We start from the raw sequence: 55067 nt of genomic DNA on the forward strand, positions 1-55067 counted from the left end.
GGGATGTCGCCGTACCGGTCGTGCAGCTCCTCGACCAGCTCGGCACCCACGGCTTTGCACCCACGGCTTTGCACCCACGGCTTTGCACCCACGGCTTTGCACCCACGGCTTCCTCGGCCGGCTTGGGCGTACCGCGAGTCGCTCGGACACGAAGCGGGGACCTCGGACATCCGACCAGATGTCCGAGGTCCCGAGTTGGTGTCCGAGGTTCGGCGTGACGCGCCGGCACCGCCCCGACCGTGAAGGGCTGCGTGAGGGTCGGCTGTGGTTCGACGCTTAGGTCCGGTGGGCGTGCTTCACGAAGAGGATGGCGTCGGTGGTGGGGAGGTGGGCGGGGTCTAGTGGGGCGTAGCCGTACCAAGGGGACACGCGCGGGACGGGGGTCAGGTCGTGGAGGGCTGCGGGGTCGAGGAGGTAGGTGTCGCCCGGGAGGGTGTAGAGGAGGCCCTCGAGGGTGTTGGGGGGTGGAGTGGTGACGCCTTGGTGGGGGATTGTGCCTAGGGCTGTGGCTAGGTGGGCGTAGTCCTTGCCTAGTTGGGCGCTGACGAGTGCGCCGGCGCTCCACCATTGCGGTGTCTGGTCGCCCAGGCGCATCGAGCTCTTGTTGCGTTGGAGGTGGGCGTTGTGAGCGCTGACGAGGGCTGGGCCACGGTCTGCGATGGCGAGCAGGTTGGCGGCCATCATCGAGTCTCGTACGGCGAGCAGCCACGCCAAGCGGCTCGGCGACGTGTCGGCCATCCAGCGGTGGTAGCGCAGTAGGCCTCTGGCGGTGCGCGCGTACAGCAGAGCCCGCTCCCAGTCGTTCGGTGCGGATGCCTCGATCAGCTGCGGCGCCTGAGCGTTGAGGAGCGCGACCAGGTCGTCGGCAAGCAGTCGCAGCTCTTTGGCTTCAGCGGTCTGACCGACCGACTGGGATGGGTCTCGCATCGCGGCCAGGTTGGTCCACTGATCGTCAGGGCCGAGCAGGCGGTCGAGGGCGTCCGCCGTACAGGGGAGCAAGTCGGTGTCACCCCAGGCGGCGAGGTAGGCGTGCAAACCAGTGAGCGCCTGTCGCGGGCTCGCCGCGGCGGTGATCTCCAGCGGGCCGTCGAAGCCGGCGAACCGCAGTTGCTCGTCAGCGGGACGGCCGTCGTTGTACGAGCGCATCCAATTCACCAGCTCGCGGTTCGCTGGGAATGCACCCCACTCGTGGCTGAATCCGCGCTCCATGACGTCGTCGAGCGTGCCTCGACCCGACCTGACGTAGTCGTCGACGACCAGGCCCATCAGGCAGTCGCTCTCGAGCGCGAACGTCCGATAGCCCTCCTGCTCGACCAGTTGCTGAAACAGCTCGTTCCGCAGCTCGAGCAGAACCTCTTCACCATGCGTCGGCTCACCCAGTCCCAGCAGGCGCGGCTTGCCTGGAAGCAACGCCATCACGCTGGCAGAGTCGACGGTACTGGCAGCTCGTTCGATCCCGGCAGTCATACCTTCAACAGTATCGTTCAAGTACTTGGTGAAGACTTGCCGTCAGCTGCAACGCAGCAGCCAGGCCGAAACCCTCAACACCGGGTGAGGTACGTCGGCGATGGGTCCTAGCATCTGGCCATGGAGCAAGAGTTCAGCGGAGAGATCTTCGAGTGGCGCGGCCCAGCGCCGTACTACTTCGTCTCCGTGCCGGAGCAGGCAGGCGACGCGCTGCGAGCCGCGGCCTCGGCCGCCAGTTACGGCTGGGGCATGCTGCCGATCCGCGCAAGGATCGGTAGCACCGAATGGAAGACCTCGCTGTGGCCGAAGGATGGCGGCTACCTGCTCCCGTTGAAGGACGCAGTACGCAAGCCCGCAGGACTGGACGCGGGCGACGTGGTGGACGTTCGGCTCATGTTCGATGCGCTGCCTCGTCCGCAGAAGCGACCGGCGGCCAAGCGAGTGCCCGTTCCTCGTACGACGGGCTCGCGCGAACCGGTCACCGCCGAGCAACTCACGATCGTTCCCGCCAACCAGGCGGCGTGGGAGGACCTGCAGGCGATCTTCGGGACGGCCGGTGACACCGCACGATGCTGGTGCCAACGGTTTCGCATGCTGCCCAAGGAGTCCTGGGCGTCCGAGGGCCCCGAAGAACTCGCCGCCCGGCTTAGCGACCAGACCGCCTGTGGAAACGACAAGGCGCGGGCGACGAGCGGCCTGGTCGCGTACCTCGACGGTCAGCCCGTCGGCTGGTGCGCCGTCGCGCCGCGAGCGGACCACCCGAGACTCCTGCGCGACTACCGCGTTCCTTGGCTCGGCCGCAACGAGGACAAGACCGACCCCACCATCTGGGCCGTCACCTGCTTCGTCACCCGCGCCGGCTACCGCCGCCGAGGCATCGGCCGCGCACTGGCCCAAGCCACCGTCGCCTTCGCCCGCGACCGTGGCGCCACCGCCGTCGAGGGCTACCCGGACTTCGTGGACGGCGGCTCCGTCGGCACTCCCACCATGTTCACCGATGCCGGCTTCACCGAGGTAAGTCGCCCAGGCAACCGCCGGGCCGTCATGCGAATCGCCTTCTGAAAACCACGCAGCGTTTTGTGGCCTGAGACGTCCTTCTTGGTGTTGATGTCGACACAAGGAGTCGTCTGCATGTCTCTGATCCGCCCAATCGCCTTGCTCATCAGCCTCGCGCTGCTGCTGACCGCAGTACCCGGGGCCAGCGCGGGACCGGTCCTGGAGCCACCATCCGAGCAACCCGAGCGCATCAGCTTCCGCGGTGGTGGTGCCACGGCCTCAGTCATCTCGCGGACCGCCGAGCACACCTACGTCATCCCGACGGAAGTCTTGAGTGAGGTCGCCAAGGGCCGCCTGGACCGGTCCCTCTTCGACGTGAAGGGACTCATCGAGCAGGGCTACGACGACGCCCGACGCAAGACGCTGCCGGTGATCGTCCAGTACGACGGCAGCCCGGCCACCGCGCGGACCCGGGCCAAGAACGACGCCTTCGCCGGCACCACGAAGTCCGGGCTCCTCACCTCGATCGGCGCCCGGGCAGCCCAGGTGACCAAGGGCCCGGCCTTCTGGCGCTCCATCAGCGACCCTGCTCCCAGGACCAAGAGCCAACTGGTCGAGCCCCAGATCCGGACCATCCGGCTGGACCGCCGGATGAAGGCCGCCCTGGACCAGAGCGTCGCCCAGATCGGTGCGCCCGCCTCCTGGCTGCGCGGGTTCACCGGTCAGGGCGTCAAGGTTGCCGTCCTCGACACCGGCATCGACAAGACCCACCCCGACCTCGAAGGCCGGGTTGTTGCCGAGGCCAACTTCTCCGGCAGCCCCGACACCCTCGACCGGGTCGGCCACGGCACGCACGTCGCGAGCACGATCGCGGGAACAGGCGCCGCCTCCCAGGGCAAGTACCGCGGCGTCGCTCCGAACGCGGCCCTGCTCAACAGGAAGGTCCTCGACGACGAAGGCTCGGGCACCGATTCCAGCATCATCGCCGGCATGGAATGGGCCGCCGCCCAGGGTGCGAAAGTGGTCAACGTCAGCCTCGGCGGCGAGCCCACCGACGGCACCGACCCGGTGGCGCAGGCGGTCAACACGCTCAGCCGGCAGACCGGCGCACTGTTCGTGGTTGCCGCTGGCAACTGCTTTGACACCACACCCGGCCAGATCGATTCGCCGGCCTCTGCCGACGCGGCGCTCGCCGTGGCCAACCTGACCTGGAGCGGCTGCGTCGTCAGTCCGTTGCCGGGGTTCTTGCGTCGCTTATGTCAACGGGATGTGGCGGGACGCCGTCGGTCAGCAGGTCTGTGAGGAGGTGACCGAGCCGTGGCGGGAAGACGGTCTCGGTCGCCTCGACCAGATCCTGCGCCCGCCACCACCGAAAGCCGAGGATGCTGGAGGCCTCGTACTCGCTCAACTGCGCGGGCACCGGTTCAAAGGCTTCGACCCTGTGCAACAGCCACTTCTCGTGTACGTCGACAACCTGACCGCCGTACTCGTAGGTGTGATCCCGTTGCCAGACCAGAACCCCAATCGGAAGGCCGACCAGCCCGGTCTCCTCGTACGCCTCCCGCGTCGCGGCATCCTGCAACGACTCACCAGCCTCAACACCCCCACCCACGGGATACCAGCAAACGCCCTGCGTCCCCGGATCCCTGGACCGAATGAGCAACACCCGCCCATCCCCGTCCACCAACAACAGCTTCACCGCCAACCTCGCCACAACCGCAACTGTAGAGGCGAGGACTTGTCCGGTCAGACCCGTCGAGTTCAACCGCCGTCGTCTGGGCTGGATGGCGAGATGCTGCCGGACTCGTTGGTGCCAGGCGTTCACTGGGAAACGTCGTCAACCGTGCAAGTCGTCGCCGCGCCGTGAGCGTCCGGCCTGGTCGCGGCGGTGTGGAGTCTTACAGCCACGAACGGTGGTGTGGATCCCAGATGCCTCTGATTCGTTCGCCGCTGAGGACCTCGTCCAGGCAGATGCTGCAGAATGTCAGCGCCGCATTCAGATCCCAGTACTTCCGTGAGTACTCTGCGAACCCCGCGGCGGCACGGGGAAAAGCGACGAACCAGTCTTCACTCGGCGCTTGCACCTTCTTCGGAAGTGTCGTCCGGCGTCGGCCCGCCTCGCGCCGAAGAACCGTAGTCAGGCGCGCCGCATCGAACGGGAGTGCTGCAACGATCCGCACGATGTCGGTCAGATCGCGGTAGCGTGTTGATGCTTCGTCGCCGTTCTGGCCGTACCGCTCGTACAGCGCGCAGATCTTGTCAGCAAGGTGATGTTCGATCGGGGTGGTGGGGACCGACGGCAAATCTTGCAGGGTCGCGTGCTCGATCACTGGCTTCAGCGGCACCTGATCGACCGGGGCGTCGACGTGGCGCCGCGTGGTGAGGTCGATGGTGAAGCTCTCGAAGACTTGCCGGCCGAGTAGACCCCGAGCTTTGACCTTGGCGGTTTCGGCACCATAACCGTAGGGGTCAGCTTCCCGCTGGGCAGTCACTGAATGCAGCTCGAATTCGAACGGATCTCCGTGGTAAGGCCGGCTGGAAAACTGCCGGAGCTCGGACAGCGCCGCTTCGGGACTGGTCCACGGCGTCTCACGGGCCAGATCGACATCCTGGGTGAATCGGCCGCCGCCGGTCCGGATCAGCAGAGCGTTGCCACCCAGCAGCACCCAAGGAGCATTGTGGTCCTGGAAGATGCGGCTGAGGAGGATGGTGAAGATGTACTGCTTGCGGACCGGATCAGCCGCGACGCCACGGCTCTTCGCCTCGTTGGCCAGCTTTGTCCCGAGGGACGCTCGGAGACGGTTCGCTTCCAGCTGAGTCAGCGCGTGTGCCAACTTCGATATCCCTGTCCTGCCGCCTGACGGCATCTTGTGCCTGACGCTTCTGCCCGGCTGTTCGGCGCAACTCCGGCTGCCGGTCAGGCGGAATTTGGGGCGACACCCTAGTGATTGCCTTGGTGTCAGGAAGTGTGGCACTGCGTACGTCTTGAGCTGCTGGACGGAGGTCGATCCCCGGCGCCAGTTGGCGAAGTTGCTCTGCAAACGCCTGCCTGACGACTTCTTCGAGGTGGGGCGCGAGCGTTCGGAGGAGCATCTCCTGCAACTGCGGGGCCAACAACTCCAGCACCCGGGCGTCAGGTAGGTAGCCGGATGTCTTGAGCGCAGCGACGAGCAGGGCGTTTCCGTCTGGAGATCTGAACCGCTCCGCCGCCGACTCAAGTGCCTGAGCTAGGGCGTCGTACGTGACGTCGGTGGTCGTGACGGCATCGCGGACTGCAACGGCGAGATGATCGAAGTCGATGCCGACAGTAGCCAGGTCTTTGACGGTGCGGGCGACAGTTGTCACCGGTAGCCCGTTGACCCAGGAGACGTCTGCATCCGGCAGATCGCGCTTGCGGTACCGCGTATCCGGCTGCGTGGTTTGCCGGCGCACCGCGGTGGTGAATTCATACCTCGAGGGCAGCAGGTCACCGAGTCCGTGCACAGCCGCCGCGGACTCACCCGAAACTACAGCCAGCGGCTGGTTGCCGGCCGGTTGACTTCCGGTGGCCAACCAAGCCGCACGTACGCCCTGCAATGGCCCGGTGTTGGCCGACGGGAGCGCGTAAACGCCATGACGTACACGCTGCACGGTGCCACGGTCGGCGAGGCGCGATAGCTGCATCTTCGACACCCCTACCTCGGATGCCTGGGCCGTGGTCACCAGGCCCCACTGGCTGGAACCAAGAAGCTCCAGCGACTCCAACACGTCTACCGCACGCACTTACTCACCTCCTCAAGTGCTCTGATAGTAACATCTAGCCGTTACTTTCAAAGCATCGGGTGAGAGTGTCTGATACCTCGCGGTGGCGTGGTTAGAGGCTGGGGCGGATTTCGTGTTCGGCGTGGGCGGCGGCGTGGGAATCGGCGGCTCGGCGGCAGAGATCCATGAGGTCGGACTCGTTCTTGACCTGCTGGCGGGCTTCGGGGCCCAGGGCGATGATGTGGTCGCGGGCGGCGAGGAGGCGGAGGAAGATGCGTTCGCGTTCGGCGGCGTCCATCGTGTACTCGGCGTCCAGGTAGGCGGCGGCGTCGCGGCGGATGTGGGCCATGGCGGTCTGGGTTCGGCCGCGGGTGCTGAGCAGGGAGGCCAGGACGGTGATCACCAGGACACCCATGATGACCACGAGGGACAGGCCGGTGCTGATCTCGGCGACGTCGACGTGCTCGCCGTCGTTGACGAACGGCAGGTTGTTCTCGTGCAGCGCGTGCAGGATCAGCTTGGCGCCGATGAAGGCGAGGATCGCGGCCAGGCCGAAGGACAGGTAGATCAGCCGGTCCAGCAGGCCGTCCAGGAGGAAGTAGAGCTGGCGGAGGCCGAGCAGGCTGAATGCGGTCGCGGTGAACACGATGAACACGTTCTGCGTGAGCCCGAAGATCGCCGGGATCGAGTCCAGCGCGAACATCAGGTCGGTGCCGCCGATCGCGGCCATCACCAGCACCATCGGCGTCATCAGCCGGCGGCCGTCGATCGTGGTGAAGAGCCGGTCTCCGTCGAAGTCCTCGCTGGTGCGGAAGAACCGCCGGGCCAGCCGTACGACGATGTTCTGCGCGGAGTGTGATTCCTCGGTCTCGGGTTTCAGCATGTTGCCCGCGGTCAGCAGCAGTGCGATCCCGAACAGGTAGAACACCCAGGAGAACGTGTTCAGCAGCGCCGAGCCGAGGAAGATGAACCCGGCCCGGGCGATCAGCGAGAAGACGATGCCGAACAGCAGCACCTTCTGCTGGTTCTCCCGCGGCACCCGGAAGCTGGTCATGATGATCAGGAACACGAACAGGTTGTCGACCGACAGCGCTTTCTCGGTGATGTACCCGGCGAAGTACTCCGAGCCCATCGCCGTACCGCCGAAGACGAGGCAGCCGAGGCCGAACAGCACCGCGATCCCGACGTACACCGCGGACCAGATCGCGGCCTCGCGCAGCGTCGGCACGTGCGCTGAGCGGACGTGGAAGAAGTAGTCGAACGCGAGCAGTGCGAGGATCGCGGCCAGCGTCAGGATCCACACCAGCGGTGAGACCGTCATCGTTCCTCCGTACGGCGCGGGGCATGAGGTGTCCCGCGTACGGCGCGGGACACCGGCCAGCCAATCACGTCGGACCCACCTGTGTCGCTCAACGACTACGAACGGCCTTTGACCAGGGCGACCAGGTAGCGGCAGGGCGAGCCGGCGGGGTTGTGGAAGGTGGTGGGCGACGGCGGGCCGAGTTGGAGGCAGTCGCCGGTGTGCAGGTCGTGGACGACCGGCCCCTCGTGGAAGCGGAGGTGGCCGTCGAGGATCCAGAGCTGCTGGTACTTGAAGATGTAGGCGTCGGCCGGGTACGAGACCGAGGCGCCGGGTGGGAGCTCGACCTCGACGAGCTCGAGCGGGCCGTCGGTGACCGGCGAGACCGCGCGCCGCAGGTAGCCGGTGGCCGGGTCGGTCCACACGGGCTGGTCGGCCTGGCGGCGGAGGAGGTCGCCGGTGGTCTCCGCGCGGGCGACCAGCTCGGACAGGGTCATCCCGAGTGCGCCGGACAGCCGGCCGAGAAGGACCGCGGTCGGCTGCGCCTCGCCGCGTTCGATCTTGCCGATCATCGCCCGGGACACCCCCGAACGCTCGGCGAGCGCGTTCACGGACAGGTCCTGCGCGACCCGGGCAGCCTGCACCGTTGCCGCGAGCGAGGCGGACAATTGATCCAACATGGTTGCCACTATAGCGGCAGCTGTGGCTACTATCGTGGCATGGCAAAAGTCAGAGACGCTTCACCGCTGGATGGCGAGGCCTGCGCGGCGATCTACGCGCCGTACGTCACCGACACCGCGATCACCTTCGAGATAGAGCCGCCGTCCGCGGGCGAGATGGCTCAGCGGATCGCCGACGCCCAGACGACGCACGCCTGGCTGGTGCTCGAGGACGACGACGGCCGGGTGGTCGGCTACGCGTACGCGGGTCAGATGAAGCCGCGAGCGGCGTACCGCTGGTCCTGTGAGGTGAGCGTCTACCTCGAGCTCGGCCGGCGCCGGACCGGTGGCGGGCGCGCCCTCTACGAGGCGTTGTTCGAGCGGCTGGCCGAGCGCGGATTCCGTACGGCGATCGCCGGCATGACCCTCCCGAACGACGCCAGCGTGGGCCTGCACACCGCGCTCGGCTTCGAGGAGATCGGCACCTACCGCCGGATCGGGTGGAAGCTCGACGCCTGGCACGACGTGCACTGGCGGCAGCGTGCGCTCGCCGTACTGCCGGACCCGCCGGAGGAGACGCGTTAGCTCATCGGCGGGCACTTGCCGCCCGGCTCGGTGACGAGCTCGAAGTGCCAGATCTCGTTGGACAGCGTCTGGCACAGGCCGAACCGAGCGCCCTTGCGGATCAGCCAGTAGTCGGCGGCCGTCGGGCCGATGTCGACCGCGTCGCCGGTCACGTGGTGCGAGTCCTCGGGCGTGGAGACGTACTCGAGGGCCTTCTTCTTGCTGCCGTACTTGGCGATCGCGCGGTCGAGCAGTTCCTGCTGGTACTTCTTGCTCCGCCAGCCGGTGTTCACGTTCATCGTGATGCCGTCCTTCCGCATCGCGGTCTCGGCCTGCTGGACGGCCTTCAGCAGGTCCGGGTCGAGCTTGGCGATGCCGGGCAGATCGGTGTCGAAGGCCGACGCCTTGTCCGGGAGTACGCCGTCATCCGGGCCGGCCGGACCCGAGGATGTCGTCGCAGACTCGGGCGGAGGCGGCTCGCTCTGGGCGTTGACCGACGTACAGGCCGCGACGGCGAAACTGGTCGCCGCGGCGACGATCGCCAGGGCGCTCAGTGCCGTCATCCGGCCTCGCGTTTGACCAGCTGATCGGTGAGCATGGCAACAGTTCATCCGGGCGCAGGTTGCCGGAGCGTCTGCGTTTGCGCATACGTTTTCGATACGCCCGGCCTGATTCACTGGATGTCGCCGGTCCTTTTGGTTCTTGCCGGCCGGTTCAACTGACTGGGGTTGTCAGCGGATGGGAAAGGAGCTCGGTCCAGGCCGACTTTGCCTGCCGTTGTTCGCGCCAGATACTCGGCACCCGACCGAGTGCCAGCACACTCTTCACGAGCTCGACCGGGTCGACGTCGCCGGACAGACGGCCAAGGGTCACCTCCTGGTTCGCCTTGTCCAGTGCGCCGAGGTCACCCGTGAACCAGATGATCCGTTTCTCGTTGCCGATCGCGACTCGAATCGCTCCCTCGGTCAACCACTTGATTCCCAGCGCGGGCGGTGCGGCGCCGAGGTAACGGACCCACTCCAACGGGGCGGCCAGTGGGTCGTGGCGTCCGTCGTCGAAGACGACGATGGGCTCCGTCCCGTCGAGGAGGATGAGGTGAAGCCGGCCTCTGCGGGCTGGTCCGGGGATCCGGATTCGGCCGGACCGGTGGCTCGGCATCCATATCGCCACGGGCGAACCTCGGGCGGTGCGAGGATCCGGTCATGCCTGAGTACGTTGCGCCTGATGGGGTTGAGTTGGTCTACCACCTGGTGGGGGAGGGGGAGCCGGTGGTTTGTGTGCCTGGGGGGATGTTGGGGAGTGCCTACCTGGGGGAGTTGGGTGGGCTGGCGAGGCACCGGCAGTTGGTGATGGTGGATCTTCGGGGGACTGGGGAGTCGGGTGGGGAGAGCTGGCCGTGTGATCGGTTGGTGGGGGACTTGGAGGCGTTGCGGCGGCACCTGGGAGTGGAGCGGGTGACGCTGTTGGGGCATTCGGCGGGGGCGAGTCTGGTGACGTTGTACGCGGCGGCATACCCAGAGCGGGTGGAGAAGTTGGTGTTGGCTACGCCGGGGACGCGGGCCGTGGGGATCGAGGTGACGGCGGACCGGCGGCGGGCTGTGCTCGAGAAGCGGAAGGGCGAGGCCTGGTATCGGCAGGTGTCGGCGGCGTTCGAGGCGATTCAGACCGGCGAGGGCAGCGACTGGGCCGCGTTGAATCCGATGGCGTACGCGCGGTGGGACGCCGAAGCACGGGCCCAGCAGGAGCTTGAGGACAGACTGGCCAACTACGAGGCGCTGGGGATCTTCAACTCACCGGAGGCGTTCGACGCCGCGGCGACTCGGGCCGCGCTGAGCAAGGTCGAAGCCCCGGCCTTGGTGCTGGCCGGGGCTCTCGACTGGGGGACGGACACGGTTGCGGCGGAGGAGTTCGCCGAAGCGTTTCCCAACGCGCAGTACGTCGTACTGCCCGGCGTCGCGCATCATCCGTGGCTGGACGACGCCGATGCCTTCGTGGCGACGGTGACCGGGTTCCTCAGGCGTTGACGCCGTGGTCGCTGAGCCACGGCTCCGGGTCGATCTGGACGTCGCCGCCGCGGAGGACCTCGAAGTGGAGGTGCGGGCCGGTGGTGTTGCCGGTCATGCCGATGGCGCCGACCTGCTCGCCGGTGGAGACCATGTCGCCGACCGAGACGTCGAACTCGGACATGTGGCTGTACGACGTGACCGTGCCGTCGGCGTGCCGGACCTTCACCTGGCGGCCGTACGCACCGGCGTACGCGGCCTGGATGACCTCACCGGCCATCACCGAGCGGACCGGCGTGCCGATGGGGGCCGCGAAGTCGAGGCCGGTGTGGTTGCGGGCCCAGCGGCCGCCGGCCTGGCCGAAGTGCGCGGTCAGACGGTAGCCGGTGGTCGGCAGGACGACCTTGTTGGTGTTCGCCTTCTCGGCAGCCTTGGCCTTGGCGATCGCTGCAGCCTTCGCGGCGGCCAGTGCGCGGGCCTGGGCGGCGGCCTTCTTCGCGGCGGCTGCCTTGGCGGCGGCGAGCGCGAGGGCGCGGCGCTGCGTCAGCGTCGCGTTCGCGGCCAGGCGCGCGGCACGGGCCTGCGCCGCCTTCTCGGCCTGCGCCTTGCGGGTCGCCGCGAGGGACAGGTCGATCCGGGACGCGTCACGCGACGCGAGGTCCCGCCGCTCGACCCGGGCCGCGGTCAGAGCGTCGGCCTGCGAGGGGCTCAGGCCGGTGCTCGCCGTGGAGGGTCCGGAAGCGGAGGAGCTGACGCCGACTGCGGTGGTGCCGGCCGCGGCGGCCAGAGCGGCGGTGAGGCCGATCAGCTGAGTGCGGCGGTTGGTACTTCGGCGGGACAGACGATGTTTGGCGACCCGGCGCGGGGCGACCGGGACGTCATGCTGAGGAGACACAGGGGAGGGCCTTCCAGGGAGGGGCACCGCTGCGAGGGGTACAGCGGCCCAACGACCATAACGAGAAGGTCACAGGCCCTCAAACGCCGAGTGCGCGCAGATGAACAAAATCGCACACGTACGGTGAGTGGCTCCTGCCCCCGTGTAGAGGCTCAAGCGTGAATCCGACCCGTGGGTAATTGAATCCGTGCGTGACACGGATCACGTCCCAAATGGCGCTCAGCAGCCCTGCCAGACCGGTATAAGGCGGCCAGTTACTGACCTTCCACAGTCGACTCGCAGCGGGTCCGCCGCGGGGAGAGGGAGGTGCGAACAACGTCTGCTGAGGGGAGACAGCGGTGTGTTCGCGGGATCCGGGTCGGTAGGACTGGGTGCATGCGAATCGCGATTCTCGGTGGGACCCGGTTCATCGGGCGGGCAGTGGTCGAACTGTTGGCGGCGGAAGGGCATGAGCTGCTGGTCGTGCATCGCGGGGAGCATGAGCCCGCGGGGTTGCCTGACGTCGAGCATGCGCATGTTGATCGGCATGACGGGGCTGCGCTGGCTGGTGTGTTGAGGTCGTTCGGGGTTGAGGGGCTGGTCGACGTCTCCGGGATGAACGCGGCGGCGGCCGACGCGGCGCTGGGTGCGGTCGGGGCGGAGGTGAAGCTGGTGGCGATCTCGAGTGGGGATGTGTACCGCGCGTACGACGGCCTGCACTCCGACCGGACGACGGACGGGGTGCCGCTGATGGAGGAGTCGCCGTTGCGGGAGCGGCGGTTCGTGGACGGGCCGCAGTACGAGAACCTCGAGATGGAGGAGCGGTACCTGCCGCGGGGTGCGACGGTGCTGCGGCTGGGGGCGGTGTACGGCGAGCACGACTACCAGCGGCGGTTCGAGTTCGTGCTGCGGCGGGTGCGGGCCGGGCGGAAGCGGATTCCGGTCGGGTCGGGGCAGTTTCTGTTCAGCCGGGTGTACGTCGGGGATGTGGCGACCGCGGTGTCGCTGGCGCTGGCCGGGGACCACCGGGGTACGGCGTTCAACGTGGTCGAGCCTGTGACCGCGCCGTACCGGCTGTTCGCAGAGCAGATCCTGGCGGCGGCGGGGGCCTCGGACGTGGAGCTGGTGACGGTCCGGGACGACCTGCTGCCCGAGGACCTGGCGTTGACCGGGACGCTGAACCAGCACCTGCTGATGGACTCGTCGAAGGCGCATCGTGTGCTCGGGTGGGCGCCGGCCGACCCGGCGGCGAGTCTGCGTCGGGCGGTGGCCTGGCACCTGGAGAATCCGCCCTCAGACGCCTCGGACGACTTTTCGGCCGATGACGCCGTACTGGACTGAAAATTGGTCAGAAGCACTCCGCGGAGACGGTATGCTTTCCGGGTCGGACTGAGGGGGGTGCAGGGTCCAGCCGGCTCGATTTCACATCGAGGCTGCGGACCGTGTAATCTCTCTCCTCGGCCCGCCCCTTTAGCTCAGTCGGCAGAGCGTCTCCATGGTAAGGAGAAGGTCTACGGTTCGATTCCGTAAAGGGGCTCTGAGAACGGCATCTCACCCGGTCCGCCGGGTGGGGTGACGGACTCTCCCGGCGGGGTAGCTCAGGTGGTTAGAGCACACGGCTCATAATCGTGGTGTCGCGGGTTCGACTCCCGCCCCCGCTACCCACCAATGCAGTAGTTCGAGAGTGCGATCACCCAAGTTGCGCACTCATGATCAAGAAGAGGCAGCAGTGGCCAAGGCAACCGACATCCGCCCGAAGATCACGCTGGCGTGCACCGTCTGCAAGGAGCGCAACTACATCACCAAGAAGAACCGGCGGAACGACCCGGATCGTCTTGAGCTGAAGAAGTACTGCTTCCGCTGCAACGACCACACCGCCCACCGCGAAACCCGCTGACCTCCAGCTCTACAGAGTTTCCGCGAGGCCGCTTCGGTTACCCGAAGCGGCCTTTCGCTGTGCCTGGGGACGGGCTAGACCGTGAGGATTGGGCGGCCGGCTTCGTAGGCGGTGAGGCGTTGGTCACGGGGGGTCAGGCAGCAGGAGCCGCAGAGGGTGTTGGTGCCGGACTCGCTGGTGTAGTAGAGGCAGCACGTGTTGCGGAGGTAGACGAGCTTGCCGCCGGCGATCTCGACGTCGCCGAGGCGGGACAAACCACCCGGGGCGTGGCCGACGAAGGTTTTCCAGCGGTCCAGAAGGTAGGCCGGGGAGACGGTCTCCACCTCGCGCGTCGCCGCGCAGAAGCCCATCGCGCAGCCCGCCGCGACGCCGCCGTGAAGCTGGCGAAGGCCGGCCCGGGTACGGCGGTGGAGCTCAGCGGAGAGTGGTAGCAGATGCTCCCGGAGCACCACGTCATACAGGGTCTCCAGACCGCCCGGGAGGAAGCGGGCAGACCGGATCGCCACCGCGGCCAGCCCGTGCCCGTCGTGTGGCCGGACCCACAGGTTCTCCGGGCGGATGTCGAGGACGCGGCCTTCCAGCGCCCACAGCAGTAGCGCGGTCGCGGGTGCGCGACCGGCGTAGAACGACATCAGGCTGAGTGCGTTCGCGTGGGCCGACCGGTGTCCGCTGGCGTCGTGGTCCCGCTTGAGCAGCTCGGTCAGCTCGGGGCTGTCCGGCTCCAGGATGCGGTCCACCCGGAGCCACTCGGACCCGGTCGGCGCACCGATCTCCAGCTTGTACCGGGGCGCGTACCTGTCCAGCGCTGTCACTGCCGTCACATTCAACCTTCCCAGTCCGGTCTTACTGAGAGTGGGTGGCGGCACTCGCCGCCTTAGTCTGCCAGTAGGGTTACGAAATATGACGATCGACGCCACGATGGTCGGCCGGAGCTACGCGGCCGCCGAGTCCTACCAGGTCGGCCGGGAGAAGATCCGTGAGTTCGCCGACGCGATCGGCGACCCGAACCCGGCGTACCGGGGTGCTGACGCGGTCGCGCCGCCCACCTTCGGGTTCGTGCTCGGCAGCCGGGCGCTGGAGCAGCTGCTGAGCGACGAGGAGCTCGGCCTGCGGCTGGACCGGATCGTGCACGGCGCGCAGAAGTTCAGCTACACCCGCCCGATCAAGGCCGGCGACGACATCGCCGCGACCGCGACCATCACCGCCGTACGCAAGGCCGGTCCCGTCGAGGTGATCATGTACGACACCGCCCTGACCACCGTCGACGGTGAGCCGGTCGCCACCTCGACCTCCACCCTCTCGCACAACCGGGCGGATGCATGAACAGCGCACAACCCGGCCTCGAGCTCCCGCCGCTGACCGTCACGTTGCGGCGCGAGGACCTGGTCCGGTACGCCGGCGCGAGCGGCGACTTCAACCCGATCCACTGGAGCGACCGGATGGCGGCCGCGCTCGGCCTGCCCGGCGTGATCGCGCACGGCATGCTCACCATGGCCACCGCGGCCCGCGTCGTCACCGACTGGCTCGACGACCCCGCCGACCTGGTCGAGTACGGCGTACGGTTCACCAAGCCGGTCGTCGTACCGGATGACGACAAGGGTGCGAGCGTGACGTTCTCGGCGAAAGTCGACAAAGTCGCCGACGGGTTGGCCGAGATCGACATCACCGCGATCGCCGGCGAGGAGAAGGTGCTCGGCCGGGCCAGGGCGGTCGTGCGCGTCCAGTGAAGACTCATGTGCGCCTGGCCGACTTCACCACCCTCCGGATCGGCGGGCCGGCCGACAAGCTGGTCGAGGTGACCACCGAGGACGACCTGGTCACCGCGGTCCGGGACGCCGACGCCACCGGAGAGCCGGTGCTGCTGCTGTCCGGCGGCAGCAACGTGGTGATCGGCGACGACGGGTTCCGCGGCACCGTGATCAAGGTCGTCACCCGCGGGATCCGGGTCGACGCGGACATGTGCTCCGGCGCGATGGTCCACATCCAGGCCGGCGAGGACTGGGACACCGTCGTCCAGCGCGCGATTGCCGAGGAATGGAGCGGCCTGGAGTCGATGTCCGGCATCCCCGGGCTGACCGGTTCGACCCCGGTGCAGAACGTCGGCGCCTACGGCCACGAGGTCGCCGAGACGATCGCGTCCGTGCGGGTCTGGGACCGGGTCGACAACCAGGTCCGGACGGTCTTCGCGGCCGACTGCGGCTTCAGCTACCGCAACTCGCGCTTCAAGGCCGACCCCTCGCGCTACGTCGTACTCGAGGTCACTTTCCAGCTCAGGCTCGGCGACTTGTCCGCACCGGTCGGGTACGCCGAGCTGGCCCGCGTGCTCGAGGTCGAGCCAGGGGCGCGGGCGCCGATGACCGACGTACGGGAAGCCGTGCTGGGGCTGCGGCGGGGCAAGGGCATGGTGCTGGACGAGGCCGACCACGACACGTGGAGCGCCGGCTCGTTCTTCACCAACCCGATCCTGAACGCGGCGGCCGACGTACCGGCGGGTGCTCCGCAGTGGCCGCAGCCGGACGGCCGGGTGAAGACGAGCGCGGCCTGGCTGATCGAGCACGCCGGTGTCGCGAAGGGGTTCGCGATCGGGGCCGCCTCGGTGTCGACCAAGCACACGCTGGCGCTGACGAACCGCGGCGGCGCCACCGCCAAGGAGGTCCTCGCGCTGGCCGCGCACATCCGCGCCCAGGTCCAGCAGGCCTTCGGCATCACCCTGGTCAACGAACCCGTCCTGGTGAACGCCAGTCTCTGAACGTTCTCTTGTTCTTCGGCTCGGGGTCCGTTAGGTGTGAATGACTTACGGATCCCGACCCCGTTGCAGGAGGATTCATGCGAGACCAGTTGGGCCGCCGACATTTCCTGACCCTGGCCGGAGCCGCCGCCGTTGCTGTTGCCGTTGTGCCGGAGGCGCGAGCTTCCGGCGACCTGTTCACGCTGGGGGTAGCCTCCGGCGATCCGCAGCCGGACGGCGTCGTGCTGTGGACCCGCCTCGCGCCCGAGCCCGTCGCCCCGGACGGGTACGGCGGTATGCCGGACAAGCGCTACCAGGTGAAGTGGGAGGTCGCCGAGGACCCGACCTTCCGCCGGATCGTCCGTCGCGGAGTCGAGCACGCCGTCCGCGAGTGGGGCCACTCCGTCCACGCCGAGGTGCACGGCCTGCGGCCGGACCGCGAGTACTGGTACCGGTTCGTCGTCGGCGACCAGATCAGTCCGGTCGGCCGGACCCGGACCGCGCCGGCGCTCTTCAGCCGGCTGAACGAACTGACCTTTGCGTTCGCGAGCTGCCAGGCCTATACCGACGGCTTCTTCACCGCCTACCGGCACATGGCCGACGAGGACCTCGATCTCGTCGTCCACCTCGGCGACTACATCTACGAGGGCGGTGGCGCGGGCACGATCGGTCGCGCGCACATCCCGACCGCCGAGGTGTTCAGCCTCGCCGACTACCGGGTCCGGTACGGGCAGTACAAGTCCGACCCCAACCTCAAGGCGGCGCACGCGGCGGCGCCGTGGGTGGTCGCGCCCGACGACCACGACGTCGAGAACAACTGGGCCGGCGACATCTCCCAGATCGACACCGAGCCCGATCAGGACCCGGCTGTGTTCCGCCAGCGCCGGGCTGCGGCGTACCAGGCGTACTACGAGAACCTGCCACTTCGCCGTACGTCGATGCCGCGTGGACCCGAGATGCAGGTCTACCGGCGGCTGACCTTCGGCAACCTGCTCCAGCTGAACGTGCTCGACACCCGCCGCTTCCGCACCGACCAGCTCGAGTGCGTGCGCGGCTGCGACGACCGGTTCGACCCGGCGCGGACGATGCTGGGTGCCGAGCAGGAGAAGTGGCTGCTCGACGGGCTGGGCCGATCGCACGCGCGCTGGAACGTGCTCGGGAACCAGATCTTCGCGTTCGAGGCCGACCACGACGCGGGCGAGTCGGAGCGCTACGGCATGGACACCTGGGACGGGTACGCCGCCGCGCGGCAGCGACTGTTCGACGGCCTGGTCCAGCGCAAGGTGGACAACTTCGTGATGATCACCGGCGACGCCCACCGCAGCGTGGCTGCGGACCTCAAGCTGAACTTCGCCGACCCGTCGTCGCGGACCGTCGGCACGGAGTTCCTCGGTACGTCGATCAGCTCGGGCGGCAATGGCGTCGACACAGACGCGCTCGGCGTGACCTGGCTCGCGGAGAACCCGCACATGCGGTTCCACAACAGCCAACGCGGTTACCAGCGCTGCGTGGTCACGCGATCCGGGTGGCGGACCGACTATCGCGTCGTACCCGAGGTGACCGTGTCCGGCGGGCCGGTGATCACTCGCGCCGGGGTCACGGTCGAAGCCGGTCGGCCGGGCGTCGCTGACGTGGCCTGAAAAAGATTTGCACCAGGGCTAGGCAAGACCTCCTCCTCTCGCTAATCTTTTGCGAAATCTGGTGGGAGGTGGAGTGTGAGGCGCAAAGGATTTTCACGGCGGGAAGTGCTCGCCGGGCTGGGCGCGGCCGCCGCTGCGGCGGCTGTGCCCGGCTGTTCGTCCGGCGGCGCGCGATCGAGCGCGCTGCAGGTCTGGGGTGGCGTGCCGGCCGCGTCCGGCCCGGCCGACGTGGTGAAGGCGTTCGAGCAGAAGTTCCCGCAGTACAAGGTGAACTACACCCGGTTCGTGAACGATGCCCGCGGCAACCTCAAGCTGGACACCGCGTTGCAGGGCGGGCTCGACATCGACGTGTACTTCACCTACTCCCAGGCGTCGATGGCGCTGCGGGCCGGGTCCGGACTGGCGGCGGACCTGACCGACCGGGTCACCGCCGACCCGGACCTGAAGCCGTTCCTGGACACCGTCGAGCCGCGGGCCTACATCGACAACGGCAAGGTGAAGGCGCTCGCCACTGCCCGCGAGCCCGCGTTCGTGCTGTTCAACGAGAAGCTCCGGCGGCAGGCCGGCCTCGACCTGCCGCGGCAGTGGACGATCGAGGACTACCGCCGTACGGCGCAACGCCTGACCACCGGGTCGACGATCGGCGCCTACACGATCCCCGACGTCGCCCGGATCGCCCTCGGCCCGAACTACTGGTACGACGGCGACCGCTCGAACTTCGGTGATCCGCACTTCGAGCAGGCTTTCCGGCTCGGCCGGGACATGATCCGCGAGGGGTCCGTGTTCCCGCACACCGAGGTGCTGTCCCGGCACCTGGACACCTACCAGCAGAACTCCTTCCTGCGCGAGGAGTTCCACCTGTGGCCGACCGCGCCGTTCAACCTGCGCTACCTGTACGACCCGAAGAAGTATCCGCACGACTTCAAGGTCGCGTTCGCCCCGCCGCCGACGGTCGACGGCAGGGACTGGAACGGCGGCAGCTACAGCAACTTCGTGATGGTCAACCCGACCTCGCCGAAACTCGAGGCGGCCTGGGCATTCGTGAAGTTCTGGCTCACCGAGGGCTCCACGCCGATGCTCAAGGCCGGCAAGCTGCCGACCCTCGGCAACGTCACCGACGACCAGGTGGTCAGCGGCATGCTCGGCAAGGAGCCGGACACGTACTTCGACGTCGAGTCGTTCCGCCGCGTCGTCCTGGACGCCGAGCCCAAGCTCGCCACCGACACCCGCCTGACCGGCTTCCCGGAGATCAGCCTCGCGGTCAAGCAGCAGCGCGACCTGTGCTGGCTGGGCGAGAAGGACCCGGGCGTGGCGATCCGTGAGGTACGGCGCCTCGCCGACGCGGCGATCGCCCGGAACGAGAGGAGGTCCTGATGGCCACCGCCATAGTCACGGCCCCGGACCAGGTCACCACCGGTACGCCGCCGACCCGGACCGGTCAAGGCCCCGGCATCCGGCCGCGGGGCTGGATCGGGTTCCTCTTCATCGCGCCGAACCTGCTCGGGGTCGTCGCCTTCACGCTGATCCCGCTGGTCAGCGTCATCGTGCTCGCCTTTACCGACTGGAACCTGGTGTCCGGGCTCGGCGGCATCACGTTCAACGGCCTCGACAACTTCGTCGCGATCGCCCAGGATCCCGGGTTCTGGCGGGCAGCGCTGCTGACCCTGGTGTATGTCGGGGTGAGCGTGCCGCTGACCGTCGTCCTCGGGTTGGGGCTCGGGATCGCGCTGAACCGGCCGCTGCCGGGCCGCGCCGTACTGCGGGCGATCTTCTTCCTGCCGTACATCGTCAACGTGGTCGCGATCGGTATGACCTGGCTGATGCTGATGAACCCGAAGGCGGGCCTGGTCAACCAGGTGCTGGACGCGTTCGGGATCCAGCCGGGCTGGTTCGCGTCCTCGCATTGGGCACTGCCCGCGCTGATCGTGATGGCGGTCTGGGGCGGGGTCGGGTACTGCTCGCTGATCTACCTGTCCGCGTTGCAGGACGCGCCGCAGCAACTGTACGAGGCGGCCGACATCGATGGCGCCGGGGCGTGGGCGAAGTTCCGCGTGATCACCTGGCCGGCGTTGCTGCCGACAACGATCTTCCTGCTGGTCACGCTGATCATCGGCGCGTCCCAGGGCTTCGGCCTGATCGCGCTGATCACCGCCGGCGGGCCCGGCGACGCGACCACGACGATCTCCTACTACATGTACCAGACAGGCTTCCAGTTCTACCGGTTCGGCTACGCGTCGGCGATCGGCCTGGTGACGTTCCTCGGCGTCCTCGCGCTGACCCTGGTGACCTGGCGGGCGCAACGCGGAAGGGCCCTCAATGACTAGGTCGAAGTGGCTGTGGGGGATCCCGCTGTGGATCCTGGCGCTCGCGTTCCTCGCGCCGTTCGCGTGGATGCTGTCGACCGCGCTGAAGCCGGACGTGGACGCGTACCGGATCCCGATGCAGTGGATCCCGGATCCGTTCCAGTGGGACAACTACTCGACCGTGCTCAGCGGCGCCACCTCGGTGCTGCCCGCGTTCGGCCGGTCGGTGTTCGTCGCCGTACTGCGGGTGGCCGGTGAGCTGATCACCGCGACCATGGCCGGCTACGCGTTCGCGCGGATGTCGTTCAAGGGCCGGGACCGGCTGTTCCTGCTGTACCTGGCGACCGCGATCATCCCGGCCCAACTGCTGCTGGTGCCGCGGTTCATCTACTTCCAGAAGCTCGGGCTGTACGACACGCTGTGGGCGCTCATCCTGCCCGGTATGTTCACCGTGCTCGGCACCTTCCTGATGCGGCAGTTCTTCGTCAGCCAGCCGGCCGAGTTCGCCGAGGCGGCCCGGATGGACGGCGCGAACGAGTGGCAGGTGTTCACCCGGATCTACCTGCCGTTGGCGACCCCGGTGATGAGCGCGCTCGGCATCCTGGCGTTCGTCTGGTCCTGGAACGACTACGAGACGCCGCTGGTGCTGATCAGCAACCCGGACCGCTACACGCTGCCGCTCAGCCTGACCAACTTCGTCGACGAGCAGGGCCAGATCGCGCCCGGCCTGACCATGGCCGCCTCGGTGATCTCGATCGTGCCGGTGCTGCTCGTGTTCATCGTCCTGCAACGGCGGTTCATCGCCGCCATGACCCATACGGGGATCAAATGAACGTGTCCGGTGTCTTCCCGCAGCTCGCCCAGATCGGCGACTTCGGTCCGCCGCGCAGCGAGCTCGGCGTCGGTTCGCTGATGCCGTGGAACGGGAAGCTCTACGTCCAGAACTACAACTCGCACAAGGCTCGATCCGGCGCCGGCGTCAGCCTGCGCCGGATCGACGCCGACTTCTCGATGGAGATCGTCGCCGAGACGCTCGGGGTGGACGGCACCTACACCAACCGGTTCGTGCACTTCCCGACCTCGCAGCTGGTGCTCGGGCCGCACGTGATCTCGGCCGACCACAAGATCGTCACGATCCCCGAGCTCCAGCCGCTCCGGGTCTGCGGGACGTCGAGGCACCTGACCAAGCCGGACACGCACGTGTACGTGCTCGCGATGGAAGGCGAGTTGCTCGAGCTCGACCTGACGACGTACGAGTGCACGCAGGTCTTCGACCTCAACGAGGAGCTCGGCACGGACGGCGAGATGAAGGTCCACTACAAGGACTGCTACACGTCGTTCGGCCGCCTCGTCGTCTGCTCCAACGAGTACGCCGAGCCCGAGTGGGCCGGCGTACGGTCGCGGGGACGGTTGGCGTCGTACGACGGGACCTCGTGGACCGTGCTGCGGCAGGACCCGTACACCGCGATCGGTGGGCGGCACGAGTTCGGCGGGACCATCTTCGCGGCCGGGTGGGACCGGGCGTCGGCGATCCTCGAGGTGTTCACCGAGGCGGATCAGAGGTGGACGCGGTACCGGCTGCCGAAGGCGTCGCACTGCTTCGACCACAAGTGGCAGACCGAGTGGCCGCGGATCCGGGAGGTCGAGCACGAGCGGCTGCTGCTCGACCACCACGGCATGTTCTACGAGCTGTCGCCCTGGGCGTACGGGGGCAGGATCTGGGGCGTGCGGCCGATCTCCACACATCTGTGGGTGCTCGGCGACTTCTGCTCGTGGCGCGGGATGCTCGTCGCCGGGGCGGACAACGCGTCGCCGAGTCACGGGCTGAACCCGACCACGGCGGAACCGCAGTCCGGGTTGTGGTTCGGCAAGACCGACGACCTGTGGAGCTTCGGCAAGCCGGCCGGCTGGGGCGGGCCCTGGTGGGAGACGCCGGTGGTCGCGGGTGAGCCGTCGGATCCGTACCTGATGACGGGCTTCGACGGGAAGTGCCTGCACCTGGAGAACTTCGGCGACTCCTCGATGGTCGTGACCGTGGAGATCGACTTCCACGGACACGGGCGGTTCGGTGCGGTCGAGTCGCTGACGGTCGAGCCGGGGCAGATCCGGACGCACGTGTTCCCGCCCGGGTTCAGCGCGCACTGGGTGCGGGTGGTCAGTGACACCGACGGTGTGGCGAGTGCCCAGTTCGTCTATACGTGATGATCACGGGATGGGATCTTCTTCGATGGAGCGAGCCGGCAGCCCGAGTCCGTTGCAGCTGGTCAAGCGCGCGCTGCCCGAGCTGCACGGCGCGATGCAGCGCGTCGCCGAGCACATCCTGGCGAACCCGGACGAGGTCGCGCGCGGGTCGATCACCAAGCTGGCCGAGGCCGCCCAGACCTCGGCCGCGACGGTCACCCGGCTGTCCACCCACCTCGGGTTCGAGGGGTACCCGGCCCTCCGGGCCGCGCTGGCGATGGAGATCGGCCGCGGCCTCGAGGCGGGCTGGGCCAGCGACATCGGGCTGGCGATCGGCCCGGCGGATCCACCCGAGCAGGTGCTGAACGTCCTTGCTTCCACCCAGGCGAACGCCTTGCGGAACGCGTTGGCCGCAATCGACCTGACCGCGGCCACCCGGGTCGCCGATGCGATTGCCGGCGCCCGCCGTACGCACATCTACGGCGAGTGGGGTGACGCGATCCCGGCGCGCGAGCTGTACATCCGGCTGCTGCGGATCGGGATCCCGGTGTGGTTCTTCGACGGGCCGCAGTCGTCGCAGATCGGCGGCGGGCTGCTGGGTTCCGGCGACGTCGCGTTGGTGGTGTCGAGATCCGGGATCGATCAGACCACGCTCGAGTTCCTGCGGCGGTCGGCCGACGAGGGCGCGCTCACGGTCGCGATCACCGGGGTCGTCGACTCGCCGATCGCCCGGCTGGCCGACGTCACGCTCGACACCGGCACACCGAACGGGACCACGTGGACCGAGTTCTTCGCCGGCCGGGCCAGCGACGTGCTGACGGCCGGGTTGCTGTTCGTCCTGGTCGCGCAGCGCGTCCCCGACCACCTCACCGCCAACCACCCGAACGGCCCCGGACAACCCGTCGTACATCCAGACACTTGAGAGGTCCACATATGCAGCAGCTCGACGTCCACAACGATCTGACCGTCGTCGGCGGTGGTCTGGCCGGGATCTGCGCGGCGATCGCCGCCGCCCGGCAGGGCAGCACGGTGGCTCTGATCCAGAACCGGCCGGTGCTCGGCGGCAACTCCTCCAGCGAGGTGCGGGTGTGGGTGTGCGGGGCGACCGCGCACGGCGTCCAGCACTTCGCCCGGGAGACCGGGATCATGGGCGAGCTGTTCGTCGAGAACCAGTACCGGAACCCGGAGGGGAACCCGTACTACTGGGATCTCGTCCTGCTGGAAGCGGTACGCGCGGAACCGCGGATCACCCTGTTCCTGAACACGGACGTGCGGACCGTGGACGCCGCCGACGGCACGATCCGGTCGGTCACCGGATGGCAGATGGGGTCGGAGAAGGAGATCACCTTCTACAGCCCGGTGTTCGCCGACTGCTCGGGGGACGGGCTGGTCGGGTACCTCGCGGGGGCGGACTTCGCGACCGGGCGGGAGCCACAGTCGTTGTACGGCGAGTCGTGGGCGCCGGTCGTGCCCGACACGAACACGCTGGGAAGCACGATTCTCTTCTACACCAAGGACACCGGGGCACCGGTGCGGTTCGTGCCGCCGTCGTTCGCTCGCGACATCACCGAGACGGCCATCCCGGATCGCCGGATCATCCGGTCGGAGATGAACGGGTGCGCGTACTGGTGGATCGAGTGGGGTGGTGAGCTGGACGTTGTCGACGACAACGAGCGGATCCGGGACGAGTTGCAGGCGGTCGTCTACGGGATCTGGGACTACATCAAGAACTCCGGTCGGTTCGACGCCGAGACGCTGACGCTGGAGTGGATCGGGGCGGTGCCGGGGAAGCGGGAGTACCGGCGCTTTCTCGGGGATCACGTGCTGACGCAGCACGACGTACTCGGGCAGACCGAGTTCGAGGACCGGGTGGCTTTCGGCGGGTGGTCGATCGATCTGCACCCGCCCGGTGGGGTCTACTCGGCCGAGCGTGGGTCGAAGCACTGGCATCCGGACGGGAACTACCACATCCCGCTGCGGTCGCTGTACTCGCGGAACGTCTCCAATCTGTGGATGGCCGGGCGGAACATCAGCGCGAGTCACGTGGCCTTCGGTACGACGCGGGTGATGGCGACGTGCGCCGTACTGGGGGAGGCCGTCGGGATCGCGTCGGCTGTTGCCCAGCGCAACGGATTGACGCCGCGGGAGCTGGCGGGTGATCACTTCGGCCTGATGCGGCGGGCGTTGCAGCGCGCCGACGCCTCGGTCCTGGGCGTCGTCGACGACGACCCCGCCAACCTCGCCTTGACCGCCACCGTCACTGCCTCGTCCACGCTCACCCACCCCGCGGTGGAAGTCTCCTCCGGCACCCTCCCCTTGACCACCGACCTGGCCATCGTCATCCCATCCCCGACTGGTCTCTCCCTCCTGGTCGACGCCGCTTCGGACACCTCGCTCACCGTCGAGCTTCACGATCCGCTGAAGCCGCAGAACTACCTCCCGTTGAAGCTCCTCGACTCGTGCACGGTCGCTGTGCCGGCGGGCGAGAAGCGGTGGATCGACGTACCGCTGGAATGGCGTGGATCCGGCAACGCGGTCGTCGTACTGCGGTCGAATCCGGACGTGTCGGTCCATACGGCCTCGTCGGCGCTGCCCGGGACGCTCGTCTTCGCCCATCGCGATCCGGCGCCGGATGAGCAGTGGACCGAACAGTTCCGCGCCTGGAAACACATCCTGCCCCGGGCCGGCCTCTGCCTCCGTCTCGGCGAGACCACCGCGTATGCCGCCTCGAACGTCGTCGGCGGCTACTCCCGCCCGTACGGCGGCCCGCAACTCTGGTCCTCCGAAGACCTCGCCTGGGACCCGGAGCCCTGGATCCAGCTCACCTGGCCCACCCCCGTCGACCTCACCGAGATCGTCGTCATCCTCGACGACGACGTCGAGGAAGACCTCATCAACCTCCACCACCACCGCACCCCCTTCGAGTGCCTCCCCACCTTGCTGCGCGACTACGACCTCCAGGCCCAGGACGCCTCCGGCACCTGGCAAACCGTCACCACCATCACCGCCAACCACCACCGCACCCACCGCCACCCCGTCTCCCTCACCACCACCGCCATCCGCCTACAAGCCCACACCACCAACGGCCACCGCCGAGCCCACCTCCAAAGCCTCCGCGCTTACGGCACCTGACCCGCGGCAGAAGTACGACACCCCACCAAATGCTGGTTGGTGGGGTGGTCAGTCCAGGTCGAGCGCCAGGTCTGGTTTCCAGTGGTAGAGGTGGTGGGTTCGGGTGAGGGTCAGGAGGGTGAGGGTGGTGATGGAGAGGGCTGTGGAGTGCGAGGTGTGGGCGAGGAGGCGGGTGGTGATGGGGGCGGTGGGGGTGTTGTGGTTGCAGTAGGCGAGGGTGATGTGGGGGTTGAGCTCGGGGAGCTCGGGTACGGCGTCGTCGCCCCAGACGTCGGTGATGGCGGCGCGGGTGAGGTCGCGGAGGTGCTGTAGCGGCTCGGTCGGGCGGACCGGGAGCTGGATGGACTCGGCGTCGAGTTCGGCGGGGCCGACGGTGACCGGGAAGGACGCGACCTGGGTGAACCGGCGGCGGGTGGCTTCGACGATGTCGGCCAGGTCGGCGTCGGGCACGCGGTCGGTGAAGCCGACGCCCTGCAGGCCGAGGTGGAGCCACTCCAGCGGCACCGGGGTGAAGCCGGGCAGGTCGTTGAGCAGCTCGCCGTACGACGCATGGAGCGCAGCGATCTCGGGGCGGCCGTCGAACGTGACGTGCCAGGCGTAGAAGCTGCGATCAGGCCGCCAACCGGGCCGCCAGTACCAGTGGTCGCGGACTTCTTCGAGCATCAGTACTCCTCTACTTGCTGGGGATCGCGCGGATGGCGGGGTGGCGAGTGAACACCCGGATGGAGCCGTGGAGGGCGAGGGCTTTCGGGTCGATGGCGTGGCGGCTGAGCCGGGTGAGTGCGGCGACTTCGCTGATGCGGTGGATCAGCGGCCGGACGCGGTACTCGACCGGTGTGCTGAGGACGGCCGAGACCGCTTCGGTGGCACCCTCCAGCTCGCCGAGTTGCAGGTGTGCCTTGGCGAGTTGGAGGCGGACCATGCGTTCCGATCCGAAGTTGCGGATCGCGTGCGGCGCTGCCTCGAACATCGCGACGCCGTGGTCGGCATGCTTCAACGTCTCGACCACCTCGCCGAGCGCGAGGTGTGCGTCGGACCAGATCCCCTCGGCGCGTTCTGGCGTACACAGGAACGGGCCGCCGAACTCGGGTACGTCGGTCCGGACCGTCGTACGCATGGCGATCGACAGGGCCTCGCGGGCCTCGGCGTGGCGGCCGGATCGGGCCAGGTCGACTGCCGACGCGCTCGCGAGGAACAACGTCGAGCTGCCGCGTGCGTACTGCAGGCCGTCGTGCGCGTACGCCGCCGCAGCAGCGAAGTCGTCCTGCCAGAAGGCGGCGGTGTGCTGCGTGGCGCGGACCCAGGCACGCAGGTCGTCGTGGTCGGCCGCGTCGGCGCAGGCCCACGCGGTCCGGGTATGGCTCTCGGCGACGTCGGGGCGGCCGAGGTCTACCGCCATCCAGCCGAGCAGCGTCAGCGCCCAGCCGGCCGTGGCATACAGGTCGCGGGCCTGGTTCGGTGACTGCCGTCCGGACAGCAGTCGGAAGGCACGGTCGCGTACGGCGCGGGTGCGGACGAACAACGCTTTCGTCTGCGTGCGTAGGTAGCTCTGGCTGATCCGGTGGATGTCCGCTTGCAGCTGTTCGACGGTCAGGTCGCCGACGTTCGACTCCTCGGCGAGGGCGAGCAGGCCGAACGACTCGTCACCGGCCTGCACGAGGTCGTCCTCGATCCCGAGCACCGAGCTGGTCCCTGGCTCCGGGTCGACGGTGCCGGGACCACCCGGCGGGACGAAACCGAGCTCGCTGTCGTCGGCGACATTCAGCACGAAGCGCAGGCCGGACCGGTACGCCGCACCCGGCCAGCGGACTGCGCCGCGTTCGAGCTTGGCGATGTAGTGGCCGTCGAGCTCGTACTTCGTCTCGGTCGTCTCCCACAGCCACGTGCAGACCGCCTCCGCGAGCTCGGCCCGGGACATCTGCTCACCGGGCGCGCGCCGCGACGGCGTCCGCTCGCGGGCGGCTCGCAGCAGTTCGTTGGGCTCTGGCATGGCGGTAACTGTAGGTGCCCAAACACCGTCTGCGACCGCCTCAAAGGCCCCTGTGGATGATCTGCCCCCAACTGCCCCGCGCTGCCCCGCCCTGCCCCGATTGCCCCGCCCCACAAGGGCCTTCAGCACCCTCAACTCCCGTGCCACGTCGCCGCGCCGGGGCAGATTGCTCCTCGACGGCCGCTAGCTGAGCGTGAACCCCGGGGCATCCCAGGGCAACCCGGGGCAGATCCCCCCACGAAAGCCCCACCACTCCGCAACAGCCCGGCTTCTACCAGGGGCAAATCAACCCCACCCCCCGGGCCCCACCAAGGCCGAAGCCATCCCGCACCACGCCGCCGAGGGAGGGGCGGAACGCACGGGCGGCAGCCGCGGGTGCTTGGTGCACGAGCGGCAGCCGTGCGAGCAGCCGGCGGTGCGCTGGGCAGGGTGTACGAGCGGCAGCCGTGCAACAGCCGTGTGTGCGCGGGCGCAGGGGCTGAGGTCACCCGGCAAGTGCATGCGCACGAGCGCGCGGTGTGGGGTGCACGGGCTGCTGAGTGGTCGCTCAGGTCGCCGGCGGCGAGGGCAGCAGCGGGGTGCGGGGCAGATGCGCGCGCAGTGTGGGGCAGGGGTGTCAGAGTGCGGGCACCCCGAGCGGTGGACGGTGTGGAAGTGCACGGGGTGCGGGGTGGCACAAGGGGAGCGAGGTGGTGCCAGGCACAAGGGGGTCGCAAGGGTGTCGAGGTGCATGAGATGGACCAGGCACGAGGGGGGCTGAGGTGTACGAAGCCCACGGGCCGAGAGGTGGCAGGGGTGTGGGTGCGAGGAGTGCGTGCGGTGGAGTTGGCGGGTGGTTGGGGGTGGTGGGTTCTAGGGTTGGCGGGTGGCTGAGGAGGCGGTGACGACGTTGCACGCGGAGCTTGCGCGGTTTGGGCGGGCGGAGGCGGCGTTCGCGTTGTTGGAGGTGTTTCTGGAGGTCGCCGGGCCGCGCTTGGGGCCGGTGGTGCTCGATCCGGTCGGGTTGAGGTTGCCGGACGAGATGACCGACGACCGGGTGGTGGTTCAGGGGCTGATCGACGCGATCGAGCAGGAGCCGCGGCCGAAGCGGCGATTGCTGCAGACCACCGAGCGGACCTACGACATGGCTGACGACCAGGCCCGCTGGGACTACGTGCGACTGGCGTACTGCTCGAACCTTGCCACCGTGTGGAGCGATGGGCTTCGTGTGTCGTACTTCGAGGTCGCCGACCAGATCAGCGCGACGTACTGGTTGCCGGAGACGCTCAAGGCGCAGTACTTCGAGGCGATTGCGGCCAGGGGTTGGGCCGTCCCGGACGACTGGTTGAGCGCCGTGGGGAAGCGGCCCAAGCCCTGGTGGAAACGGGGTGGAAGCTAGCTGAGGGCGGGGAGGCGGCTGAGGGCTTGCTGGACGGCGGACTGGATTTCGGCGTCGTCCCAGGCTCGGTCGGTGATGGTGTCGGTGAGGTACGCGTTGTAGGCGGCGAGATCCAGGTGGCCGTGGCCGCAGAGGGCGGTGAGGATGACCTTCTCCTCGCCGGACTCCTTGCAGCGTTGGGCTTCCTCGATCGCCGCCGCGAGCGCGTGGGTCGGCTCGGGAGCAGGCACGATGCCCTCGGTGCGGGCGAACTGGACGCCGGCCGCGAAGCACTCGGACTGCGGTTTGGCGACGGCCTCGATCTCGCCGGTCTCGTAGAGGTGGCTGATCAGCGGGCTCATCCCGTGGTACCGCAGGCCGCCGGCGTGGATCGGGTCCGGGACGAAGTCGTGGCCGAGGGTGTGCATCTTCATCAGCGGCGTCATCCCGATCGTGTCGCCGAAGTCGTACGCGTACGTCCCCTGGGTCAGCGACGGGCATGCGGCCGGCTCGACCGCGCGGACGACCGGCGCCATCCGGCCCGCCCACTTCTCCCGCATGAACGGGAACGCCAGGCCGCCGAAGTTCGACCCGCCGCCGGTGCAGCCCACCAGCAGGTCGGGTGTCTCGCCGACCATCGCGAGCTGGATCAGCGCCTCCTCGCCGATGATCGTCTGGTGCAGCAGCACGTGGTTGAGGACCGACCCGAGCGCGTAGTGCACCTCGGGATCCTGCACCGCGACCTCGACCGCCTCACTGATCGCGATCCCGAGCGACCCGGTCGACGACGGGTTCTCGGCCAGGATCTTCCGCCCGGCCTCGGTGAGCTCCGACGGGCTCGGGTGCACGGTCGCGCCGAAGACCTCCATCATCGTCCGCCGGTACGGCTTCTGGTCGTACGACGCCCGCACCTGCCAGACCTCGCACTCCAGCCCGTACTGCGCGCACGCAAACGCCAGCGCAGTACCCCATTGACCGGCACCGGTCTCGGTGGTGAGCTTCCGGACGCCCGACTTCGCGTTGTAGAACGCCTGCGGCACAGCGGTGTTCGGCTTGTGCGACCCGGCCGGGGAGACGCCTTCGTACTTGTAGTAGATCCGCGCCGGGGTATCGAGCGCCTTCTCCAGCCGATGCGCCCGATAGAGCGGACTCGGCCGCCAGAGCCGGTAGACGTCCAGCACCTCACCGGGGATGTCGACGTACTGGTCCTGGGAGACCTCCTGCAGGATCAGGTCCATCGGGAACAGCGGCGCCAGATCGTCCGGCCCCACTGGTTGCCCGGTGCCCGGATGCAGCACCGGCGGCGGTGGCGTGGGCAGATCGTGCAGCACGTTGTACCAACGGGTCGGCAGCTCGTCCTCTGGCAGCAGGATCTTCGTCGGCGTCATGCACAGAACGTAATCCCCGCCGAAGCCCCCCGACAATGACCTGCCTAGGAACCGAACCGGCACTCTCCCGGCATTTCGAGCTAGTACGTCGGAACCGCCGCCGGACTGCTGACCCCGAGCCAGGTGTCTACGTCTGTGAGGAGGGCCTTTTGGGCTTCGGGCGGGGCGGTGGAGGCGAGGATCGAGCCGCGGGCCAGGTCGGCCAGTTCTTCGTCGGTGAAGGCGTGGACCGTGCGGGCAGTTTCGTATTGCTCGGCCAGGCGGGAGCCGAAGAGCAGAGGGTCGTCGGCGCCGAGCGCGATTCGGGCGCCCGCTTCGTAGAGTTGTCGCAGCGGGACGTCCTCCGGCCGGTGGTAGACGCCCAACGAGACGTTGGACGCCGGGCAGACCTCCAACGCGACCTGCGCGTCGACCAGACGCTTCAGCAGATCGGGGTCCTCGACCGCGCGCACTCCGTGACCGATGCGCCCGGCGCCCAACTCGTCCAAACAGGTTCGGACAGTTGCCGGGCCGCACAGCTCACCACCGTGCGGCGCAGCGAGCAGCCCGGCGTGCCGCGCGATCCGGAAGGCCGCGGCGAACTCCGACGTCGTCCCCCGGCGCTCGTCGTTCGACAGCCCGAATCCGACCACTCCGCGTCCGACGTACTGCGCGGCGAGTCGAGCCAGCGTCCGTGCGTCCAACGGATGGCGGGTGCGGTTGGCCGCGATCACGACCTGGACCGCGATCCCGGTCGAGGCCGCGGCGTCCCGGGCCGCGTCCAAGACCAGGTCGGTGAACTCGGTGATGCCGTGGAAGCGGTTCGCGTACCCCGACGGGTCGACCTGGATCTCGAGCCAGCGGGAGCCGTCGGCCCGGTCGTCCTCGGCCGCCTCCCGGACCAGGCGCCGGACGTCGTCCTCCGTGCGCAGCACCGAGCGAGCGATGTCGTACAGCCGCTGGAACCGGAACCAGCCGCGCTCGTCGGCCGCAGACAGCTCCGGCGGCCAGTCGGTGCGCAGCGCGTCGGGCAGCCGGACGCCGTGCTTGTCCGCCAGCTCGACCAGCGTCAGGTGCCGCATCGAGCCCGAGAAGTGAAGATGCAGATGCGCCTTCGGCAGCACCCGCAGATCCCGATGCGTCATCACAGAAGGTTACCGATCCACAGCGCCCGGACAGAAATCGGGCCGTCCACCCTGTGGATGGACGGCCCGGAGAGCTCAGCTGAGCAGCTTGGCGATCCGGCCGACGCCCTCGGCCAGGTCCGCGTCGCCGAGCGCGTACGACAGCCGCAGGTACCCGGGCGCGCCGAACGCCTCACCCGGCACCACGGCCACCTCGGCCTCGTCCAGGATGATCTCGGCCAGCTCCGCCGACGAGGCCGGCGTCCGCCCGTTGATCTCCTTGCCGAGCACGCCCTTGACCGACGGGTACGCGTAGAACGCGCCGGTCGGCTCCGGGCACTCGACGCCGGGGATCTCGTTCAGCAGCCGGACCATCGTCTGGCGTCGGCGGTCGAACGCCTTCTTCATCTCGTCGACCGCGCTCAGGTCGCCGGTCAGCGCGGCGATCGCGGCCCGCTGCGCGACGTTGCAGACGTTCGAGGTCTGGTGCGACTGCAGGTTGGTCGCGGCCTTGATGACGTCCTTCGGGCCGATCATCCAGCCGACCCGCCAGCCGGTCATCGCGTAGGTCTTGGCGACGCCGTTGAGGACGACGGTCTTGTCCGCGAGCTCCGGTACGGCGACCGGGATCGACGTGGACTGCGTGTCGCCGTACGTCAGGTGCTCGTAGATCTCGTCGGTGATCACCCACAGGTCGTGCTCGAGCGCCCAGCGACCGATCGCCTCGATCGCCTCCGGGCTGTCGACCGCGCCGGTCGGGTTCGACGGGGAGCAGAACAGCAGGGCCTTGGTCTTCTCGGTCCGGGCCGCCTCGAGCTGCTCGATGGTGACGCAGTAGTTCTGCGTCTCGTCGGCGAGCACCTCGACCGGCACCCCGCCGGCCAGCTGGATGGTCTCCGGGTACGTCGTCCAGTACGGCGCCGGCAGCAGCACCTCGTCACCCGGGTCGAGCAGCGTCGCGAACGTGTTGTAGACCGCGTGCTTGCCGCCGTTGGTGACCAGCACCTGGGCGGCCTCGACCTCGAAGCCGGAGTCGCGCTTGGTCTTGTCGACGATCGCCTGCTTGAGCTCGGGCAGGCCGCCGGCCGGGCTGTAGCGGTGGTTCTTCGGATCGCGGGCGGCCTCGACCGCCGCCTCGACGATGTAGTCCGGCGTCGGGAAGTCCGGCTCGCCGGCGCCGAACCCGATCACCGGCCGGCCGGCCGCCTTGAGCGCCTTCGCCTTGCTGTCGACCGCGAGCGTCGCCGACTCACTGATGGCGCCGATCCGCGCCGAAACCCTGGAACCCATGGCCCCCATCCTGGCACCAGCACTCCCTGTGGTCACATCCGGACCGTCAGGCCATCACAACCGGCGGGATCCGGTGAGAGCCCCGCGGCGGCCTCGTCCGACGGCGTGGTTGTGATGGCGTGGCGGTCCGGGATCCCGGGAACGTGGCGGGCCCCCGGTCCGTTGGGGACGTGGAGGCTGTATGGTTCTGGTCGCGGTGCGGCGCCCGGGTGGGGGTCGTGCGGGGTAGGGCCTCAGTTCGACCAGGTGGCTTCGACCCCGTACACTCTTCTAGTCCGGGCGTTGGTGGCCCTGAATCGGCATGCCCGAGATCAGGTCCCGCGGCGTCCGGAGGATTGCAGAGGGCACTAGCTCAACTGGCAGAGCATCGGTCTCCAAAACCGAAGGTTGGGGGTTCAAGTCCCTCGTGCCCTGCAAATCCTGACCGGCGCAGGGCCGGTCAGGCCGCCGCTAGCGAAAGAGGTAGGTCGTGACGGAGACGCGCACCCCGGCACCGTCCGGCGCCGGCAAACCTGCGGAGAGCAAGTCGGGCAACCGCCTGCTGCGCTTCTACCGCCAGGTGGTCGCCGAGCTCCGCAAGGTCGTCTGGCCGACTCGCAAGCAGCTGTCCACCTACTTCGTGGTCGTCCTGACCTTCGTGGTGTTCGTCATCGCGATCGTCTCGGTCCTCGACCTCGCCTTCGGCTGGGCGATGTTCAAGATCTTCGGCTGAGTTCGCAGCCGCCCACGAACGCCGGGGATCCCGGGCCGCGGCCCGACCCGAAGCAGAGAACCAGACAAGACCCCGATGCAGAGATGACGGAGTACAACGTGTCCGAGCGCGACGACGAGGTCCTCGACTACGAGGGCGAGTTCGACGTATCCGCTGACTCCGACGACGACGTCGATTTCGACTTCGACGAGAACGCCACCGACGACGATGACGACCTGTTCGGTGACGATGACGACGACCCGTTCGCGAACCTCGACGACGCTGACGACGACGCTGACGAGGACGAGGACGAGGACGCTGACGACGACGCCGCGGAGTACACCGCCGACGACGAGGCCGAGGACGGCCCCGCCGACGATGACGACTCCGACGACGAGCCGGTCGTGGTGGTCGCCGCCGCCGACGACGCGGAGGACGACGAGGTCGTGACCGCGTCCGACGTCGAGGACGCCGCCGACGAGCTGGCCGCCGAGACCGCCGAGACGGCGCCCGCGGACACCGACGAGGAGCCGGCCGCCGACGAACTGGTCTTCTCCTCCGCCGGTGACTCCGACGAGGACGCCGAGGACGAGACCGGTACGGCGGCCGACGACGACGCCGACGTGGCCGCGCTCGCCGCCGCGGCCGCTGCCGCGCAGGCCGGCGACGAGGACGAGGAGCCCGAAGAGCCGGGCGACCCGCTCGAGGAGCTGCGCACCCGGCTGCGCTCGCAGTTCGGCGACTGGTACGTGGTGCACACGTACTCGGGGATGGAGAACCGGGTCAAGAGCAACCTGGAGAACCGGATCACCTCCCTGAACATGGAGGACTACATCTTCGAGATCATCGTGCCGACCGAAGAGGTCGCCGAGATCAAGAACGGGCAGCGCCGGATGGTGAAGCGCACCGTGCTCCCCGGCTACGTGCTGGTCCGGATGGACCTGACCGACGAGTCCTGGGCGACCGTGCGGCACACGCCGTCGGTGACCGGCTTCGTCGGGAACAGCCAGAAGCCCGTACCGCTCAGCCTCGAAGAGGTCGAGAAGATGCTCGCTCCGGCCGTCGTGGCGGCGGCCGAGGCGGCGGCTGCCGAAGCCGGCGCCGCACCCACCAAGACCGCGACCAAGAAGAAGGTCGAGGTGGCCGACTTCGGGGTCGGCGACTCGGTCATGGTGGTCGACGGGCCGTTCGCGACCCTGCACGCCACGATCACGGAGATCAACGCCGACGCCCAGCGGATCAAGGCGCTGGTCGAGATCTTCGGCCGGGAGACCCCGGTGGAACTCAGCTTCAGCCAGATCCAGAAAGTCTAAGGACCCGAAGAATGCCTCCGAAGAAGAAGATCGCTGCCCTGGTCAAGGTGCAGCTCCAGGCCGGCGCCGCGACGCCGGCACCGCCGGTCGGTACCGCGCTCGGTCCGCACGGCGTCAACATCATGGAGTTCTGCAAGGCGTACAACGCCCAGACGGAGTCCATGCGCGGCAACGTGGTTCCGGTCGAGATCACCATCTACGAAGACCGCTCCTTCACCTTCATCACCAAGACGCCGCCGGCGCCGGAGATGATCAAGAAGGCCGCCGGTCTGCAGAAGGGCTCGGCCGTTCCGCAGCGCGACAAGGTCGGCAAGATCACCAAGGACCAGGTCCGCGAGATCGCCACCACCAAGATGCCGGACCTGAACGCCCGCGACATCGACGCCGCGATGAAGATCATCGAGGGCACCGCGCGCTCGATGGGCGTCACCGTCGACGGCTGAGACCGGCCGAGAAACAACCAGGTACGACGAACCGCGCCGGCTGACCGGTCGGTCGCCGTACCAGCACCACACTTCACGCAGTTGTGGCAGGGCGAAGCGCCGCCCGCGGACCACACCCCAGAGAGGAACAGCAATGGCACAGCGCAGCAAGGCCTACCGCGCAGTCGCGGAGAAGATCGACTTCGACAAGCTGTACACGCCGATCGAGGCGATCCGGCTGGCCAAGGAGGCCGCCGGCAGCAAGAAGTTCAACTCCACCGTGGACGTCGCGATGCGCCTCGGGGTCGACCCCCGCAAGGCCGACCAGATGGTGCGCGGCACCGTCAACCTTCCGCACGGTACCGGCAAGACGGCACGGGTCCTCGTCTTCGCCACCGGTGACAAGGCCGAGGCCGCACGGGCCGCCGGCGCCGACTTCGTCGGCGACGACGACATGATCAAGAAGGTGACCGACGGCTGGCTCGACTTCGACGCCGTCGTCGCCACCCCCGACCTGATGGGCAAGGTCGGCCGGCTCGGCCGCGTCCTCGGTCCGCGTGGCCTGATGCCGAACCCGAAGACCGGCACGGTCACCCCGGACGTGACGAAGGCCGTGTCCGACATCAAGGGCGGCAAGATCGAGTTCCGGGTCGACCGGCACGCGAACCTGCACTTCATCATCGGCAAGGCGTCCTTCGACGAGGCACAGCTGGTGGAGAACTACAGCGCCGCGCTGGAGGAGATCCTCCGGCTGAAGCCGGCCAGCTCGAAGGGCCGCTACATCAAGAAGACGGTGTTCTCGACCACGATGGGCCCGGGTGTCCAGGTTGACCCCAACCTCACCCGCAACCTCACCGAGGAAAACGCAGACGCCTGATCCACACACACGAAGGGCCCCGGTCACTGACCGGGGCCTTTTGCATTCCTGGAGTCAGGGGGTGGCTCGGGTTAGGTGGAGGGGGTGGTCGGCGGTTTGTAGGGTCCAGCCGTTGGGGTGTTCGGCCAGGACGGTGCCGGGGGGTGTGGGGGACGGGGAGGCGGGGGCGGGGTCGGTGCGGGTGATGAGGTGGGTGGTGCCGTTGAGGGTCAGGCGGGCGGCGGGGGAGGTGACGTTCAGGGCTGCGGCCTTGCGGCGGATCACGTGGGCCGGCTCGGTGAGGTCCAGGAAGTGTTCTGCCTCGGTGAACAACGGGGCTTCGGTGGCGTCGGCCGGGTTCTGCGGGAGGCCGGGATCGCCGGCGACCAGGCGGGGGACGGCTTCGTCCAGGCACTCGGACAGAAGGGTGCGCCAGGTCTGCATGATGCCGGTGCCGTTGAGATCCTCCGGGAGTGGCGCGATCCGCTGTGCCAGGATCGCGCCGGTGTCGAACTCGGCGGCGGTCCGGTGCACGGTCGCGCCGACTCGGTCGTCACCTTCGTAGATCAGCCGTTGCGGCGTCGGCCCGCGGCCGGCCGGGAGCGGCGACGGGTGGCAGTTGATCGCGCCGTACTCGGGGAGCTCGAGGATCTCCGCCGGGATCAGGCGCGGGAACGCGGCCGAGATGATCACGTCCGGGCGGAGCGCCGCGATCGCCGGCGCCGCCACCGTCCGCAGCTTGGCGGTGATCAGCACGTTGCTCTCCGACGGCAGGTCCAGGACCATCGGCCGGATCGAGGCGCCGTACCGGTCGGTGTGCGGCAGCGTGACCACCAGCGCGATCTCGTGACCGTTCCGCTCGGCGAAGTCGTGGACCAGCCGGTAGCCGGCCGGGAAGGCGTTCAGTGTGACGATCCGCAGGCTGTCCACCGCAATCAGTCCCTGAAGTGCCGGGTGACGAGGTCCGGGGTGAGGTCGGCGGGCGTGGGGCAGCCGACCAGGCGCAGGCAGTGCTCCAACTCCTCGCCGAGCTCCGTGAGCAGCCGGGTGACTCCCGCGGAGCCGCCGACCGTGAGCGCCCAGAGCGCCGGCCGGCCGACAAAGACCGCACGAGCGCCCAGTGCCAACGCGGCCAGCACGTGTTCGCCGCGCCGGATACCGCCGTCGACGTAGACCTCCGTACTCGTGCCGGCCAGCGCCTCCGCGACCTCCGGCAGCGCCAGCGCGGTCGGGATCGCACCATCCAGCTGCCGGCCACCGTGGTTCGAGACGATCACACCGGCCGCGCCTGCGTCCGCGCACCGCTTGGCGTCGTCGCCGCGCAGCACGCCCTTCACCACCACGGGCAGCCCGGTGCGCTCGGCGAGCCAGCCGATCACGTCCGGACCCAGGTCGTCCGCCTTCGCCAGGTCGTCGTCGGTCCAGTCACCCGCTGGCAGGTTCGCCAACACCTGACCGGGCTGCACGAGATCCCACACCGTCTCGCCGGTGTCCTCTTTGCGACCGACAACCGGCGTATCGACGGTCAGTACGACGGCCCGCGCCCCACCCTCGACCGCGGCATCGAGCATCCGCTCGGTGACCGACCGGTTTCGCACGACGTAGATCTGCAGCAACCACGGCACCCCGGTCGCCCCGAGATCGGCGAACGTCGTCCCGGCGTTGCTGGACAGTCCGATCAGCGACCCAGCCCCGCCGACTCCAGTCGCCGTCGCAACCTCGCCATCGGGATCCGCCATCCGATGCATCGTCGACGGCGCGACCAGCACCGGTACGTCGACCGGCGTGCCGAGCACCGTCGTCCGCACCGAGACCGTCGACACGTCCTGCAGCACCCGGGGCCGGAACCGGTACGCCGACCACGCCTCGACCGCCTCGCCGGCGCTGATCCCGCCGGCCGAGCCCTGCCGGAAGTACCGATGCACTGCCTCCGGGAGCTTCTCGGCGGCCGCGGCTTCGAGCGTGTCGATCCATCGCATGCGCCCCATCGTCGCACCGGTCCGGTGCTCCGGGCAGAAAATTTCCACACGAGACCTTCGGGCGCGAGCGGGTACCCTGGTCGCATGACGCAGTATGGGCGGCGATTTCTGCGCCCCGGCCGGCACGACGGTGCCGACGGGGTGAGCCGCTGCTGCGCTCTCTCCTGAGGACCGCGGCCGACCGGGGTGGACCCCCGTCGAGACCGTCACCCTTGGAGAGACTCCGATGTCGATCACCATCGAAGAACTGCACGCTGCCCTGTCCCTGCGCGACCTGACCGACCCGGCCCAGGGCCCGCACGCGATCCAGCTGATCGTCGACTCGATCCGTACGGCGCTCGGCCAGGCCTGGCCGTACACCGAGATCTGGACCAGACGCGACCATCCGGTCGTCCCGCTGGCCGACAACTACGACAACCTCGGGTACGCCGCCGACGCGGTGACCCGGGAAGCCCGCTACACCCGCTACGCCTCCGAAGGCGAGGTGTTGCGCAGTCACACGTCCGCGATGATCCCGCCGGCGCTGCGGGAGCTGGCAACGAGTACGTCGTCCGACGTGCTGATGATCTGTGCGGGGATCTGCTACCGCCGCGACTCCGTCGACTGGCAGCACACCGGTACGCCGCACCAGCTCGACCTGTGGCGGATCAGCCGGAACGTCACCCTCGGCGAGCCCGAGCTGGAGGACATGATCGCCCGGCTCGTCGACACCGTCCTGCCGGGCCAGACGTATCGGACGGTGCCCGCGGTGCACCCGTACACGATCCACGGCCGCCAGATCGACGTACTGCTGGACGACCAGTGGATCGAGATCGGTGAGTGCGGTGTCGCGGCGCCGCCCGTGCTCAGGAAGGCCGGTCTGGACGAGAGCTGGACCGGTCTGGCCATGGGGCCGGGGCTGGACCGGCTCTTGATGCTCCGCAAGGGCATCAGGGACATTCGGTTGCTCCGGTCAACCGATCCCCGCGTGGCCGACCAGATGCTCGACCTGTCGCCGTACAAGTCGGTCTCGTCGATGCCACCGGTCCGCCGTGACCTGTCCGTCGTCGTGGACGCGGCAGCCGACCTGTCACCCGAGGCGATCGGTGACAAGGTCCGCAACGCCCTCGGCCCCGACGCCGACGCCGCGGAGTCGGTCGACGTGATCAGCGAGACGTCGTACGACGATCTGCCGCAGCCCGCCCGCGATCGGCTCCAGCTGAACCCCGGCCAGCGAAACGTGCTGGTGCGTCTGATCCTCAGGCCGGTCGACCGGACTCTGACCGACGCGGAGGCGAATGCCCTGCGCGACAAGGTCTACCGGGCACTCCACGAAGGTCCGGTTCTAGAGCTGATCGGTTAGCCGGGAGACCGCGTCCAGGTCGTCACGCAGGCGCACACCATGCCCGGGCGAGGTAGGCAGAACAACCTCGCCCGGGACCAACTCCGGGAGCCCTTCGACCAGTTCGGCGTACCAGGTGCGGATGAAAGACCGAGCGGTTTCCTGGATCAGCCCGTTCGGCTGGCTGCACACCACATGCGTCGCGACAGCGAGCGAGACCGGGCCCGTGCAGTCGTGCGGTGCGATCGGGACCGAGAACGCGTCCGCGAGCGAGGCGATCTTGACCGCCTCGGTGATGCCGCCGGTCCAGCCGATGTCGAGGGTGGCGACGTCGACCGCGCCGCGCTGGAACAGCGGCAGGAAGCCGCGCCGCCCGATGCAGGTCTCGCCGGTCGCGATCGGTACGTCGATCTCCGCGCGGAGCGCACCGAGTGCGTCGGCGGCGTCCGGGCGCAGCGGGTCCTCGATCCAGAACGGGCGGAACTCCGTCAGCGCCCGAGCGAGCTTGGCGGCCGCGGTCCGGGTCCACAAGCCGTGCAACTCGATCATCAGGTCCATCTCGAGTCCGACCTCGGCCCGGATCGCCTCGACGATGTCCAGCCCGGCGGCGAGCGCGCGCGGTGAGATGTCGGTGCCGTTGCTCTCCTCGGCGGCCTGGTCGAACGGCCAGATCTTCATCCCGCGGGTGCCCTCGTCCCACAGTTCGCGGGCAAGCCGGGCCGGGTGGTGCATGAACGCGTACAGGTCCTCGTACTCACCGGCGTCGGCAGGCAGGCCCCAGTTCGAGGAGTTCTGCCGCGTCGACGTGCTGATGTACCGGACGCCCGCGCACGTGTTGTACGTCCGGATGCGATCCCGCACCGGCCCACCGAGCAGCCGCGCCAACGGCAACCCGGTGGCCTGACCCATCAGGTCCCACAGCGCGACGTCGACTGCGCCGTTGCCGCGCAACTCGGCCCCACCGCCCTGATAACCGACGTACGGCGCCAGCACTGCAGCGACCTGTTGCGGCGCCGGGTCGTCCAGATCGAGCAGTACCGGAGCGACCGTCTCGTGGATGTGCGCCTCCACCGCGGCCGCGCCGAAGAAGGACTCGCCGAGGCCGGTCAGCCCGGAGTCCGTGTGCAACCGCACGAAACACAGGTTGGACTGCACTCGCGGCCGGATGGTCTCGACCGCTGTCACCTTCACTGCAGCGCCTTGCAGAACGCCTCGGCCTTGGCGGTGATGTCCTGCCAGTTCCCCGCGACCACGTCCGCCGGGGCGACGACATCCGTACCGGCGCTGACGGCCAAAGCTCCCGCGGCGAGGAAGTCGCGGGCGTTGCCGGCGTTGACGCCACCGGACGGGATCAGCGGCACGCCGGGGAACGGGCCGTTGAGGTCCTTGAAGTACTTCGGCCCGAGCTGGTGGGCCGGGAAGATCTTCACCGCGTCGGAGCCGAGCGCGAGCGCAGTCATCACCTCGGAAGGCGTGAACGCGCCGAGCACGACGGGGATCCCGGCCGCACGCGCGGCCTCGGCGATCGCGGCCGCCTCGGGACCCTGGCCCGGCGTGACCAGGAACTGCGCGCCGGCGTCGATCGCCTGCTTCGCGTGCGCCCCGGTCTGCACGGTGCCCGCGCCCACCACCGCACCGGTTTCCGAAGCGGTCGCCGCGGCGCGTTCGAGATGCTTGGGAAGGTCCGGGGTCGTGTAGGTCAGCTCGACGACATGAATGCCGCCGGCAACCAGCGCGGCGCACAGGTCACGGGCGTCGCTGATCTCCGGCGCCCGCACGACGGTCAGCACACGGTCGGCGCGGAGCAGTTCCAGCGTTTTCATCGGCTTCCTTTCAGGCGGACAGCGCTGCCGGGGAGTGCATCGGTACGGCGGCCGTCGTCGATGACAGCCACACCGTTGACGAAGACGTACGGGATCCCTTCGGCCTGCTGCCGCGGATCGTCGAAGGTCGCGGTGTCGATCACGGTGTCCGGGTCGAACAGCACCAGGTCCGCGTAGTACCCCTCCCGGACCAGCCCGCGATCGGTCAGCCGCAGCCGCCGGGCCGGGCGGCCGGTCAGATGGTGGATGCAGTCGGCGAGCTCCAGGACGCCGAGCTCGCGTACGTACCGGCCGAGATAGCGCGGGAACGTGCCCCACGAGCGCGGATGCGGTTTCGCACCGACCAGGATCGCGTCCGAGCCGCCGGTGTGGCTCGAGTGCCGCATGATCGTCCGGACGTTCTCCTCGTGCCCCACGTGTTGCAGGATCGAGGTGGCCAGGTTGTCCCGGATCAGCAGGTCGAAGAACACCTCAGCCGGCTGCCGGCTGCCCGAGGTGGCCAGGGCCGCGACGGTCTTGCCCACGGCGTCGTTGAGCGCCGGGTTCTTCACGCCGCCGATCTCGATGGTGTTCCAGTCGGTCACGCAGCCGTGGCAGCCGTCCGACCCGAGGTGCTCCATCTCGTGGGCGATCCGCCGGCGCGACTCTGTGTCCTGGAGCCGGGACAGCTGAGCGTCCGGCCCGCCCTCGGCAGTCCAGCTGGGCAGGATCGCCGCGAGGGTTGTTGCGCCAGGCAAGTACGGGTAGGTGTCGGTGGTGACGTCGACGCCGTTCGCGACCGCCTTGTCGATCATCGCCACCAGGTCGGTGCCGCGACCGCGGTTCGGCTCGAAGTTCATCACCGCGTGTGTGAGGTGCAGGGCGCACCCGGACTGCCGGGCCACCTCGACCATCTCGCCGTAAGCGTCCAGTGCGCCTTCGCCGTACGAGCGTTGGTGCGGGCTGTAGTAGCCGCCGTACTCGGCGAGGACTGTGCAGAGCTCGACGAGCTCGGCGGTGGTCGCGAACATGCCGGGGGTGTAAGTGAGGCCGCTGCTCATCCCGACGGCGCCCTGCTGCAGTCCCTCGGCGAGCAGTCGCTTCATCTCGTCGAGCTCGGCGCGGGTGGCCGGACGGTTCTCGGTGCCGACGACCAACATCCGCAGCGTGCCCTGCGGAACCAGGTACGACGCGTTGCAGGCGATCCCCTGGTCGAGACGGTCCAGGTAGCCACCGACTGTGGACCAGGTGAAGTCGAAGTCGTCCGGCTCGCCGTTCCAGCCGGCGATCTGGCGCCGGAGCGCGGCCCGGGTCGGGTCGTCGATCGGGGCGAACGACAGGCCGTCCTGGCCGAGCACCTCCAGCGTGACGCCCTGGCTGACCTTCGCGGTGTGGTCCGGGTTGGCCAGGATCTGCAGGTCGGAGTGCGCGTGCATGTCGATGAAGCCGGGCGACAGCACCAGCTCGTCGGCGTCGATCGTCCGGCGGCCGGCCGGCAGATCGTTGCCGATGGCCACGATGCGGGCGCCGTCGACGGCCACGTCGGCCTGCACGCCGGGAGCGCCGGATCCGTCCAGGACCGTGGCGCCCTTGATCAGGAGGTCGGCCATGTCAGAAGAAGGTCCTGACCAGGTCGACGACGACGGGATCGGCGGCGTCCGGGTCGTGCACGACCGGGATCAGTCCCCATTTGTCGAACGCCGTGCACGGGTGTGAGAGCCCGACCCGGAGCTCGTCGCCGATCAGCACCGGATCGCCGTCGAACCGCAGGTAGCCGTGCTGGTCGTTCAGCTTGGCGACGGTCATCCCGGCCGCCTTCAGCACCGGCTCGCCCTCGGCCCGCGGCCGGATCAGCTGTGGCTCCGGCAGGTCCTGGTCGAACGGCAGGTCGCGTCGGCCGGCGTCGAAGATCGCCAGTCCTGGTTCGGGTTGCGAGGTGATCCGGACCCAGCCGTGCATCGCGGAAACCAGTCGGTCCCCGTCGGTCCGCGGCGCCTCGCCGAGCGGTGACATCCGGCGGTACATGCCGTCGTCGTGGGTGATGTAGGCGCCCGACCGGAGCACCACTCGCGCGCCGTCCTCGCCGAGCGGGGCGAGTACGGTCGCGACGTCGTCGAAGTACTGGCTGCCGCCGGCGCTCACCACGGGTACGACGTCGGCGTCGTACAGACCCTTGAGGCGGGTGTGGATCCCGGCCAGCTCGCGGAGGTACGCGCGCACCGGCTCGAGGTCGGCCTCTTCGACGCCGTGGCCGATCGCACCTTCGTAACCGGCGACGCCGGCGAGCCGCAGGGTCGACGCATTCGCGATCGCCTCGCCGACGGCGACCGCGGTCTCCGCGTCGCGGGCCCCGGTCCGTCCGTCGAGTCCGCCGACCTCCACGAGGACGTCGAGCGGCCGTGCGTCCGGTCCGACGTGCGCCGCCCGGGCCGCCTCCATGATCTCGACCGTCCGGACCGAGTCGGCCCAGACCAGGACCTCGAACGTCGGATCGGCGGCGAGCTCGTCGGCGATCCAGCGCAGCTGCAGCGGGGAGATGATCGCGTTGGCGATGAGCACCCGGCTTACGCCGTACGCGCGGGCGACGCCGAGCTGGAAGCCGTTCGCGAGGGTGATCGCCCAGGAGCCGGCCTCGAGCTGCATCGCCCAGAGGGCGGGCGCCATCGTCGTCTTCCCGTGCGGCGCCAGCTCTACGCCGTGGTGCGCGCACCAGCGAGCCAGGGTGTCCACGTTGTGTCGCAGGCCGGGCGCGGACAGGGTCATCAGCGGAGTGGGCAGCTGGGAGAGCCGCGGCTTGCCGGCCAGCACCTCGGCGACGGTCCGGCCCCAGAAGGCGGGCGGTAGTGCCTTGTCCTGCCAACTCACCTGTTGGTCGGCAAGTGCGGCGAGGGCTGCTGCGTCGTACGAAGCTGGCATCTGATCCCCTGCGGTGGTTGAGATTGCAGAATACGCAACGGTGATTGCGCATTCTGACTTCACGGTTGTAGCATCACGCCCGAACTCCAGTCAAAGACAAGCATTCCGGGAGAACGCCGATGGCGGATGTCGTCTCACGTGCAGTGTGTCTCGGTGAGGCGATGATCATGCTCGCCGGGGACACCGGCGGGCCGCTGGAGGACGTCGAGTCGTTCCGGCGGTCGGTGGGTGGCGCGGAGTGCAACGTGGCCGGCGGACTGGCTGCGCTGGGAGTCTCGACGAGCTGGGTCTCGCGGCTGGGCGACGACGGGTTCGGTCGGCACGTACTGCGCGACCTACAGGAGCGCGGGGTCGACATCGGTGGGGTCGAGGCTGACCCGGACCGGCCGACCGGGCTGTACGTGAAGCACACGACGGACGGTCGCTCCCGGATGCATTACTACCGCTCCGGCTCGGCGGCGTCTGCGATGGATCCGGCGTTCCTGGACCGGCCCGCGGTGCGCGAACGGCTGACCGCTGCCGACTTGGTGCACACGACCGGCATCACCGCGGCCATCTCCAGCACCTGCGCCGAGATGCTGGAGCGCTTGGCCGGCGACGAGCGGGACTACATCTTGAGTGTCGACCTGAACTGGCGGCCGGCCTTGTGGCGCGACAAGGACCCGGAGCCGCTGTGGCGAGTGCTGCGGGCGGCTGACGTCGTACTGATCGGTGCGGACGAGGCTGAGGTCTTCGCGGGGACCAGTGATCCGGATGAGCTGCGTGAGCTGCTCGGGCCGCGGTGCACGTTGGTGATGAAGAACGATGCGCACACTGCGCTCGTGCTGGAGCCGGACGGTCGCCGTACCGAGGTTCCTGCGCTGCAGGTCGAGGTGGTCGAGCCGGTCGGTGCCGGGGACGCGTTTGCGGCGGGATTCCTCGCGGGGACGTTGCAGGGGTTGCCGATGAAGCAGCGGCTGCGGCAGGGGCACCTGGGTGCGGCGGCGGTGCTGGCCGTGCCGGAGGACCACGCTGCGCCGTTGGATCCCGCCGTACGTCAGAAGCTGCTGGACTGCTCCGACGAGGAGTGGGCGGTGGTCAAGGTCGGCCCGTCGGGTGTGACGCTGCCATGAGCCAGAGCCTCGCCAGGGCGTTGCAGATCCTGTCCAGCCTGGGGGAGGGTGAGCGGTCGCTGGACCAGCTGGCGACTGAGCTCGACGTACACAAGACGACCGTGCTGCGGCTGCTGCGCACCATGGAAGCAGACAGGTTCGTACGGCGTGACGAGTCGCACCGCTACCGGTTGGGGTCGCGGCTGTTCTCATTGGCGGACGCGGCTCGCGAACAGCACGTCGTACGCGCGGTCGCTGCACCGCATCTGCTGCAGCTGAACCAGAGGACCGGCCAGACCGTGCACCTCGCGGCCTGGGAGAACGGCGAAGTCATCTACGTCGACAAGCTGGACAGTGTGCGGTCGGTGCGGATGTACTCGCAGGTCGGCGTACCCGCTGCGCTGCACTGCACCGCGGTCGGGAAGGTGTTGCTGGCGGCGCAGCCCAAGCGGCAGCGGGAGGCGTTGCTGGCGGCGATCGACTACCACGCCTTCACCCCGCAGACGATCACCGATCCCGACGTACTGCGGGACGAGCTGGACGAGGTGCGGGCACAGGGCTGGGCGCAGGACCGGGCCGAGCACGAGTCCTTCATCAACTGCATCGGGGCGCCGGTCGCCGACCGCGACGGCCGGATCGTCGGGGCGGTGTCCGTCTCGGTACCCGACGTGCTGCTGAACTACGAGCAGGTGCTGGAGTTGCTGCCAGACCTGCTGGCCACCACGCGAGCGATCAGTGCTGACTACAACTGAGAGGTATGACGCTGATGTCCGACAAGACCGCCGTCTCCACCACCGACGCGCCGGCGCCGCTGCCGGTGTACTCGCAGGGCGTGCGCAAGGGCAACATCCTGCAGGTGTCCGGCCAGGGCTCGGTCGACCCGGCCACCGGCGAGTTCGTCCACCAAGGTGACGTGAAGAGCCAGACCACCCGGGTGCTGCAGAACGTCGAGGCGATCCTGACCGCTGGTGGCGGCAGCTTCGACGACGTGGTGATGATGCGTGTCTACCTCACCACCCGCGACGACTTCGCCGCGATGAACGAGGCCTACGCCGAGTTCCTGTCCGCCCGGACCCCGAGCGGCGTCCTCCCCTCCCGCACCACCGTCTTCACCGGCCTCCCCCTCGAAACCATGCTGGTGGAGATCGACGCCCTCGCCGTCCTGGGCTAACCGAGCTTGGGGGCCCGGACGAGGGGTTCGTCGTTGACGGACCGTTTGTCCGGGCCCTGGTCCCACCAGAGTTCTTGGCGGGTGGTGAGGTACGGGTACCAGTTGTTGATTCCGGTGCCGTGGCCGAGGGAGTGGACCACGGCTTCCAGGTAGCCGGTCAGGTCGGCGAAGGCGTCGATGAAGTCGACCGGGCCGTCGTGCGGTGCGAGGGCGAGCTCGCCGGCGGCGCGAGTACGGCGTACGTCGCCGGAGCGTGCCGTGCCAGCCAGGCGTCGATGGAGCGCCAGGACTCGGTGATGGTCATCGGCCGGCGATCACGGGGTTGGTGAGCGTGCCGACGCCGGGGATGCGGCACTCGGCCACGTCACCCGGGGTGATGTGGACGGCTCCCGGCGTACCGGTGGAGATGATGTCGCCGGGGAAGAGCGGCATCACCTTGCTGTGGAAGCTGACCAGGAACGCCGGGCTGAAGGCCATGTTGGACACCGTGTTGCTCCGGTGCACCGAGCCGTTGATCACCGTCGACACCTCGACCGCGTCCAGCGAACCCCAGTGCGCGAGTACGGCGTCCAGCCCGGCGATCGCCGGCCCGAAGGAGAAGAACCCCGGGAAGTTCTTCGACCGGGTCAGGAACCGTGGGTTGCGCTCCAGGATGTCCTCGGCGGTCTGGTCCAGCACGGGGATGACGCCGTACACGTAGTCGAGCGCCTCATCCTCCTCGACCTGGTAGCACTCGCGGCCGATCACCAGCCCGAGCTCGGCCTCGGCCGTGGTCCGAGTGCTCTGCGAGGGCACCGGGATCGGGTCACCCGGCCCGATGATCGTGTGATCGCCCTTCATGAACGAGGCCGGTTCGGTCGGCACGTTCTCCGACAGGTCGCCGGCGTGCTCGAGGTAGTTCAGCCCGATGCCCCAGAGCTTGCGCGGATGCCGGTACGGCGCGACGAACTCGAAGCCGGCCGGGTCGCGGAAATCACCGGCCGCGGCGGCCAGGTCGCTCAGCGACGTCCGCGACAGGATCGACAGCACGTCGCCGTCGAACCCCAGGTCGGCGGCCAGCGCCACCCCGCGCTCCGAGACCACCGCGGCGGCCTCATCGCCTTCAGCAACCCTCACGGACCCCAGCTGGACGGACATGCGGCTCCCAAGTGATCGGCGACGCCTTGCAGCCTAGGGGCCTGGGTGTCCACGGACCGGAAACCCGCGTCCATTTCCCGCATTGTGGGATACTCTGCCGCTATGCAGGAAGAAGAGCTCCGCCGAGGGTCGGTGCAGTCGATCGACCGGGCGGTGGCGATCCTGCGCTGCTTCGACGCCCGCACGCCCGACCTCGGCATCAGCGACCTGGCTCGGGCCACCGGCCTGTCCACCAGCACGGTGCACCGGTTGCTGCTCGCGATGCAGGAGAACGGCCTCATCCGGCAGACCGCGCATCGCCGGTACGCGATCGGCCCGCTCGTCGTGCAACTGGCGCACAGCGGCGGCATCCCGGCCGGCCTGCGTGACGCCGCGATGCCGGTCCTGCGTGAGCTTCGGGACGCCACCGAGGAGACCGCGGCCGTGCACGAGCTGCTTCCGAGTGGGCAACGGGTCGTCCTCGACCAGGTCGAGAGCCGGCACCAGTTGCGCCGTACCTACACGGAGTTCGGCATCCCGGTGCCGCTGCCGCTGGGGGCGCCGGGGAAGGTGCTGCTCGCGTTCTCGCCGTGGCAACGGCAGGCCGAGGTGCTGGCCGCGCCACTCGAGCAGGTGCTTCCGCAGACGATCACAGACCCCGCCGTACTGGCTGCGCAACTGGCCGAGATCCGGACGAGAGGCTTCGCCAAGTCGATGTCGGAACGCACACCGGGGATCAGGTCCGTCTCGGCCCCGGTCTTCGACTACTCCGGTCAGGCCGTGGGGTGCCTGTCGATCTCCGGTCCCGAGTTGCGGCTGCCGGCGGAGCGGTTGGAAGAGCTCGGCGAGCTGATCGTCCCGGCGGCGTGGACGGTGTCCGAGTTGCTCGGGGCGACCGAGGCCGAGCGCGACCGCCGTACGGCGCTGGCGTCCGGGCCGGCTTCATGAATCTCTGGCGAATCGCGCCGTCGGTCTACCTCCCGGCGCTGCTCTACGGCATCGGCCAGGGCGCGATCGCACCGGTCGTGGCCGTGTCCGCCACTCATCTCGGGGCCTCGGTCGCGGTCGCCGGGCTGGTCGTCGCGGCCGCGGGCCTCGGCCAGGTCATCGGCGACATCCCGGCCGGCGCGCTCACCAGCAAAATCGGTGAACGCCACGCGATGCTGCTCGCGACCGGCCTGGTCGCGCTGGCCCTGGTCGCCTGCCTCCTGGTACCGACGGTCTGGGGGCTCGCGATCGCGATCGGCGCTACCGGCGTCGCCGGCGCGGTCTGGGGACTGGCCCGGCAGGCCTACCTGAGCGAGGCCGTGCCGATCGAGATGCGGGCTCGTGCACTGTCCACACTCGGGGGTGTACAGCGCATCGGCTCCTTCATCGGCCCGTTCCTCGGCGCGTTCGCGATGCGGTTCCTCGGCACCGACGGCGCCTACTGGGTCCACCTGGTCGCCGCTGTCCTGGCCTGCGGCGTCCTGCTCAGCCTGCCCGACATCGAGTCGGTACGGCGGACGCGCGGCAGCCGTCCCGTGGTCGCGCAGTCGACGTGGACCGTGATCCGGGAGCACCTGCCGGTGTTGCGGACCCTGGGGGTCGGGGCGCTGCTGGTCGGTGCGGTCCGGGCGTCGCGTCAGGTGGTGATCCCGCTGTGGGCGCTGCACATCGGACTCGATCCGGAGACCACCAGCATCATCTTCGGGCTGTCCGGCGCCGTCGACATGCTGCTGTTCTACCCGGCCGGGTCGGTGATGGACCGCCTCGGTCGCAAGTGGGTCGCCGTACCGTCGATGTTCGTCCTCGGTCTGGCGCACCTGCTGCTGCCGCTGACCCACACCATGGTGACGCTGACCGCGGTCGCGCTGCTAATGGGGATCGGCAACGGGTTGGGTGCCGGCGTGATCATGACGCTGGGGGCTGATGCGTCGCCGGCGGTCGGGCGGGCTCAGTTCCTGGGGGCGTTCAGGTTGTTCGCGGACACCGGGAACGGCGCTGGTCCACTGCTGCTGGCGGGTGCCACGGCGATGCTCGGCCTGGCGCCGGCGATCGTGATCATGGCGGCTACCGGCTGGGCAGCGGCGACCGCGATGCACCGCTGGATCCCGCCCCATCCCCGGCCGATTTGATTAAGGATGCGTACACCAGGCACACTGTCTACTGCCGAAGACCGCTGGTTGTCGCCCTTGTGTGAAAGTGTGAGGGTGACTGAAGGTCCCACTCTCGAGTGGGCGGCCCGCGCAGGTGAGCTTAGACAGTGTGAGTTGTTCCTTTCACGCCCTTTGCGCCTGCGCAGGGGCGTTTTTCTTTTGTCCAGGGGTCCGCGGCGTGGAAGCCAAGAGAAGGAGACCCCATGGCGAGGCCGGACAAGGCAGCCGCAGTCGCCGAGCTGACGGACGAGTTCCGCAGCTCGAACGGCGCCGTGCTGACCGAGTACCGCGGACTCACCGTGGCGCAGCTCAAGCAACTGCGGACTGCGCTCGGTGACGATGTGAACTACGCCGTGGTGAAGAACACGCTGACCAAGATCGCGGCCAAGGACGCCGGTTTCGAGTCGTTCGACTCGCTGCTGCAGGGTCCCTCGGCCATCGCCTTCATCAAGGGCGACCCGGTGGTCGCGGCCAAGGGCCTGCGTGACTTCGCCAAGGCGAATCCCCATCTCGTCATCAAGGGTGGAGTGCTGGAAGGCAAGGCACTCGGCTCTGACGAGATCAGCAAGCTCGCTGACCTGGAGTCGCGTGAGGTTCTCCTCGCGAAGCTCGCAGGTGCGATGAAGGCGGCTCCGCAGCAGGCGGTGTCGCTGTTCGCTGCTCCGCTGTCGCAGGCCGCGCGCCTGTTCGCGGCGCTGCAGGAGAAGCTGCCGGCCGACGCCGCCCCTGTGCAGGACGCAGTGGCGGACGAGGCACCCGTGCAGGACACGGTCGAGGCACCTGCCGAGGCGAGCACCGAGGAGACCGCTTCGGCTGACAGCTGAAGCGAATCTCGCCCGTAGTACCCCATCAGTGATCACGAAGTACCACAGTTAGGAAGGACCGCCACCATGGCGAAGCTCAGCACCGAAGAGCTCCTCGGCCAGTTCAAGGAACTGACCCTGCTGGAGCTGTCGGAGTTCGTTAAGGCGTTCGAGGAGGAGTTCGGCGTCACCGCCGCCGCCCCGGTCGCCGTTGCCGCCGCCCCGGGCGCGCCGGCTGCCGCTGCCGAGGAGGCCGCGGAGCAGGACGAGTTCGACGTCGTTCTCGAGAGCGCCGGCGACAAGAAGATCCAGGTCATCAAGGAGGTGCGCGGTCTCACGAGCCTCGGCCTGAAGGAGGCCAAGGACCTCGTCGAGTCGGCCCCGAAGGCCGTCCTGGAGAAGGTCGACAAGGCTGCCGCGGAGAAGGCCAAGGAGGCCCTCGAGGGCGCCGGCGCCACCGTCACCCTGAAGTGACCTGTGCGGTCCGAGACCGCACAACCTGCAGCACGCCGAAGGGCGGTCCTACCCAGGGCCGCCCTTCGTCATGTTCCGGGCCAGCCCGACCCAAGCCAGCGCCCACAGCCACCCCACGAGGATGTCGGTGGGGTAGTGCCGCCCGAGTGCGAGCTGCGACCACGCCACAAGCAGCAGCAGCGCCGCACCCAGCAGGACCACCGGCAGTCGGCGCACGATGAGCGCCAACGCGCCGACGAGAGCAGCGGTGTTCGCCGCATGACCGCTCGGAAAGCTGTACTCCGACACGTCCGGCGGCAGCGGCCAAAGGTCCGGCCGCGACCGCCCGACGAGTTCCTTCAGCAGCGGATTCACCGCCCAGACCACACCGACCGCGGCCACGAGGTACGTCGCATCACGCCATCGGCGCAGCGCGAGCAGCACCACCAGCACGACGATCGCAACGGCTGCGAGCGGCTCCAGCTCGGTCAGGTCGCTGACCACCTGGGCAGCCGGTGCGTCGTCGTCGTGCAACCAGACGAGGATGTCGTCTTCGAGTGTCAGACGCCGATGCGGTGCCACGGTCCCCAGATGGCGAAGGTCATCCCGCGGCTGGCCTGGATGTTCACGAACAGCGTGTGCCCGTCCGGGCTGAACGTCGACCCGGCGAACTCGTCACCGGACCGGTCCACGCCGGTGCTGCTGGTCAGCCGGTTCAGCGCGATGTCCCACAGCTGCCCACCGCGGGACAGGCCGCGTAGGTAGTTGTCCTCGGTGTTGTCCTCGCAGAGCACCAGAGTCCCGCGTTTGCTGGTCGTCACGTTGTCCGGGAAGTCCAGCGTGGCCCGGTTCGGCGACTGGAAGATCAACTGCAGCTTCCGTGCCCGCGTGTGGTACGCCCACACCTGGCCGAAGCCGTTGCCGTAACCACCGACCGAGTCGGGCCCGGTCTCCGCCGCGCCGCCGCCTTGTGTCGAGGTGAAGTAGACGACGTTGTTGTCGTACACCTGTCCTTCCAGCCGGGAGAAGTACGCCGCTCCCTGCGCACGACCCTGGTCGCCGACGTACACGAGGGCCTGGTCGTTCGTCGTCGGCGCGGTCTGTCCGGGGGTGTACGGGAAGCTCGGCGCCGGGTCGTCGATGTCGACCCAGGTCACGTCGTACGTCGCCCGCTGCGGCTGCTCGGCGGCCAGGTTCAGGTTCGGGCGGCCCTTGACGGCGAGCATCTGCAGCCGGCCGCCGTCCTCGATCCGCCCGTGCTTCATCGGGTGCCGAGGCGGGCGGTACCGGAAGAACCCCGATGGGAACGCGAAGTTGTCCTCGGTCAGGTAGAGGTACCCGTCCTTGGGATCGAAGGACACCGCCTCGTGGGCGAACCGGCCGGCATGCGTGATCGGCTGCCGGTCGGACTGGCCGCGGGCCGGCACCTCGAAGACGAACCCGTGCGGCTTGGTCAGCGGCACATTGGAGACCCCGGTGAAGTCCGGTCCGACGTCGGGACCGTTGACCGTCTCCTCGCAGGTGACCCAGCTGCCCCACGGCATGATCCCGCCGCTGCAGTTCATCATCGTGCCGTTCAGGCTGGTGAACGCCTCGACGACCTGGCCGTGCAGGGTCACCTCGATCGTCGTCGTACCGCCCTGCGCCATCGAGTCGTACGGCGTCCCCGGGCCGAACGGCGCGCCCGGGTTGTTCAGCTCGTGGTTGCGGACCAGCACGATGTTGCCGTTGCGCCGCTTGAACGCGCCCATGCCGTCGTGCCGGCCGGGCAGGTTGGTTCCGTCGTTCAGCACCACCGGGAATTCGGTGTCGTGGAAGGACCGGTAGGCGAACCCCTCCGGCAGGTGCAGCCGGACCTTGCCGTCGCGCAGGTCCGGGATCGCCTGCAGCGCGGGCGACCGCACGGCGGGCGCCGCCGTCGCCTGCTGTGCCACGAACCCCTGGAACGGCCCGCCGGCGAGCACGCCGCCGGCCACCGCCGCGCTTCCCTTCAGGAATGTCCTTCGTTCGATACTCATCCGTCCCCTCCTCGGGCAGGCGATGTCCCTGGATCGACGCTAACTTTCGGGCCGCATTCCGGACAGATCTCGCGGTACCGCTAGGATCACTCGGGCCGCGTGGCGATCAGCACAGGGTGTCCACCGATCAACACACCGTGATCGGTGTGACCGGAGCGTGACGCATTGGTCACCGTCGCTTGACATGCGGGGGTTACGCAAAACCGTACTCGTGCGTAACCTAGGCCACTGCCCGTCGTTGGACCTGGCAGAACGTCGTCGGTTCGGGGCCTGACAGACATCCCGTGAGGAGGACCGGTGGGCGTAGAAGTCCGCGTCGAAGGTCTGACCAAGTCCTTCGGAAGCCAGCTGATCTGGGGCGACGTGTCCCTGACGCTGCCCGCCGGTGAGATCTGCGTGATGCTGGGCCCTTCCGGAACCGGGAAGTCCGTATTCCTCAAGACGCTGATCGGCCTGCTCAAGCCCGACCGCGGCCACGTCCACATCGAGGGCACCGACATCGCCACCTGCAGCGAGCGGCAGCTGTACGAGATCCGCAAGCTGTTCGGCGTGCTGTTCCAGGACGGCGCGATGTTCGGCTCGATGAACCTCTACGACAACGTCGCCTTCCCGCTGCGCGAGCACACCAAGAAGTCCGAGGCCGAGATCCGCTCCATCGTGATGGAGAAGATGGAGATGGTCGGCCTGGTCGGCGCGGAGCGGAAGCTGCCCGGCGAGATCTCCGGCGGCATGCGCAAGCGGGCCGGCCTGGCCCGCGCGCTGGTGCTGGAGCCCGAGATCCTGCTGTTCGACGAGCCCGACTCCGGCCTGGACCCGGTGCGTACGGCGTTCCTCAACCAGCTGATCATCGACCTGAACGAGATGACCCAGGCGACCTGTCTGATCGTCACCCACGACATCAACACCGCGCGAACCGTGCCGGACAACATCGGCCTGCTGTACCACCGGCATCTGGCGATGTTCGGCCCGCGCGAGATGCTGCTGTCCAGCGAGGAGCCGGTGGTTCGCCAGTTCCTGAACGCGCAGCGGGTCGGCCCGATCGGCATGTCCGAGGAGAAGGACGCCGACGAGCTCGCCCGGGAGGCCGACCAGGAGCTGCCGCCGCTGCCCCCGATCCCGCTGCAGCAGTTGCCGAGCAGCGGCCTGATCCGGCCGACGCAACGCCCGGCCGGTGAGTGGTGCCGCGACAACGGCGTCTCCCCGCCGCCGGGATCCTTCGCCCCAGATGTGGTGGGAGCGACGTGACTGTTTCTGCGACCGCCCCGCTGAAGCACGCCGGCTCGCTCTTCTCCTTCGCTCTCGACACCGCCCGGGCCTCGGTCCGGCGGCCGTTCCAGTTGCGCGAGTTCCTTCAGCAGGCCTGGTTCGTGGCCAGCGTGACGATCATCCCGACCGCGCTGGTCGCGATCCCGTTCGGCGCGGTGATCGCGTTGCAGGTCGGCGGTCTGATCAAGCAGTTCGGCGCCCAGGCCTTCACCGGGTCGGCCGCCGTACTGGCCGTGGTCCGGGAGGCGTCGCCGATCGCGACCGCGCTGCTGATCGCCGGCGCCGGCGGCTCGGCGATCTGCGCCGACCTCGGTGCGCGGAAGATCCGCGAGGAGCTGGACGCGATGATGGTGCTCGGCATCGACCCGATCCAGCGGCTGGTGGTGCCGCGGGTGCTGGCGACGATGCTGGTCGCGTTCTTCCTGAACGGTTTCGTCAGCGTCGTCGGCGTGATGGGCGGCTACGTCTTCAACGTCGTGCTCCAGGACGGGACACCAGGCAGTTATATAGCCTCCTTCACCGCGCTCGCCCATCTGCCCGACCTGTGGCAGGGGCAGGCGAAGGCCCTGGTGTTCGGGTTCATCGCTGCGGTTGTGGCGTCGTACAAGGGGATGAACGCGGGCGGCGGGCCGAAGGGTGTCGGCGACGCGGTGAACCAGTCCGTCGTGATCACCTTCATGCTGCTGTTCGTCGCGAACTTCGCGATGACGGCGATCTACTTCCAGCTCGTCCCGCCGAAGGGGGCCTGACATGTCGGCCCTGGTGGACACGCTGGTCAAGAAGCCACTCAACTCACTCGATCGTTTGGGTGAGCAGCTCGCCTTCTACCTCAAGGCGCTGGCCTGGTCCGGCAAGTCGATCACCCGGTACCGCAAGGAGATCATCCGGCTGCTGGCCGAGGTGACGCTCGGCACCGGCGCGCTCGCGGTGATCGGCGGCACCGTCGGCGTGATCACCTTTCTGGCCTTCTTCATCGGCACCGAGGTCGGCCTGCAGGGCTACTCGGCGCTCAACCAGATCGGCACCTCGGCCTTCGCCGGGTTCGTCAGCGCCTACATCAACACCCGTGAGATCGGCCCACTGATCGCCGGCATCGCG

57 protein-coding genes and 3 tRNA genes (1 of these 60 running past the window's edge) are annotated in these 55067 nt (G+C 68.7%); 36 read left to right on the plus strand and 24 right to left on the minus strand.

What is annotated here, in order from left to right:
• Positions 1-276: 276 nt before the first annotated feature.
• The gene (locus tag AB0H36_RS24240; RefSeq protein ID WP_360527521.1) at positions 277-1467 is read right to left on the minus strand and encodes an erythromycin esterase family protein; all 1191 of its coding nucleotides are present in this window, start codon (positions 1465-1467) and stop codon (positions 277-279) included.
• Between the two features lie 120 nt (positions 1468-1587).
• On the opposite strand from AB0H36_RS24240, the gene AB0H36_RS24245 reads away from it, so the two are divergent.
• The gene (locus AB0H36_RS24245; RefSeq protein ID WP_360527524.1) at positions 1588-2529 is read left to right on the plus strand and encodes a GNAT family N-acetyltransferase; all 942 of its coding nucleotides are present in this window, start codon (positions 1588-1590) and stop codon (positions 2527-2529) included.
• 69 nt (positions 2530-2598) lie between these two features.
• Positions 2599-3765 (plus strand): S8 family serine peptidase, encoded by a 1167-nt coding sequence (locus tag AB0H36_RS24250; protein ID WP_360527527.1) that lies wholly within the window; start codon positions 2599-2601, stop codon positions 3763-3765.
• Here AB0H36_RS24250 and AB0H36_RS24255 read toward each other — a convergent pair.
• From AB0H36_RS24255 to AB0H36_RS24275, 5 genes are all read right to left on the minus strand, one after another.
• The gene (locus tag AB0H36_RS24255) at positions 3689-4177 is read right to left on the minus strand and encodes an NUDIX domain-containing protein (RefSeq protein WP_360527530.1); all 489 of its coding nucleotides are present in this window, start codon (positions 4175-4177) and stop codon (positions 3689-3691) included. The two genes, AB0H36_RS24250 and AB0H36_RS24255, sit on opposite strands and share 77 nt — an antisense overlap.
• Before the next feature lie 184 nt (positions 4178-4361).
• Positions 4362-5297, minus strand: a complete 936-nt coding sequence (locus AB0H36_RS24260) for a nucleotidyl transferase AbiEii/AbiGii toxin family protein (protein ID WP_360527533.1) — start codon at positions 5295-5297, stop codon at positions 4362-4364.
• Complete coding sequence (locus AB0H36_RS24265; protein ID WP_360527536.1) at positions 5200-6225, minus strand: type IV toxin-antitoxin system AbiEi family antitoxin domain-containing protein; 1026 nt, start codon at positions 6223-6225, stop codon at positions 5200-5202. Before AB0H36_RS24265 ends, AB0H36_RS24260 begins: the two co-directional genes overlap by 98 nt.
• Positions 6226-6316: 91 nt before the next feature.
• Positions 6317-7525, minus strand: coding sequence for a TerC family protein (locus tag AB0H36_RS24270; RefSeq protein WP_360527539.1), 1209 nt, complete (start codon positions 7523-7525; stop codon positions 6317-6319).
• A gap of 95 nt (positions 7526-7620) precedes the next feature.
• Entirely contained in the window at positions 7621-8184 is a 564-nt protein-coding gene (locus AB0H36_RS24275; RefSeq protein ID WP_360527542.1) for an XRE family transcriptional regulator, read from the minus strand.
• Positions 8185-8223: 39 nt separating this feature from the next.
• On the opposite strand from AB0H36_RS24275, the gene AB0H36_RS24280 reads away from it, so the two are divergent.
• A complete protein-coding gene (locus AB0H36_RS24280) occupies positions 8224-8748 on the plus strand; it encodes an N-acetyltransferase family protein (RefSeq protein WP_360527545.1) in 525 nt (174 codons plus the stop codon).
• On the opposite strand, the gene AB0H36_RS24285 is transcribed toward AB0H36_RS24280, so the two are convergent.
• Positions 8745-9290, minus strand: a complete 546-nt coding sequence (locus AB0H36_RS24285; RefSeq protein WP_360527548.1) for a M15 family metallopeptidase — start codon at positions 9288-9290, stop codon at positions 8745-8747. The genes AB0H36_RS24280 and AB0H36_RS24285 overlap by 4 nt on opposite strands.
• Positions 9291-9441: 151 nt before the next feature.
• Positions 9442-9885, minus strand: a complete 444-nt coding sequence (locus AB0H36_RS24290) for a hypothetical protein (protein ID WP_360527551.1) — start codon at positions 9883-9885, stop codon at positions 9442-9444.
• Between the two features lie 44 nt (positions 9886-9929).
• Here AB0H36_RS24290 and AB0H36_RS24295 point away from each other — a divergent pair, with 44 nt between their 5' ends.
• Complete coding sequence (locus tag AB0H36_RS24295; RefSeq protein WP_360527554.1) at positions 9930-10751, plus strand: alpha/beta hydrolase; 822 nt, start codon at positions 9930-9932, stop codon at positions 10749-10751.
• On the opposite strand, the gene AB0H36_RS24300 is transcribed toward AB0H36_RS24295, so the two are convergent.
• Positions 10741-11625, minus strand: coding sequence for a M23 family metallopeptidase (locus AB0H36_RS24300; protein WP_360527557.1), 885 nt, complete (start codon positions 11623-11625; stop codon positions 10741-10743). The two genes, AB0H36_RS24295 and AB0H36_RS24300, sit on opposite strands and share 11 nt — an antisense overlap.
• Before the next feature lie 375 nt (positions 11626-12000).
• Here AB0H36_RS24300 and AB0H36_RS24305 point away from each other — a divergent pair, with 375 nt between their 5' ends.
• The 4 genes from AB0H36_RS24305 (at position 12001) to rpmG (ending at position 13501) form a co-directional block, all read left to right on the plus strand.
• On the plus strand, positions 12001-12945 hold the full coding sequence (locus AB0H36_RS24305) for an NAD-dependent epimerase/dehydratase family protein (RefSeq protein WP_360527560.1): 945 nt from the start codon (positions 12001-12003) through the stop codon (positions 12943-12945).
• A gap of 123 nt (positions 12946-13068) precedes the next feature.
• Positions 13069-13141, plus strand: a tRNA-Thr gene (locus AB0H36_RS24310).
• Between the two features lie 50 nt (positions 13142-13191).
• Positions 13192-13265: transfer RNA gene (locus tag AB0H36_RS24315), tRNA-Met, on the plus strand.
• 68 nt (positions 13266-13333) lie between these two features.
• A complete protein-coding gene (gene rpmG / locus AB0H36_RS24320) occupies positions 13334-13501 on the plus strand; it encodes a 50S ribosomal protein L33 (protein WP_360527563.1) in 168 nt (55 codons plus the stop codon).
• Between the two features lie 74 nt (positions 13502-13575).
• On the opposite strand, the gene AB0H36_RS24325 is transcribed toward rpmG, so the two are convergent.
• Positions 13576-14322 (minus strand): (2Fe-2S)-binding protein, encoded by a 747-nt coding sequence (locus AB0H36_RS24325; RefSeq protein ID WP_360527566.1) that lies wholly within the window; start codon positions 14320-14322, stop codon positions 13576-13578.
• A 79-nt stretch (positions 14323-14401) separates the two neighbouring features.
• On the opposite strand from AB0H36_RS24325, the gene AB0H36_RS24330 reads away from it, so the two are divergent.
• The 10 genes from AB0H36_RS24330 (at position 14402) to AB0H36_RS24375 (ending at position 25485) form a co-directional block, all read left to right on the plus strand.
• Positions 14402-14824, plus strand: a complete 423-nt coding sequence (locus AB0H36_RS24330; protein WP_360527569.1) for a MaoC family dehydratase N-terminal domain-containing protein — start codon at positions 14402-14404, stop codon at positions 14822-14824.
• The gene (locus AB0H36_RS24335) at positions 14821-15228 is read left to right on the plus strand and encodes a MaoC family dehydratase (RefSeq protein ID WP_360527572.1); all 408 of its coding nucleotides are present in this window, start codon (positions 14821-14823) and stop codon (positions 15226-15228) included. The genes AB0H36_RS24330 and AB0H36_RS24335 overlap by 4 nt, the downstream gene beginning before the upstream one ends.
• Positions 15225-16250: a UDP-N-acetylmuramate dehydrogenase gene (locus AB0H36_RS24340; protein ID WP_360527575.1), complete on the plus strand. Its 1026-nt coding sequence runs from the start codon at positions 15225-15227 to the stop codon at positions 16248-16250. The genes AB0H36_RS24335 and AB0H36_RS24340 overlap by 4 nt, the downstream gene beginning before the upstream one ends.
• Before the next feature lie 77 nt (positions 16251-16327).
• Positions 16328-17869 (plus strand): alkaline phosphatase D family protein, encoded by a 1542-nt coding sequence (locus tag AB0H36_RS24345; RefSeq protein ID WP_360527578.1) that lies wholly within the window; start codon positions 16328-16330, stop codon positions 17867-17869.
• A gap of 75 nt (positions 17870-17944) precedes the next feature.
• Positions 17945-19243: an ABC transporter substrate-binding protein gene (locus AB0H36_RS24350; protein WP_360527581.1), complete on the plus strand. Its 1299-nt coding sequence runs from the start codon at positions 17945-17947 to the stop codon at positions 19241-19243.
• Positions 19243-20193: a sugar ABC transporter permease gene (locus tag AB0H36_RS24355; protein WP_360527584.1), complete on the plus strand. Its 951-nt coding sequence runs from the start codon at positions 19243-19245 to the stop codon at positions 20191-20193. The genes AB0H36_RS24350 and AB0H36_RS24355 overlap by 1 nt, the downstream gene beginning before the upstream one ends.
• Positions 20186-21004 carry a carbohydrate ABC transporter permease gene (locus AB0H36_RS24360; RefSeq protein ID WP_360527587.1) on the plus strand — a complete coding sequence of 273 codons (819 nt, stop codon included), beginning with the start codon at positions 20186-20188 and terminating at the stop codon, positions 21002-21004. Before AB0H36_RS24355 ends, AB0H36_RS24360 begins: the two co-directional genes overlap by 8 nt.
• On the plus strand, positions 21001-22374 hold the full coding sequence (locus AB0H36_RS24365) for a hypothetical protein (protein ID WP_360527590.1): 1374 nt from the start codon (positions 21001-21003) through the stop codon (positions 22372-22374). The genes AB0H36_RS24360 and AB0H36_RS24365 overlap by 4 nt, the downstream gene beginning before the upstream one ends.
• A 10-nt stretch (positions 22375-22384) precedes the next feature.
• Positions 22385-23275, plus strand: a complete 891-nt coding sequence (locus AB0H36_RS24370; protein ID WP_360527593.1) for a MurR/RpiR family transcriptional regulator — start codon at positions 22385-22387, stop codon at positions 23273-23275.
• 11 nt (positions 23276-23286) lie between these two features.
• The gene (locus AB0H36_RS24375; RefSeq protein WP_360527596.1) at positions 23287-25485 is read left to right on the plus strand and encodes an FAD-dependent oxidoreductase; all 2199 of its coding nucleotides are present in this window, start codon (positions 23287-23289) and stop codon (positions 25483-25485) included.
• Positions 25486-25533: 48 nt separating this feature from the next.
• On the opposite strand, the gene AB0H36_RS24380 is transcribed toward AB0H36_RS24375, so the two are convergent.
• Entirely contained in the window at positions 25534-26148 is a 615-nt protein-coding gene (locus AB0H36_RS24380) for a 2'-5' RNA ligase family protein (RefSeq protein ID WP_360527599.1), read from the minus strand.
• Positions 26149-26158: 10 nt separating this feature from the next.
• Positions 26159-27475 carry a hypothetical protein gene (locus AB0H36_RS24385; RefSeq protein ID WP_360527602.1) on the minus strand — a complete coding sequence of 439 codons (1317 nt, stop codon included), beginning with the start codon at positions 27473-27475 and terminating at the stop codon, positions 26159-26161.
• Between the two features lie 865 nt (positions 27476-28340).
• Here AB0H36_RS24385 and AB0H36_RS24390 point away from each other — a divergent pair.
• The gene (locus AB0H36_RS24390) at positions 28341-28853 is read left to right on the plus strand and encodes a hypothetical protein (RefSeq protein WP_360527605.1); all 513 of its coding nucleotides are present in this window, start codon (positions 28341-28343) and stop codon (positions 28851-28853) included.
• Here AB0H36_RS24390 and AB0H36_RS24395 read toward each other — a convergent pair.
• The 3 genes from AB0H36_RS24395 to AB0H36_RS24405 all read right to left on the minus strand — a co-directional run bounded on the left by AB0H36_RS24395 (position 28850) and on the right by AB0H36_RS24405 (position 32613).
• Positions 28850-30220 (minus strand): TrpB-like pyridoxal phosphate-dependent enzyme, encoded by a 1371-nt coding sequence (locus AB0H36_RS24395; RefSeq protein ID WP_360527608.1) that lies wholly within the window; start codon positions 30218-30220, stop codon positions 28850-28852. The two genes, AB0H36_RS24390 and AB0H36_RS24395, sit on opposite strands and share 4 nt — an antisense overlap.
• 80 nt (positions 30221-30300) lie before the next feature.
• Positions 30301-31344 carry an adenosine deaminase gene (locus AB0H36_RS24400; RefSeq protein WP_360527611.1) on the minus strand — a complete coding sequence of 348 codons (1044 nt, stop codon included), beginning with the start codon at positions 31342-31344 and terminating at the stop codon, positions 30301-30303.
• Positions 31345-31419: 75 nt separating this feature from the next.
• A complete protein-coding gene (locus AB0H36_RS24405) occupies positions 31420-32613 on the minus strand; it encodes a pyridoxal phosphate-dependent aminotransferase (RefSeq protein ID WP_360527614.1) in 1194 nt (397 codons plus the stop codon).
• Between the two features lie 341 nt (positions 32614-32954).
• Between AB0H36_RS24405 and AB0H36_RS24410 the strand changes: the two genes are divergently transcribed.
• The 5 genes from AB0H36_RS24410 to rplA all read left to right on the plus strand — a co-directional run bounded on the left by AB0H36_RS24410 (position 32955) and on the right by rplA (position 35916).
• A tRNA-Trp gene (locus tag AB0H36_RS24410) sits at positions 32955-33027 on the plus strand.
• 55 nt (positions 33028-33082) lie between these two features.
• Entirely contained in the window at positions 33083-33325 is a 243-nt protein-coding gene (secE, locus tag AB0H36_RS24415; protein ID WP_020388149.1) for a preprotein translocase subunit SecE, read from the plus strand.
• Positions 33326-33750: 425 nt separating this feature from the next.
• A complete protein-coding gene (nusG, locus tag AB0H36_RS24420; RefSeq protein WP_360527797.1) occupies positions 33751-34617 on the plus strand; it encodes a transcription termination/antitermination protein NusG in 867 nt (288 codons plus the stop codon).
• Between the two features lie 11 nt (positions 34618-34628).
• Entirely contained in the window at positions 34629-35060 is a 432-nt protein-coding gene (gene rplK / locus AB0H36_RS24425; RefSeq protein ID WP_132319511.1) for a 50S ribosomal protein L11, read from the plus strand.
• 133 nt (positions 35061-35193) lie between these two features.
• On the plus strand, positions 35194-35916 hold the full coding sequence (gene rplA, locus AB0H36_RS24430; RefSeq protein ID WP_360527619.1) for a 50S ribosomal protein L1: 723 nt from the start codon (positions 35194-35196) through the stop codon (positions 35914-35916).
• Between the two features lie 54 nt (positions 35917-35970).
• On the opposite strand, the gene AB0H36_RS24435 is transcribed toward rplA, so the two are convergent.
• On the minus strand, positions 35971-36825 hold the full coding sequence (locus AB0H36_RS24435) for a formyltransferase family protein (RefSeq protein ID WP_360527622.1): 855 nt from the start codon (positions 36823-36825) through the stop codon (positions 35971-35973).
• A gap of 5 nt (positions 36826-36830) precedes the next feature.
• Positions 36831-37874 carry an alpha-hydroxy acid oxidase gene (locus AB0H36_RS24440; protein WP_360527625.1) on the minus strand — a complete coding sequence of 348 codons (1044 nt, stop codon included), beginning with the start codon at positions 37872-37874 and terminating at the stop codon, positions 36831-36833.
• A 226-nt stretch (positions 37875-38100) separates the two neighbouring features.
• Here AB0H36_RS24440 and AB0H36_RS24445 point away from each other — a divergent pair, with 226 nt between their 5' ends.
• The gene (locus tag AB0H36_RS24445; protein ID WP_360527628.1) at positions 38101-39216 is read left to right on the plus strand and encodes a hypothetical protein; all 1116 of its coding nucleotides are present in this window, start codon (positions 38101-38103) and stop codon (positions 39214-39216) included.
• Here AB0H36_RS24445 and AB0H36_RS24450 read toward each other — a convergent pair.
• Genes AB0H36_RS24450 through AB0H36_RS24465 form a run of 4 tightly spaced genes read right to left on the minus strand, consistent with a single transcriptional unit; the run spans position 39199 to position 43913 of the window.
• Positions 39199-40386, minus strand: a complete 1188-nt coding sequence (locus tag AB0H36_RS24450; protein WP_360527631.1) for a mandelate racemase/muconate lactonizing enzyme family protein — start codon at positions 40384-40386, stop codon at positions 39199-39201. The two genes, AB0H36_RS24445 and AB0H36_RS24450, sit on opposite strands and share 18 nt — an antisense overlap.
• Complete coding sequence (locus AB0H36_RS24455; RefSeq protein WP_360527634.1) at positions 40383-41018, minus strand: bifunctional 4-hydroxy-2-oxoglutarate aldolase/2-dehydro-3-deoxy-phosphogluconate aldolase; 636 nt, start codon at positions 41016-41018, stop codon at positions 40383-40385. Before AB0H36_RS24455 ends, AB0H36_RS24450 begins: the two co-directional genes overlap by 4 nt.
• Positions 41015-42607 carry a D-aminoacylase gene (locus AB0H36_RS24460; RefSeq protein ID WP_360527637.1) on the minus strand — a complete coding sequence of 531 codons (1593 nt, stop codon included), beginning with the start codon at positions 42605-42607 and terminating at the stop codon, positions 41015-41017. The genes AB0H36_RS24455 and AB0H36_RS24460 overlap by 4 nt, the downstream gene beginning before the upstream one ends.
• A 1-nt stretch (position 42608) precedes the next feature.
• Positions 42609-43913 carry an amino acid deaminase gene (locus AB0H36_RS24465; RefSeq protein ID WP_360527640.1) on the minus strand — a complete coding sequence of 435 codons (1305 nt, stop codon included), beginning with the start codon at positions 43911-43913 and terminating at the stop codon, positions 42609-42611.
• A 119-nt stretch (positions 43914-44032) separates the two neighbouring features.
• On the opposite strand from AB0H36_RS24465, the gene AB0H36_RS24470 reads away from it, so the two are divergent.
• The 4 genes from AB0H36_RS24470 (at position 44033) to AB0H36_RS24485 (ending at position 46504) form a co-directional block, all read left to right on the plus strand.
• Positions 44033-45025 carry a sugar kinase gene (locus AB0H36_RS24470; RefSeq protein ID WP_360527643.1) on the plus strand — a complete coding sequence of 331 codons (993 nt, stop codon included), beginning with the start codon at positions 44033-44035 and terminating at the stop codon, positions 45023-45025.
• Positions 45022-45756, plus strand: a complete 735-nt coding sequence (locus AB0H36_RS24475) for an IclR family transcriptional regulator (protein ID WP_360527646.1) — start codon at positions 45022-45024, stop codon at positions 45754-45756. Before AB0H36_RS24470 ends, AB0H36_RS24475 begins: the two co-directional genes overlap by 4 nt.
• A 5-nt stretch (positions 45757-45761) precedes the next feature.
• Positions 45762-46175 (plus strand): Rid family detoxifying hydrolase, encoded by a 414-nt coding sequence (locus AB0H36_RS24480; RefSeq protein ID WP_360527649.1) that lies wholly within the window; start codon positions 45762-45764, stop codon positions 46173-46175.
• 119 nt (positions 46176-46294) lie between these two features.
• The gene (locus AB0H36_RS24485) at positions 46295-46504 is read left to right on the plus strand and encodes a hypothetical protein (protein ID WP_360527652.1); all 210 of its coding nucleotides are present in this window, start codon (positions 46295-46297) and stop codon (positions 46502-46504) included.
• On the opposite strand, the gene AB0H36_RS24490 is transcribed toward AB0H36_RS24485, so the two are convergent.
• Complete coding sequence (locus AB0H36_RS24490) at positions 46476-47312, minus strand: fumarylacetoacetate hydrolase family protein (protein WP_360527655.1); 837 nt, start codon at positions 47310-47312, stop codon at positions 46476-46478. The genes AB0H36_RS24485 and AB0H36_RS24490 overlap by 29 nt on opposite strands.
• 102 nt (positions 47313-47414) lie before the next feature.
• Between AB0H36_RS24490 and AB0H36_RS24495 the strand changes: the two genes are divergently transcribed.
• The 4 genes from AB0H36_RS24495 (at position 47415) to rplL (ending at position 50706) form a co-directional block, all read left to right on the plus strand.
• Complete coding sequence (locus AB0H36_RS24495) at positions 47415-48239, plus strand: IclR family transcriptional regulator (protein ID WP_360527658.1); 825 nt, start codon at positions 47415-47417, stop codon at positions 48237-48239.
• Positions 48236-49408: an MFS transporter gene (locus tag AB0H36_RS24500; RefSeq protein ID WP_360527661.1), complete on the plus strand. Its 1173-nt coding sequence runs from the start codon at positions 48236-48238 to the stop codon at positions 49406-49408. Before AB0H36_RS24495 ends, AB0H36_RS24500 begins: the two co-directional genes overlap by 4 nt.
• A gap of 224 nt (positions 49409-49632) precedes the next feature.
• Entirely contained in the window at positions 49633-50253 is a 621-nt protein-coding gene (rplJ, locus tag AB0H36_RS24505; protein WP_360527664.1) for a 50S ribosomal protein L10, read from the plus strand.
• Positions 50254-50319: 66 nt separating this feature from the next.
• Positions 50320-50706 carry a 50S ribosomal protein L7/L12 gene (rplL, locus tag AB0H36_RS24510; RefSeq protein ID WP_360527667.1) on the plus strand — a complete coding sequence of 129 codons (387 nt, stop codon included), beginning with the start codon at positions 50320-50322 and terminating at the stop codon, positions 50704-50706.
• 48 nt (positions 50707-50754) lie between these two features.
• On the opposite strand, the gene AB0H36_RS24515 is transcribed toward rplL, so the two are convergent.
• Positions 50755-51219 (minus strand): phosphatase PAP2 family protein, encoded by a 465-nt coding sequence (locus AB0H36_RS24515; protein WP_360527670.1) that lies wholly within the window; start codon positions 51217-51219, stop codon positions 50755-50757.
• 26 nt (positions 51220-51245) lie between these two features.
• Complete coding sequence (locus AB0H36_RS24520) at positions 51246-52703, minus strand: alkaline phosphatase PhoX (protein ID WP_360527673.1); 1458 nt, start codon at positions 52701-52703, stop codon at positions 51246-51248.
• A 297-nt stretch (positions 52704-53000) separates the two neighbouring features.
• Between AB0H36_RS24520 and AB0H36_RS24525 the strand changes: the two genes are divergently transcribed.
• The 3 genes in view from AB0H36_RS24525 to AB0H36_RS24535 are tightly spaced (at most 1 nt apart) and all read left to right on the plus strand, a layout consistent with a single transcriptional unit that may run on beyond the window.
• A complete protein-coding gene (locus AB0H36_RS24525) occupies positions 53001-53948 on the plus strand; it encodes an ABC transporter ATP-binding protein (protein ID WP_360527676.1) in 948 nt (315 codons plus the stop codon).
• Entirely contained in the window at positions 53945-54718 is a 774-nt protein-coding gene (locus tag AB0H36_RS24530; RefSeq protein WP_360527679.1) for an ABC transporter permease, read from the plus strand. The genes AB0H36_RS24525 and AB0H36_RS24530 overlap by 4 nt, the downstream gene beginning before the upstream one ends.
• Position 54719: 1 nt before the next feature.
• Positions 54720-55067, plus strand: the 5' portion of a protein-coding gene (locus AB0H36_RS24535) for an ABC transporter permease (protein WP_360527682.1). It continues 483 nt past the right edge of the window; the window shows 348 of its 831 coding nt (coding positions 1-348); the start codon lies at positions 54720-54722; the stop codon falls past the right edge of the window.

It is taken from the genome of Kribbella sp. NPDC050820, from assembly GCF_040653975.1.
Taxonomy (GTDB): domain Bacteria; phylum Actinomycetota; class Actinomycetes; order Propionibacteriales; family Kribbellaceae; genus Kribbella.

What these genes read in the sequence shown, in the direction of transcription:
- AB0H36_RS24240 (WP_360527521.1), bottom strand. Translation starts at nt 1,467, where the DNA reads ATGACTGCCGGGATCGAACGAGCTGCCAGTACCGTCGACTCTGCCAGC.
- AB0H36_RS24245 (WP_360527524.1), top strand. Translation starts at nt 1,588, where the DNA reads ATGGAGCAAGAGTTCAGCGGAGAGATCTTCGAGTGGCGCGGCCCAGCG.
- AB0H36_RS24250 (WP_360527527.1), top strand. Translation starts at nt 2,599, where the DNA reads ATGTCTCTGATCCGCCCAATCGCCTTGCTCATCAGCCTCGCGCTGCTG.
- AB0H36_RS24270 (WP_360527539.1), bottom strand. Translation starts at nt 7,525, where the DNA reads ATGACGGTCTCACCGCTGGTGTGGATCCTGACGCTGGCCGCGATCCTC.
- AB0H36_RS24275 (WP_360527542.1), bottom strand. Translation starts at nt 8,184, where the DNA reads ATGTTGGATCAATTGTCCGCCTCGCTCGCGGCAACGGTGCAGGCTGCC.
- AB0H36_RS24280 (WP_360527545.1), top strand. Translation starts at nt 8,224, where the DNA reads ATGGCAAAAGTCAGAGACGCTTCACCGCTGGATGGCGAGGCCTGCGCG.
- AB0H36_RS24285 (WP_360527548.1), bottom strand. Translation starts at nt 9,290, where the DNA reads ATGACGGCACTGAGCGCCCTGGCGATCGTCGCCGCGGCGACCAGTTTC.
- AB0H36_RS24290 (WP_360527551.1), bottom strand. Translation starts at nt 9,885, where the DNA reads ATGCCGAGCCACCGGTCCGGCCGAATCCGGATCCCCGGACCAGCCCGC.
- AB0H36_RS24295 (WP_360527554.1), top strand. Translation starts at nt 9,930, where the DNA reads ATGCCTGAGTACGTTGCGCCTGATGGGGTTGAGTTGGTCTACCACCTG.
- AB0H36_RS24305 (WP_360527560.1), top strand. Translation starts at nt 12,001, where the DNA reads ATGCGAATCGCGATTCTCGGTGGGACCCGGTTCATCGGGCGGGCAGTG.
- AB0H36_RS24330 (WP_360527569.1), top strand. Translation starts at nt 14,402, where the DNA reads ATGACGATCGACGCCACGATGGTCGGCCGGAGCTACGCGGCCGCCGAG.
- AB0H36_RS24335 (WP_360527572.1), top strand. Translation starts at nt 14,821, where the DNA reads ATGAACAGCGCACAACCCGGCCTCGAGCTCCCGCCGCTGACCGTCACG.
- AB0H36_RS24345 (WP_360527578.1), top strand. Translation starts at nt 16,328, where the DNA reads ATGCGAGACCAGTTGGGCCGCCGACATTTCCTGACCCTGGCCGGAGCC.
- AB0H36_RS24355 (WP_360527584.1), top strand. Translation starts at nt 19,243, where the DNA reads ATGGCCACCGCCATAGTCACGGCCCCGGACCAGGTCACCACCGGTACG.
- AB0H36_RS24360 (WP_360527587.1), top strand. Translation starts at nt 20,186, where the DNA reads ATGACTAGGTCGAAGTGGCTGTGGGGGATCCCGCTGTGGATCCTGGCG.
- AB0H36_RS24365 (WP_360527590.1), top strand. Translation starts at nt 21,001, where the DNA reads ATGAACGTGTCCGGTGTCTTCCCGCAGCTCGCCCAGATCGGCGACTTC.
- AB0H36_RS24370 (WP_360527593.1), top strand. Translation starts at nt 22,385, where the DNA reads ATGGGATCTTCTTCGATGGAGCGAGCCGGCAGCCCGAGTCCGTTGCAG.
- AB0H36_RS24375 (WP_360527596.1), top strand. Translation starts at nt 23,287, where the DNA reads ATGCAGCAGCTCGACGTCCACAACGATCTGACCGTCGTCGGCGGTGGT.
- AB0H36_RS24380 (WP_360527599.1), bottom strand. Translation starts at nt 26,148, where the DNA reads ATGCTCGAAGAAGTCCGCGACCACTGGTACTGGCGGCCCGGTTGGCGG.
- AB0H36_RS24385 (WP_360527602.1), bottom strand. Translation starts at nt 27,475, where the DNA reads ATGCCAGAGCCCAACGAACTGCTGCGAGCCGCCCGCGAGCGGACGCCG.
- AB0H36_RS24395 (WP_360527608.1), bottom strand. Translation starts at nt 30,220, where the DNA reads ATGACGCCGACGAAGATCCTGCTGCCAGAGGACGAGCTGCCGACCCGT.
- AB0H36_RS24400 (WP_360527611.1), bottom strand. Translation starts at nt 31,344, where the DNA reads ATGACGCATCGGGATCTGCGGGTGCTGCCGAAGGCGCATCTGCATCTT.
- AB0H36_RS24405 (WP_360527614.1), bottom strand. Translation starts at nt 32,613, where the DNA reads ATGGGTTCCAGGGTTTCGGCGCGGATCGGCGCCATCAGTGAGTCGGCG.
- rplK (WP_132319511.1), top strand. Translation starts at nt 34,629, where the DNA reads ATGCCTCCGAAGAAGAAGATCGCTGCCCTGGTCAAGGTGCAGCTCCAG.
- rplA (WP_360527619.1), top strand. Translation starts at nt 35,194, where the DNA reads ATGGCACAGCGCAGCAAGGCCTACCGCGCAGTCGCGGAGAAGATCGAC.
- AB0H36_RS24440 (WP_360527625.1), bottom strand. Translation starts at nt 37,874, where the DNA reads ATGCGATGGATCGACACGCTCGAAGCCGCGGCCGCCGAGAAGCTCCCG.
- AB0H36_RS24445 (WP_360527628.1), top strand. Translation starts at nt 38,101, where the DNA reads ATGTCGATCACCATCGAAGAACTGCACGCTGCCCTGTCCCTGCGCGAC.
- AB0H36_RS24455 (WP_360527634.1), bottom strand. Translation starts at nt 41,018, where the DNA reads ATGAAAACGCTGGAACTGCTCCGCGCCGACCGTGTGCTGACCGTCGTG.
- AB0H36_RS24460 (WP_360527637.1), bottom strand. Translation starts at nt 42,607, where the DNA reads ATGGCCGACCTCCTGATCAAGGGCGCCACGGTCCTGGACGGATCCGGC.
- AB0H36_RS24465 (WP_360527640.1), bottom strand. Translation starts at nt 43,913, where the DNA reads ATGCCAGCTTCGTACGACGCAGCAGCCCTCGCCGCACTTGCCGACCAA.
- AB0H36_RS24470 (WP_360527643.1), top strand. Translation starts at nt 44,033, where the DNA reads ATGGCGGATGTCGTCTCACGTGCAGTGTGTCTCGGTGAGGCGATGATC.
- AB0H36_RS24475 (WP_360527646.1), top strand. Translation starts at nt 45,022, where the DNA reads ATGAGCCAGAGCCTCGCCAGGGCGTTGCAGATCCTGTCCAGCCTGGGG.
- AB0H36_RS24480 (WP_360527649.1), top strand. Translation starts at nt 45,762, where the DNA reads ATGACGCTGATGTCCGACAAGACCGCCGTCTCCACCACCGACGCGCCG.
- AB0H36_RS24490 (WP_360527655.1), bottom strand. Translation starts at nt 47,312, where the DNA reads ATGTCCGTCCAGCTGGGGTCCGTGAGGGTTGCTGAAGGCGATGAGGCC.
- AB0H36_RS24495 (WP_360527658.1), top strand. Translation starts at nt 47,415, where the DNA reads ATGCAGGAAGAAGAGCTCCGCCGAGGGTCGGTGCAGTCGATCGACCGG.
- AB0H36_RS24500 (WP_360527661.1), top strand. Translation starts at nt 48,236, where the DNA reads ATGAATCTCTGGCGAATCGCGCCGTCGGTCTACCTCCCGGCGCTGCTC.
- rplJ (WP_360527664.1), top strand. Translation starts at nt 49,633, where the DNA reads ATGGCGAGGCCGGACAAGGCAGCCGCAGTCGCCGAGCTGACGGACGAG.
- rplL (WP_360527667.1), top strand. Translation starts at nt 50,320, where the DNA reads ATGGCGAAGCTCAGCACCGAAGAGCTCCTCGGCCAGTTCAAGGAACTG.
- AB0H36_RS24520 (WP_360527673.1), bottom strand. Translation starts at nt 52,703, where the DNA reads ATGAGTATCGAACGAAGGACATTCCTGAAGGGAAGCGCGGCGGTGGCC.